Genomic DNA, 52461 nt, shown 5'->3' with positions numbered 1-52461 from the left:
AGGTCAGACATTTTACCGCTCGTTTTTCGAACGGTGAATCACGCCACCCGGCGGAAATCAATGGGTCCTGACCCTAGGAAGTGGACTGTCATATAAAAAGGCAAAGGATTCAAAGTTGAGTGAGAATCCATTCCGTGTTGTCGGTGAAATTCACGAACATCTGGGATAAAAAAATATTAGACGTAGAAATCCGTAGGGTTCGTGCTCGCACGCACCATTGATCCCGCCGCTCAATATGCTGCGTGACCTCACGCCCCCACAATCCACCCCCAAACTCCCCCATTCCAACCAAGCGCGAAGGGCAGACCCCGGCCGCGGGTGGGGGTGAAGCCCCCGCCCATTGGGGCGGTCGGGGGCTGCCCGGTGTGCCACCGGGCGGGGTGCTGTGATTTGGGTGGGGCAGTGCGTGTGGCGCAGTTGTCGGTAGGGGCCGAGGCGCCTCCTCCTCCCATCCCCGAACCGGGATTCCGACTGGTTAACAAACCCTTACGGGCATCCGTACCGTTTTCGGCTACAAAACGCGCAAATTCCCCTAAACTCTTGTCCCAGATCAATCTGCGCTTAGCTGAATCACTGTAGCTTGAAAAAAACACCAAAAGGAGGGTGCGCGATGCAAATCCAGGTCAACACCGACCACAACATCAACGGCGACGAACGGGTCGCAGAGGTCTGCGAACAGATCGTGACCGAGGCGCTGGCCCCGATCGCCCGTCGGCTGACCCGGGTCGAGGTTCATATCAAGGATACCCGTGGCCCCAAGGGCGGCGAAGACATCCGCGCCACCGTCGAAGCCCGCCCCGAAGGGCTGCGCCCCTATGCCGCCCATCATGACGCGGCCGAGATTCCGGTGGCGGTGCGGCAGGCCGCCAAGAAGGTGAAGCAGCGCCTCACGGACGAATTCGAAAAGCTGTCAGATCATTGATCTGAAACGATAAAGCGGGGTTGCCCAAGGGCGGCTCCGCATGCCGGAAACGGTGCTTTGCCGCGCGTTTCCGGCGCCTCTGTATTTCCCAAAATTGAGCTTTGAGCCGGGCAGGGCAGACGTTTCCCTGACCCGCATTAATCATTTGTTTCCATTGATCCGGGGGATTTCCATGACCACGTTTCGCAGGCTGTCCATCCTGACCGTCGCCGCGCTCGTGCCCGCCGCGGCTGTCAAGGGGAGCCGAAGATCTATCCCTTCGCCGCCACCGCGAACTACTGTCCCGACGGGCTGCAGCCGATCCAGATCGACGGTGTGATCTGCTGCGGCATCCCGAACCAGACCGGGACCTACTATTCCCGGATGCGCGAAAACGCTGTCAGCACAAGACCTTACCGCGCCAAGTCCGGCGCGATCTGCCCCGAGGGCGAAAAGGGCTGCTACATGGAATGAAATCCCGGCCGGGGATGCTTCGCCCCCCGGCCGCTGTCTTCAAAGCAGTTTGAGGTCGCCGGCCATCTGCCTGCCGTCGCGCCCGTCGATCAATTCGAACCCGACCTTCTGATCGTCGGCCAGACCGGTCAGCCCCGACCGTTCCACGGCCGAGATGTGCACGAATATGTCCTTACCCCCGTCATCGGGAGCAATAAATCCATAACCTTTGGTGGTGTTAAACCATTTCACGGTGCCCGTCGGCATTTTCCGTGTCTCCTTTTTGCCGTTCTTCCCCCTGTCAATGCGGGGCCCATGTCACGTCGGCATGACAGCAATTCCTGAAATATGATCCTTGTACGGGCCTGCCATTGCCTATGTCACGCTTTCGAGTGTTGCAGCGCGAACGTAAAAATCAAGCAAAAGAGTGGTGAAGGCCTGAGAAATGATCGTTATTGATGCATGAAACGACAAAGGAAGGCTGTGAAATGAGACTCTACGGGCTGAAAAACTGCGATACCTGCCGCAAGGCGGCCAAGGCGCTGGACGGCGCCGTTCTGGTCGATATCCGGGCCGATCCGATGGACCCGGGCCTGCGGGCGGCGGCTTACGCGCAATTCGGCGCGGCGCTTGTGAATACCCGTTCGACCACCTGGCGCGGGCTCGACGAAGTCGAACGCGCCCGCCCGGCGCTGGAGCTTCTTGCGGAACACCCGGCGCTGATGAAGCGGCCGCTGATCGTCGATGACCAGGGCGCGATGCACCTGGGCTGGGGCAAGGACGTGCAGGCGGCGCTGCTTGGCAAATAGGTCCGGCATGCTTATTTGCTGTGACGGACGAATGGAGGACCGGACATGCGCAACGCGGCCCTGATGCTGGGTATCATCGGCGGGATCATCGGCATGATCGTGGGCTTTTTCAGCTACGGCTATACCGAGATGATCGACCGCTACGGCGAGGTTGAGGGGCTGTTCGAACAGGTCACCAATCCCGAAATCATCCGCGCGGCCAGCTTCGTTTCGCCGCTGCTGGCGATCGCCGGCGGGGCGATGGCGCGGGCGCGGGCGCTGTGGGGCGGTGTCCTGATGCTGCTGTCGGCGGCGGGGATGATCTATGCCTTCGGCTTCAACGCCTTCACCATGTTCCCGATCGGCTTCGTCGGGATCGGCGGCCTCTTGGCTATTGCGGCTGGGAAACCGGACGAACCGAAGGCGCATTTCTGACCAGAAGCCGGTCCAGAGACAGCGGACCGGCGCCTTTCATCACCAGCAGGATCAGCGCCAGAACCCAGAACCCGCGCTGGTCCAGGATTACCCCGTCGGGCATCCGGTCGAACCAAGCGCCCAGCGTTTCGGCATGTTGAATGCCGCCGTGGCCATAGAGGTCGGTCAGGGATTGCAGGGTGACAAAGCCGATCATGCCAAGCGCCGACAGGCGGGTGAACAGTCCCAGCACGATCAGCGCGGGCAGGATGAATTCGGCCCAGGTCCCGGCCACGGTCACCGCCCAGTGGAACAGGTTCAGCTGGCTACTGTCATAGCCAACGGCCTCGAATGCCTTGGGGAAAATCTGCGCATAGGCGCCGGTCGAGGGGTTGAGGAAGCCTAGCACACCATCGCCCAGCTTGGTCAGGGCCGAGGCCCAGAAATACCCCAGAAGCGTGGCGGCGAACAGAAACCGGGTCAGCGTGGGCAGGACCCATTCGTTCCGGTCCAACCGGTCGGCAAGGGCGGCATAGGTTGTGATCAGGGCGTTCATTTGGGGTCCTCCACATCGATATCGGTCAGCGCGGATTGCGCCAGAAGCAGGGTCAAAACGGCACCCAGGTCGGCTTTGGGCACCTCTGTCATCGCCCGCGACAGCGGCATTCCGGACATCAGCGCGGCGATCAGCGCAGCTTGGTCTGGCGACAACGGTTGCAGGTCGGGGTCGTATTGCGGGCGGGTGATCAGCACCGGTTGGGCGCTGCCGGGCGGGTTGGGGGCGTTTGGCTCCAGCGCCTTTTGCCGGATCGCGTGGACCGGCCAGTCCGAGAGGACCAGCCGCACCGCAGGGGCAAAGCTCAGCCGCGCCCTGTTCAGGGCTTCGGGCGTCAGTCCGGCAAGTTTCGCCGGGTCCAAAGGCGCGGCATCGGCGGCGTGGTAGGATTGCCGCATCGCGTATTCCACCCGCGCCACATCGGGCAGGTAGCCAAGCGATTTCAGCGCCGGAATGGCGGCGATGTATTCGGCGAAACCATCCCCGAACAGCATCATCAGCGGCGATTGCGGCGGGTGGGCGCGCAGGTATCCCTTTGCCACCGCGTCGAAATTCGCCTCTCCCAAGAGCCGGGCGGTGGCCGGGAACCCGGTTTCCAGCGCCTCTTTCAGCGATACGGTCACATTGTTGCGATAAACCGAAAACCGCTTGCCCGCAGGACGGTCGGCCGCGTCGGTCAACCTGTCGGGGACCGGGCGGGCAGGGTCGAAAATCGCCTGGCTGAAATCCGTCTGGGTCATGCCGGCACCTTTTCCAGCGCGGTCTCGGCGCGGGTGGCCTCTCCGGCCAGCGTGGCCCAGTCGGGCACGTCGGTATCCCATTCGATCAGGGTGGGGCGCGGGCCGGAACGATCGAGCACGTAATCGAGCAGGGTCCAGACCAGATCGGCGACCTCGCTCCCGTGGCTGTCGATCAGCAGGGGCGCGCCGTGATCGTCTTCATCCTCGTCATGGCCCCCAAGATGGATTTCGCCGACCTGATCGAGCGCGAAGGCATCGACATAGGCGCGCGGGTCATAGTTGAGGTTGGTGGCCGACACGAAGATGTTGTTCACATCCAAAAGCAATCCGCAGCCGGTGCGTTTGGACACTTCGGCCAGAAACTCGGGTTCGTCATAGGTCGATTCTGCGAAGGCCAGGTAGGAGGACGGGTTTTCCAGTAGCATCCGGCGGCCCAGCAGTTCCTGCACCTGATCTATATGATCGCAGACACGGGCCAGCGTGGCAGCCGTATAAGGCAGCGGCAGAAGGTCGTTCAGAAAGGCGCTGTCATGGGTCGACCATGCCAGGTGTTCGGAAAAGCTGGCGGGGTCCAGCCAGTCGCAGAGATATTTCAAACGGGCCAGATGCGACGGATCAAGCGGCCCTTCACCGCCGATGGAAAGCCCGACGCCATGGACCGAGATCGGGAACCGATCGGCCAGGAACCGCAGTTGCGCGATCGGACGGCCGCCGTCGCCCATGTAGTTTTCCGCATGGATTTCCAGCCAGCGCACCGGTCCCGCATCGTTCAGGATATCGCTGTAGTGCTGCGGCTTGTACCCGACGCCCGGTGCGGCGGGCAGGGTGTTGGCTTGGTCGAACATGGCTCTTTCCCCCGGCATTGAAAATCGGGGCGGGATGACCCGCCCCGAAAATGGCCTTAGCCGTCCATCGGAAGGTCGCGGTCCAGCGCTTCCAGCGATCCGTGGCGCATGGTGCCGTCTGCCATCGCGGGCAGTTCGATATCCATGCATGTGCCGGCGTCGACCAGTTTCCAGGAATTGCCCTGGTAATCGACTTTCGCGGTGCCGGCGCAGGTGGTGCCCGGCCCGGCAGCGCAGTCGTTCTGACCGGCCAGCGCGACGCCGAAGCATTTTTCCTTGGCGCCATCGGCGCTAGCGGTGGTGGCGTGGGCGGACAGCGCGGTGGCAACGGCGCCGACGACGGCGAGGGTCTTCATCGTATTGGACATTTTCTCTTCCCTTTCGGTTCCAAATCCAGATCGCTCGGTGGCGATGCGAAAAACCTAGGGAATGAGCGGCGTAACAGGCCACTCACGAGCCTGTGCTTCACGCGTGCGTGTGCCCGTGTGAGCGCCGGGGGTGCGATATCGGCGGAAAATCCCAGAAATGTTACGGCCCGCGGCGGGATTTCCGTCGCGGGCCGTGAAAGTTTTTTTCGATTGTTACAGAAGGTCGGGCGGCGTTGCCTCGGTCCGCAACTGGCTCACGATCTCGTCCAGAGTTGTGACCGATGTTTGCTTCTCGCCCAAGCGGCGGACCGACACGCTGCGGTCCTCGACCTCTTTCATGCCGCAGGCCAGGATCACCGGCACCTTGCCGAGGCTGTGTTCGCGCACCTTGTAATTGATCTTCTCGTTGCGCAGGTCGGCCTCGGCACGGATGCCCGCGGCTTTCAGCGCCTCGACAACTTCAAGGCAGTAATCGTCGGCGTCCGACACGATGGCGGCCACCACCACCTGGCGCGGGGCGATCCAGAACGGTAGCTTGCCGGCGTTGCTTTCGATCAGGATGCCGATGAAGCGTTCGAACGATCCCAGTACCGCGCGGTGCAGCATCACGGGGCGGTGCTTTTCGCCGTCCGATCCGATGTAATGCGCGTCCAGTCGTTCGGGCAGCACGAAATCCACCTGCAGCGTGCCGCATTGCCAGTCGCGCCCGATCGCGTCGGTCAGCACGAATTCCAGCTTCGGGCCGTAGAACGCGCCTTCGCCCGGATTCAGTTCGAAATCGTACCCGGCCGACACGGTGGCATGTTTCAGCGCGGTTTCCGCCTTGTCCCACACTTCGTCCGAACCGGCGCGGGTGTCGGGGCGGTCGGAAAACTTCACCGCGAACTTCTCGAATCCGAGGTCCTTATAGATCGCAGACAGGAATTCGATGAACTTCTTGGTCTCGGCCTCGATCTGATCCTCGGCGCAGAAGATATGCGCATCGTCCTGGGTAAATCCGCGCACCCGCATGATCCCGTGCAGCGCGCCCGAGGGTTCGTAACGGTTGCAGGAACCGAATTCGGCCATGCGCAGGGGCAGATCGCGGTAGGACTTGAGGCCCTGATTGAAGATCTGCACGTGACAGGGACAGTTCATCGGCTTCAGCGCGTTGATCGCCTTTTCGCGGGCGTGTTCCTCGTCCACTTCGACGATGAACATGTTTTCCTGGTATTTCTCCCAGTGGCCCGACGCTTCCCACAGCTTGCGGTCGACCACCTGGGGGGTGTTGACCTCGACATAGCCGCCCTTCTGCTGCTGCCGGCGCATGTAATCCTGCAGCGTGGTATAGATGCGCCAGCCGTTCGGGTGCCAGAACACCTGACCGGGGGCTTCTTCCTGCATGTGGAACAGGTCCATTTCGCGGCCCAGCTTGCGGTGGTCGCGCTTGGCGGCCTCTTCCAGCATGGTCATGTGCGCCTTCAGCGCCTTGCGGTCCTTGAAGGCCACGCCATAAATCCGCTGCAGCATCGGGCGGGTGTTGTCGCCCAGCCAGTAGGCGCCGGCCACATGGGTCAGCTTGAAGGCGTCGGCGGGTAGCTGGCCGGTGCTTTGCAGGTGCGGGCCGCGGCACAGGTCCATCCATTCGCCGTGCCAGTACATACGGATGTCTTCGCCTTCGGGGATGCGGTCGATCAGCTCGATCTTGTAGGGCTCACCGGTGCCACGGTAATGCTCGATCGCGCGGGCACGATCCCAGACCTCGGTCTTCACGTCCTCGCGGGCGTTTATGATTTCCTTCATCCGCGCTTCGATCCGGCCCAGGTCTTCGGGGGTGAACGGTTCTTCGCGGTCGAAATCGTAGAACCAGCCGTAATCGCGGACCGGGCCGATGGTGACCTTCACGTCGGGCCAGATATCCTGCACCGCGCGGGCCATCACATGCGCCAGGTCGTGACGGATAAGTTCCAGCGCCGGTTCGTCGTCCTGCATGGTGTTGATGGCGATGCTTGCGTCCTCAACGATCGGCCATTGCAGGTCCCAATGCGCGCCGTTCACGGTCGCGCTGATCGCCTTTTTCGACAGGGATTTGGAAATACCGGCAGCGACTTCGGCGGGGGTGATCCCGGCTTCGAATGCGCGCGAATTGCCATCGGGGAAAGTAAGGGTGACTTCAGCCATTTCTTGGCCTCCTCGTCAGTTTGGCGCCCACGGAACGCCCGGTTGCGGGTTATATGCTCGCGCCCTTAATGGTCGGGCGGAGAGGGCAAGTCAAGACGACCTGACCAAAGGAAGGGACGGGGGCGAATTCTCAGCCGCCGGGCGCGATGATCGCCGCCTCGGTCAGCCGTTTCATTTCTGCGATATAGGCCTGTTGCGACCAGCCACAGTTCAGCCGCAGACGTTCCCAGTTGGGGACCGACAGCAGGGTCCAGATCAGATCCGTCGCCGTATCCCGGCTCAGATGCGGTGCGAGCAGCCCGTCGGCCTCGATCATCATGACGGCGGCGGCGCACCCTTCGCGGACCGCGCGCATCCGGTCGGCCCAGGCGTTGCGGGCTTCTTCGTCGCTGTCTTCCATCGCCATCAGGGCGCGTGCCACGCCATAGATTTCGGGGATGTAATTGCCCCATGCCTCGACGAACAGGGCCAGCCTTTCGCGGCCCGATGCGGCCGCCCGGCTGGCCGCAAGGCGTTCGTCTACGTTTTTCACAAGATCAAGGTGCCGGGTGGTGGCAACCAGAAGATCGGCCCGTGTGGGGAAGTGCAGGTAAAGCGCCTGCCGGCTGATCCCGGCTTTTTTGGCGATATCGGACATCCGGACGGTGCCGCCGGATTCGAGAAGCTGCCAGGCGGCGGTGAGGATGCGATCGCGGGTTTTCTGATTCTGTCTTGACATGATGTCAACTTACGCTTACTTGACGTGCTGTCAACTTGACGCCGTGTCAAGCTGTGTGGTTTTGAACGATCCGAAAGGACAGACAGATGAAAGTGATTATCTTCGGGGCGACCGGAAGCGTCGGCCGTTTGGCGGTCAAGCAGATGCTGGCCGATGGACATCAGGTCACGGCCTTTGCCCGCTGGCCGGAAAAACTTGCCATCCGGGCCGATGCCCTGACCTTGCAGGCGGGCGATGCGATGGACCCGCAGGCGGTATCCGAGGCGGTGAAAGGCCACGATGCGGTGGTGGTGACGCTGGGCGCGGGCACATCGCGCAAAAGCGTGATCCGGTCGCGCGGCACGATGAACGTGATCCAGGCGATGCACGAACACGGGGTTCGGCGGCTGATCTGCCAATCGACGCTGGGCGCGCATGAAAGCTGGGGCAACCTGAATTTCTTCTGGAAACGGATCATGTTCGGGATGCTGCTGAAGCCGGTGTTCAAGGATCACGAATTGCAGGAACAACTGGTCCGGGCCAGTGGTCTGGACTGGACCATCGTGCGGCCAAGCGCCTTTACTGACGGTCCCGCTTTGGGGACGTTCAAGGAAGATTTCCCGGCCACTGAACGCAGGTTGTCGCTGAAGATCGCGCGCGCGGACCTAGCAGGTTTCCTGAGCCGCCAGTTGCGCGAAAAGCGTTACCTGGGCCGTGCCGTGGGGATTTCCAATTGACCGGCGCGGACACGGTGATGCGCCGGGCCGTATCGGCGGACCTGCCCCGGATCGTCGCGATGCTGACCGACGATCCGCTGGGGCAGGGGCGGGAAAGCGGGCTGATGGACGCGACCTATCGCAGCGCGTTCGAGGCCATCGACCGCGACCCCTCGCATTTCCTCGCCGTCGCGGATCGCGGTGGCAAGGTGATCGGCACACTGCAGCTGAGTTTCCTGCCCGGGCTTGCCCGTCACGGCGCCTGGCGCGGCCAGATCGAAGCGGTCCGGGTTGCACGCGAAGTGCGCGGGCAGGGCATCGGCCGGTTCATGTTCGAATGGGCGATTGAAAAGGCGTGCGCGCAGGGATGCAGTCTGGTGCAGCTGACATCGGACGCAGCCCGAACGGGCGCGCATGATTTCTATGACGCCCTGGGATTTCAGCCAAGCCACGTGGGCTACAAACTGCTGTTCTGAGGGGCGGTCTGTCAGGCAGCACTGTGGCTTTGCGCCGGGCTGTGGGCGAAATCCCAGTACAGCTCGCGCGCTCGCATCGATACCGGCCCGATGCCCAGTTCGCGCTCGTCCAGGCGCGAGACAGGCATCACCTTGGCGATATTGCCGGTGGCGAAAATTTCGTCGGCTTGCCGGAAGTCTTCGACCGTCATCGAGGTTTCGATCACCTCGACCCCGTCTTCACGCAGCAGCTTGATCACCCGCTGCCGGGTCAATCCGTTGAGGAAACAGCCCGTGGGGACCGGAGTGAACACGACGCCGTCGCGCACCGCGAACACGTTGGTCGACGCGGTTTCGGCTACGTTGCCGTCGATATCCAGCGACAGCGCGTTGGAAAATCCGCGCTGGCGGGCATAGGCCATGATGCGGCCGTTGTTGGCGTAAAGCGATCCCGCCTTGGCCTCGGTCAGCGCCATGTCCTGACGCGGGCGGCAATAGGGCGCCACGGTCAGCGAAAATCCTTCGATCGAGGGCATCGCCATTTCCTCGATACAGATCGCGAAGGCGGTGCTGTCGGGATCGAGCTCGATCAGGCCGGGACCACCGTCGCGAGACCACATCATCGGGCGGATATACAGCTCCGCGTCCTTGGGAAACGTCTTCACCCTTTCGCGCACCAGCGCGGCGATTTCTTCGCCGGTGATGGTGGGGATCATGCCAAGCGCCTGCGCCGAACGGGGCAGGCGGGCGCAATGCAGGTCGAGATCGGGCAGGACGCCTTCGAACATGCGCGCGCCGTCGAACACCTGACTGCCCAGCCATGCGACGTGATCGGCGGCGCGGATGATCGGCGTGTTGCCGTCGTGCCAGTCGCCTTCAAACCAGGTTGTGATCTTGCCGTTGCCAATCGCCATGTGATCCTCCCGCGATTGCTGCGTTCCGTAAGCCGTCTGCACGAAGTTTATCAAATGCGGGGAAAATATCCTGTCAAATACGGGAAATAATCCGTGATAGTTGAAAGAAAATTTTGTAATGATATTTAAATGCCGATGAAAATTTTGAAGGTGCGGTGGTGAAGCTCTCCGACTCCGATCTGCGTATCCTGCGCAAACTGGCCCGTGATGGACGCCAGACCAATGCCGAGCTTGCCGAAAAGGTGGGCTTGTCGGCCAGTCAGTGCTGGCAACGGCTGCGCCGGCTGGAAAATTCCGGGGTTATCAAGGGGTATGGCGCCCGCATCGATCATGATGCCCTGGGAGTGCCGGAAACGGTGCTGTTGGAACTGGCGATGGAGCGCAATGAAGGGGTCGAGGTCGAAGCGGTCTGCGAAGCGCTGGCGCGGTTTCCCGAGGTTCTGGAAGTGCGGATGACGTCCGGCGATTTCGACATCTTTGCCAAGGTGGTGGTCAGTGGCACGCGGGGCTACGAGAAATTCCTGCGTGAACGGCTCTACAAGCTGAAGGGCATCCGTCAGTCCAGGTCGAGCTTTTCGCTGCGGTGCTACAAGAACGAAATCTCGGTTGTGCCCTGAATGTCCATGGCGTGAAAGGCGGGCATCGATCAGATCACCCGCCCGGTTGCACACCGGTCAGCCTAAGACCGCCCCGCCCTAGTCCGGGGCTGTCCTTCGCGTCGCAGCGCGGCCCGCGTTGCGGAACTCTGCCCCCTAGTCGGTGAGCCCCAGCCGGAACCGCATCGCGTCATCCGCCCCGGGGCCGGGGCAGGGCGCGGCCTTTTCCAGGGCAACGCGTTCCCCGGTAACGCTGTCGCACAGTTCCAGACGCAGCGGGTGGCCGCTCGTCTTGTCGCGCAGTTCCAGCGGAACGCCCTTGGCGCCGTGGGCTTCCCACCGGTCGCCCCATTCGCGCAAGGCGGTCAGCACCGGCCACAGATCGCGGCCCTTTTCGGTCAGCCGGTATTCGTCGCGCGGGGGCTTGTCCTGGTAGCGGCGCTTGATCACCAACCCCGACGCCTCTAGCTGCTTCAGCCGGTTCGACAAGGTTTGTGCCGGGATGCCGGTGGATTTCTGCAGCTGGTCATAGCGCCTGAGCCCCAGCATCAGGTCGCGCAGGATCAACACGCCCCAGCGGTCTACGATTGCCTCGATCGCGCCGGCGACCGAACAGGCCATGCCGGAAAAGGATTTTGCTTTCACCATCTCTCAGCCCGGAAAACAGCGCCCGAAAGCGCGGAACAGTTTCATGTCGCCCTTGACTCGGATTTTCCGCAGGACCAGCGCGTTGATCATACTGTATTGCCGATTGATCACCCGTGTCCACGTCTTGGCATCCGCGGTGATCCTGACATCGGGATCGCCATGATGGCCCGGGGTGACCTGCAGCTTGCGATCCGCGATCCTGATGGTGACCTCGATTTCTTCGGCGCCGGTGAAGGTCCAGTGATAGGTGGTGTTCAGCCCCTTGGCACGGCCGCGCTGGAAGGCCAGCGGCAGCTGCGCCAGAAAGGACGCGACCGAACGCGTCTGCACCGCCCGCTTGACCCGCTTGATGTCCTTGTGCGGATAGCGGTTCCTGGCATAGCCCTCGGCATCCGACCCGGGCAGCACGTAGAGCGTTTCTTCCTTGTCCTGGAACGGTTTCACCACCTTTTCCACATAGCCGGGCCGGTCTTCGAGGAACGGATTGATCACATCCTCGCCCGCCGGGCAGACAGCCAGGCAATAGGCCGCCTTGTAGCCCGGTTTGAACGACAGCGATTGCCACAGCGACGTGGTTTCCTGATCGGAAAACCGCTTGCGGTACGTGTTCATGTCCTTCGATTCCACCACCGCATCGACGAAGTCGTTAAAGTTGCCCAGGAAATCGCGGTAATTATGGGTGAAACAGGTAAGGAAATCGAAGCTTTCGTCGGGTTTCAGCGCCCCCACCGGGCAGGCCGCGACGCAGAGCTTGCAGCCGAGACAGGGATTGTAGTCAAGCGGCTGGTCATAGGCTTCCACCTCGGCCCCGATCAGTATGGTGTCGAGCAATATGAACGATCCGTGCTTGGGGTGGATCACGCTGCGATGCACCCCCATCTTGCCCAGCCCAGCCTCCACCGCGATGGGTTTGTGCGCCACCGTCCAGGTGCGGCCGGGGGCTTGCGCTTCCATCGGGAAGGCGGCGACCGCGTTGCAGGCGGGGATGCCCAGGTCCGACAGTTCGGTGACGATGGCGCGGGCGATGTGGTTCACATCGTCATAGACGGTGTGAAATTCCTGGTTCGCCACCGACCGGGTCGGCGAACGGACCGGTTCGCGGTTCATCCGCGCGCAGATTGCCAGCAGCGTCTTGGTTTGCGGAAAGACATCGCGGATGTAGTCCAGCTGATCGGCGATGGCGGGGCGCGACACCTCCACCAACCCGGCATCCGCCGCGCCATGGCGCAGCGCCAGTTCCTTCAGCCATTCCGCCGACAGCAGCGGCGCGGGTTGTGCCGCGACCGCTTTTTCGCGGGCGCGTCTGACGGTGGGGTGATCGTCCAGTCTCATCGTCGACTCCATAGTAACTCTGATTATTAGAGTTAATTGCGCGCATCCGTTCCGGGCAAGGATTCATCGTCGTGACGTTGCGGAAAAATCAGCCCGCCGGACGGGGTAAACTGGTGCTGCGGGGCTTTTCCCTGCCGCAGTCTTGCGGCACAGTCGCGGCAAGACAGGAGGAACACGGATGAGTGACGCACATTTTCTGACCACGCCGCAGGGGCGCCGGATCGCCTATCGGAAAACCCTGGGGCAAGGGCCGACGATTCTGTTCTGTTCCGGCCTGAAATCGGACATGGAAGGCACCAAGGCGGTCTATCTGGAAGCCTGGGCCAAGGCGAAGGGGCTGGGCTATGTCCGTTTCGACTATTCCGGCCACGGTGAAAGCTCGGGCAGCTTTGCCGAGGGCGCGATCGGCGACTGGCACGAAGACACGCTGGCGGTGGTCGATCAGCTGACCGAAGGCCCAATCGTGGTGGTGGGCAGTTCGATGGGCGGCTGGCAGGCGTTGTTGCTGGCCCGCGCGATCCCCGACCGGATTGCCGGTATGGTCACCATCGCCGCCGCCCCCGATTTCACCGAGGATGGTTATTGGGCCAGCTTCACCGACGCGCAAAAGGCTGAGCTGGAGGAAAAGGGCTTTGTCACCATGCCGTCGGATTATGACGAGGATTACATCATCTCCAAGCGGCTGATAGAGGAAGGGCGCGAACGGCTGGTGCTGCACACGCCGCTGCGGATGGAATTCCCGGTGCGCTTCCTGCAAGGAACGGCCGACACCGCGGTGTCGACGCAGACCGCGATCCGGTTGCTGAATCATGTCGATGGCGACGATATTCGGCTGACGCTGGTCAAAGGGGCCGATCACCGGTTTTCCGACCCCGAATGCCTGTCGCTGATCGAAAAATCGGTGGAAACAGTGCTGGCCCGGGGCCGGGGTTGATGGCTGGCATTTGAAATTGGGCCGTTGGCCCGCGTTTTGATGCAATTATCTTGTTCGGATTGGAGTATTCATGGAGCAGCGCGTTTCCCTTATCACCCTTGCCGTTGATGACCTGGACCGTTCCACGTCATTTTATGACGCATTGGGATGGCAGCGGGAAGAAACGCTCGAAGGCATCATCGTTTATGACCTGCTGGGGCAATCGCTGGGGCTCTATCCCAAGGCCGATCTTGCACGCGACATGGGGCTTGCGCCCGAAGACCTGGGCACCGGCGCGATGACGCTGGCCTGCAACCAGCGTGACAAGGCATCGGTCGATGCCGTGGCCGAGGCCGCGCGCGCGGCGGGCGCGCGCATTCTGAAAGAACCGCACGAAGTGTTCTGGGGCGGTTATATCGCCTATTTCGCGGATCCTGACGGCCACGTCTGGGAAATCGCCCACAACCCGTTTTCGCCATTGCGTGACGACGGTGCGTTCCGCTGGCAGGGGTATGGCGAGAAGTGATTGACAGCCGTGCCCACGCGCCGAATTCTGACCAAAAGGCATGCAGCGGAGCAGGCAGATGACAGACCCTTTGGTATTCCTTCCCGGCATGATGTGTGACGCTCGGCTGTTCGCGCCGCAGCTTGCCGACCTGAGCCGCGACCACGCGGTGACGGTGGCGCCGATCACACAAGGCGAAACGATCGAGGATATCGCCACGAGCCTGCTTGAGGTGCTGCCCCAAAAATTCGCGCTGGCGGGGCTGTCGATGGGTGGCATCGTGGCGATGGAAATCCTGCGCCGCGCCCCCGACCGGGTCGCCCGGTTGGCGCTGATGGATACCAACGCGCTGGCCGAAACGCCGCAATCCGCGACCATGTATGAACCCTTCATCAGCAAGGCGCGGTCGGGCCAACTGGACGAAGCGATGCGCGACTTCATGAAACCCGAATTCCTGGCCCCGGGGCCGGGGCGGATGGCGATTCTGAACACGGTCTTCGACATGGCCCGGGACATCGGGGCGGACGTTTTCGTGCGTCAGGTCCGTGCGCTGCAGCGCCGCCAGGATCAGCAACCGACCCTGCGCAAATGCAAATGCCCGGCGCTGGTCCTCTGCGGTGAAGAGGACGGGCTGACCCCGGTGAAGCGGCATCGTTTCATGGCCGATCTGATCCCCTATGCGGAACTGGAAATCATTCCCGGCGCCGGTCATTTGCCGGTGCTGGAACAGCCCGGCGCGGTCACCGCAGCGCTGCGCCGCTGGATGGCGCGGCCCGCCGTCCAAAGGGCATGAAGGGCAAGGGCAAATCAAAGGTGATACGGCAGGTCCGGCGGATGCAGATCTGGACCCGCCGCCACATTCCGCCGGGGCTGCGGCTGCTGATCGGGCTGTTGCTGATGGTGGCGGGGCTGTTCGGGTTCCTGCCGGTGATCGGTTTCTGGATGTTCCCGTTGGGCGTCGCCATCGCGGCGCTGGACGTCGTGCCGGTCTGCCGGGCGCTGCACCACTGGTGGAAGGGCAGGCGAGGGGACTGAATTTGCTCAGGCCCGGAACAAGGCCGCTGGCCCGGCTTCCAAAACCGCAAACGAAAACGGCGGGGCCCAGGCCCCGCCGATTGTTTCGTCCGACTGCCCCGCTCAGCGCGCGGCGGCGTTCTTGTTGGCCGGCTTCGACTTACCCGTGCCGCTGTTGGCGTCGATGAAATCCAGCACCAACGGCCGGATGTTGTTGCGCCAGCTCTTGCCGGCGAAGATGCCGTAATGGCCGGCGCCGGGTTCGACGTGGCTGGCCTTCTTGGCGTCGGGCAGGCCGGTGCACAGGTCCAGCGCCGCGATGCATTGGCCGGGGGCGGAAATGTCGTCATTCGCGCCTTCGACCGTCTTTACCGCCACCGTGGTGATCTTGCCGATATCGACATGCTTGCCGTTGATGGTGAATTCGTTCTTGGCGATCTCGCCGTTCTTGAAGATTCGTTCCACCGTCGACAGGTAGAATTCGGCGGTCATGTCCATCACCGCCAGATATTCGTCGTAGAACCGGTTATGGGCATCGTGATCGGCGGCTTCGTCCTTCATCACCCGGTGGATCTGATCGGTGAAGGCTTGGCTGTGGCGGTCGGCATTCATCGACATGAACGACGCCAGCTGCAGCAGCCCGGGATAGACCAGCCGCCCCACGCCCTTGTACTTGTAGCCGACCCGCTGGATCATCAGCTCTTCCAGCTGGCCCATGGTGACGCGGTTGCCGAAATCGGTCACGTCGGTGGGGGTGGCATCGGGATCGATCGGGCCGCCGATAAGGGTCAGCGATTTCGGCTGTGCCTCGGGTTCCTCACCGGCCAGATAGGCGGTGGCGGCCAGCGTCAAAGGCGCCGGCTGGCAGACCGCGATCACGTGAGTGTCGGGGCCCAGGTGTTTCATGTAGTCGACGAGGTAGAGCGTGTAATCCTCCACGTCGAACTTGCCGGCCGACACGGGGATGTCGCGCGCATTATGCCAATCTGTCACGTAGATTTCGCAATCGGGCAGCAGGCTGAGCACGGTGGATCGCAGCAAGGTGGCATAATGACCGGACATCGGCGCAACCAGAAGCACCTTGCGCGGCTTGGTCTTGCGCCCGGCGACATTGAAATGAATCAGGTCGCCGAAATCGCCCTCGACCACGATTTCCTTGCTGACCAGATGATCCTTGCCGTCTTCGCAGGTGATCGACCGGATGCCCCAGCTGGGTTTGACGACCATGCGTTGGAAAGTACGTTCGGTCACTTCGCCCCAGGCCGCCATCCACTGCAAGGCGGGGTTTGGCACCATCGAAAAAACCGGGTAGGATGCAAGCGACAGGGCGGAGGCACCCAACCATTGGTTCGTGTTACGGAAAGTTTCCATAAGATCGTAGGTGGCCATGTAGCGCATGAGCGTTTCCTTTATACTACGGTGCCTCACCAAACCCAGCCATCGCCATGCACCGCTGCGTCAGCGACAACGCTTCATCGAGTACCACATTACCAATGCTGCACGGCAGCAAAGATAGGGGGGTTTTATTAATATGACAACAAAAGAGGACGTCGCGCTCGAAAATCTTGATCGGCTCAACGAAAACCTTGCCCGGGTTGAAGAGCTTTCCAAGCGGTTTCTCAATGCGGTTTCCCAACGCAACCCCGCCAATCCGACGCTGAATGCCCCCGACCAGGATGTGTTCCTGAATGCGGCAACGGCCTATTGGGCCGAGATGGCGCAAAACCCCTCGAAGCTGTTTGAAAATCAGCTGGAATTCTGGGGCAAGTCGGTCAAGCATTACATCGAGGCACAGCAGGCGCTGGCCAAGGGAACCTTTGAGGCGCCGCAAGATGAAACCGGCGACGACCGGCGATTTTCCAATCCGCTTTGGAAAACTCACCCCTATTTCAACTTCGTCAAGCAGCAATACATGCGCAACGCCGATGCGATCCGCACGGCGGTGGGGGAATTACAGGACCTCGATGAGACCGAGCGCAAGCGACTGAATTATTTCGCGCAGCAGATCATCGACATGATGGCGCCGACCAACTTCCTCGGCACCAACCCCGACGCTTTGGAAAAGGCGGTGGAAACCGAGGGCGAAAGCCTGGTGCGGGGGCTGGAAAACCTGGTCGCGGACCTGGAGGCCAACCAGGGCGAAATGCTGGTCCGGCTGGCCGACGACAGCGCTTTTGAACTGGGCCGCAACGTCGCCACCACCCCGGGGCAGGTGGTGTATCGCAACCGGATGATGGAACTGATCCAATACGCGCCCGCCACGGATCAGGTCCACGCAACGCCGCTGGTGATCTTCCCGCCCTGGATCAACAAGTTCTACATCCTCGACCTGACCGCGCGGAACAGCCTGATCAAGTGGATCACGGAACAGGGCTACACGCTGTTCGTTGTCAGCTGGTTCAACCCCGATCCCAGCTACCGTGACATCGGGATGGAGCATTATATAGAGGAAGGATTTCTTGAGGCGATCCGCGTCGCCAAGGACATCACCGGCGAAAGGCAGGTCAACGCGGTGGGCTATTGCATCGCCGGTACCACCCTGCACCTGGTGCTGTCGCTGCTGAAGAAGCGCGGTGACAAGTCGATCAAGTCCGCCACCTTCTTCACTGCGCTGACCGATTTCAGCGATCAGGGCGAATTCACCCCCTTCCTGCAGAACGATTTCATCGACGGGATCGAGGTGGAGGTCGAAAAACAGGGCATCCTGCGCGGCTTCATCATGGGGCGCACGATGAGTTTCCTGCGCTCGAACGACCTGATCTACAGTCCCGCGATCCGCAGCTACATGCTGGGCGAGGCGCCGCCGGCCTTCGATCTGCTTTACTGGAACGGCGACGGGTCGAACCTGCCGGGGCGGATGGTGATGCAGTATCTGCGCGGATTGTGCCAGCGCAACGAATTCGTCGAAGGCGGCTTCGAACTGCTGGGCGAGAAGCTGCATGTCAGCGATGTCGACCTTCCGATCATGTCGATCACTTGCGAAAATGACCATATCGCGCGCTGGAAGGATTGCTATCGCGGCTTCCAGCAGACCGGTTCGAAGAACCGTAGCTTCATCGTGTCGGAATCCGGCCATGTCGCCGGGATCGTGAACCCGCCTTCGAAGAACAAATACGGTCATTACACCAATGACGACCTGAGCCTGGACGCCGATGGCTGGATGGCCGGCGCCACCCACCACGATGGCAGCTGGTGGCCACGTTGGGAAAGCTGGCTGCGCAAGCGGTCGGGCAAGATGGTGCCGGCCCGGACCCCCGGTGATTCGGGCTATCCTGCGCTTGCCCCGGCCCCGGGGACCTATGTGAAGGTCAAGGCAAGCATCTGAATTCCCTGCATAACCCCAGAAATATTCTGCAGCGCAGCAAATTATCTTGATTTGCTGCGCTGCAGCATGCATATTATTTGCAGATGCAGAGACACCGGGGGGCCCGGTTGCAAAAAAGGATTTGGAACAATGGCAAAAACTCAAGATTTCACCGCGATCATGAAAGACATGATGGGCGCGTTCCCGGTCGACACCAAGGCCGTTGAAGATGCGTTCAAGACCCAGGCGGCCCTGAACGAAAAGCTGACCACGGCGGCGCTGTCGGCCGCTGAGAAATCGTCGGAGATCTCCAGCAAGTGGACCAAGGACACCCTGACCAAGCTGAGCGACGTCTCCAAGGTCAAGGATGAACCGGCCGATTACGCCAAGGCGCTGAGCGATTTCGCCTCCGCTTCGGCCGAAACCGCCGCCGAAAACATGGCCGCCTTCGCCGAGATCGCCAAGAAGCTGCAGACCGAAACCGTCGAACTGCTGATGGCTGCCGGCAAAGACATGACCGAAGAAGCGTCGGCCGCGGTTCAGAAAGCCGCCAAGGACGCCACCGCAGCGGCCAAGAAAGCCGCCGCGAAGTAAGCAGTTAAGACCGCCGCATCATCTCCTCCCAATCAGATGCGTCGCGAGGGCGGGCTTTCAAAGCCCGCCCTTTCTTTTTTTTCTGCGCTAGCATAAGCTTTTTCCGCAATGCTGCATTTTGGGAGGACCACCCGTGGCTGACGAAAAAAAACCGCTGCTGATAAAGCGTTATGCCAGTCGCCGTTTGTACAACACCGAAACCAGCGACTATGTCACGCTGGAAGATATCGCGGGTTTCATCCGCGAGGGCCGCGAGGTGCAGATCGTCGATCTGAAATCCGGTGACGACCTGACCCGGCAATACCTGCTGCAGATCATTGCCGAACACGAAAGCCGCGGCGAAAACGTGCTGCCGGTCAATGTGCTGACCGATCTGGTGCGCACCTATTCCAGTCAGGCCGGCTCGATGGTGCCGCAATTCCTGCAGATGTCCTTCGAGATGCTGCAGGAAGGTCAATCCAAGATGATGGAAAACATGACCAAGGCCAGCCCGGTGCCTCCGATGCCCGGCTTCGAAGCGTTGCAGGCACAGCAGGAAGCGTTCCTGAAAGCGATGACCAGCGGCCTGTCCGGCGCCTGGAGTAGCCCTGAACCCGAAGAGGACCGGGCAAAGGCGAAAGAGGGCGAAGAAGAGGGCCTTGATGCGATCAAGCAACAGCTGGCCGAACTGCAGGACAAGCTGAGCAAGATGAGCAAGTAAGCGCATGGTGGACAGCCCCGGCCGGATCACGCTTTGGGGGGTCGAGGTTTTCGTCGCCACCGCCGAAGAAGGCAGCATTTCCGCCGCAGCGCGGCGACTTGGGGCCAGCGCCTCGGCCGTCAGCCAGCAATTGACCAACCTCGAAGCTGCGGTCGGCGCTACCCTTCTGATCCGCAACACACGGCCGGTCGCATTGACCCCGGCGGGCGAGATTTTCCGCCGCCGCGCCGGTGCCATCCTCAACGAAGCCGCGCTGGCGCGGGCCGAACTGGCGATGGCCGACATGTCGGCACTGACCCGGTTCCGCCTGGGCATGATCGAGGATTTCGAAACCGACGTGACGCCGCGGTTGCTGACCAAACTGGCGGGAGAAATGAAGGGCTGCCAGTTCCTGCTGGAAACCGGGGCCAGCCATCACCTCTACGATCAACTCGACGCGCGGGCCTTGGACGTGATCGTCGCGGCCGACATGGGCGGCGAGGCCGAGTGGATGGAGGTGCACCCGCTGCTGTCCGAAGGCTTCGTCGTGGCCGCCCCCAAGGGGGCGGTGGATCAGGCGCGGCCGGTGTTGCCGCAACTGCAGGCGCTGCCCCTGGTGCACTACACCACCCGTCACCACATGGGGCGGATCCTGTCTGCGCACCTGGCGCGGCAGAACCTGACGCTGGCGCACCGGTTCGAACTGGACAGCTATCATGCGATCCTGGCGCTGGTGGCGCAGGGTACGGGCTGGACCATCCTGACCCCGCTGGCCCTGATGCGGGCGCGGCGCTTCGCCGATCAGCTTGATGTCTTCGAACTGCCGTTCGAACCTCTGTCGCGGCGGATATCGCTGGTCGCGCGCAAGGGCACCCTGCAGAACATGCCCGCACGGGTGGCCGCCGAATTGAAACCGGTGCTTAAGCATCAGGTGGTTGAACCGGCGGTGAAGGCCTATCCGTTCATGGCGGGGGTTCTGGAAATCCTGTGACCGGTCTGCCCGTGACGGGGCAGGGCGTTGTTCGGGAAGGATGAAAAGGCGCGGCCCTCCACCGGTCCCCGAACAGTCAATTCAAACCGCTGTCTTCAGGTCCCGAAGGCGCGGGTGTTGCCCATCACGTCCTGCGCCGCCTTGATCAGCGCCTCGGCGATCACGTCCAGTTCCGGCAGGGTCAGCCGGGCGGGCAGGCGGGCATCGCAGGCCTTCATCAACATCGCCTTGGTCTGCGGCAGCGATGGCGCCTTGCCAAGGAATTCCCAGTTCCAGAAGGCGCGCGCATTGTCGGTGCTCAGCCCGAAAACCTGCACCTTCACACCGCGCGCCGCCGAGGCATCCTGGAACGCCCGCACTTCGTTTTCCGCCATGCCGACAAGGTTGAACTGGATCGAATCCGGCGCGCGTTCCTCCGGGCCCAGCTTGTCCGGCACGTTGATCCAGGGCGACAGGTTCAGTTTTTCGGCGACGTAATCGTGGTTGCGCCGCCCGTCAGTGATGCGGCGCGGCACCTCGGCCAGCTGCGACCGCACGATGGCCGCCGACAGGTTGCCAAGGCGCAGGTTGTACAGCGGCAGCTTGTTCTGCCAGCGGGCAAAGGCGGCCTGCAGCGCCTCGGCATCTTCCGCGTTCCGCGCCAGGTGCTTTTTCCAGTTATGTTCATAGGCGCCCGACATGATCGTCGCCTGGGCCAGGATGTCGGCATCGTCGGTGATCAGGATGCCACCCTCGCCGGAATTCAACAACTTGTAGCTCTGGAAGGAAAAACAGCCGATCTTGCCGATGGTGCCGATGTTTCGCCCGTGCCACTTGGTGCCCAGCGAATGCGCCGCGTCCTCGATCAGCGGCACGTTGCGTTCTTCGCACAGCTTCACGATCGCATCCATGTCCGAAGTATGCCCGCGCATGTGGCTGATCATCACCGCGCTGATCGTATCGTCCAGCTTGGCGTCGAAATCGGCCATGTCGATGCGGTAATTCTCGCTCACCTCGGCCAGGACCGGCACGCAATCGGCATGCACGATCGACGACGGCACGGCGGCGAAGGTGAAGGCGGGGATCAGCACCCGCGCCTCGCGCGGCAGGCCAAGCGCCTTCAGCGACAGGAACAGGGCCGCCGAACAGGACGACACCGCCAGCGCGTATTTGCTGCCCAGCATGTCGGCGAATTCGCGTTCCAGCAAGGACACCGGCGCGTTTTCCGGTGCGGTGTAACGGAACAGGTCACCCGTTTGCAGCAGGCGTTCGATTTCGGCGCGGGCCGATTCCGGGATCGGTTCGGCATCGTAAACATTGGGCGGCAAAGTCATATTTTCGGCTTTCCTGAATGTCTTCTTCGGTTTTTCTTAAAGCCATTTTGACCACAAGGAAAATGAAATTGCCATGACAAACCGCCCCGGCAGGGCGGTTTTGCGCTTGTTATGGCTGTTTTGCGAGGATGCCCTACAGCCCCAGGTGATCGCGCATCGCGTACCAGCTCATCGCCAGCACCAGCAGGGGCGAGCGCAGCGCTCGCCCGCCGGGGAAGCCCGGCGCGGGCAGCGCCGACATGGTACCGAACCCTTCCGCATCGCCTTGGATCGCACGCGCCATCAGCATGCCGCAATGGGTGGCGGTGCCGACGCCATGACCGGAATAGCCCGAGGCACTGAGGATATTCGGCGCCAGCCGCGCCACATAGGGCAGCCGCTTCATGGTGATGGCCAGGGTGCCGCCCCAGGCGTAATCGATCTTCACGTCGCGAAGATGCGGATAGATCTCGCACATCGGCTTGCGCACCGTCGCGGCGATGTCACGCGGGAAGCGGTAGCCATAGCTTTCGCCGCCCCCGAACAGCAGCCGCCCATCGGCCGACATGCGGAAGTAATTGACCACGAACTTGCTGTCGCAGACCGCGATGTCGCGGCTCAGAACCTTGGCCGCATCCTCGCCCAAAGGTTCGGTCGCCACCACGAAATTGTTGATCGGCATCACCCGCGCCGCCACCTTGTCGTTCAGCCCGCCCAGGTAGCCGTTGCAGGCCAGAACGACATGATCGCAACTGACCTGTCCCTGCGCGGTCCTGACCACCGGCTTGGCGCCTTCCTGCATCCCGGTCACCTCGCTGCGCTCGAAAATCCGCACCCCGGCCTTGGCCGCGGCCCGGGCCAGCCCGAGCGCGAAGTTCAGCGGATGCAGGTGACCGGCCCCCATGTCCAGAAGCGCCCCGTCATAGGCGGGCGAGGGACAGATGCCCGACCATTCCTCGGGCGTAAGCGCCGAAATCTGATCATAGCCATAGTCGCGCTGCATCAGTTCGGCATATTCATGCAGGTGCCGGGTCTCGCGCTGGCCGAACCCGGTCCAGGCGATGCCGGGTTTCAGATCGCAATCGATGCCGTGTTTCGCGACCAGGTCGCGCACCAGCTGCTTGGCCTCTTCGCCCAGGTCCCAAAGCCGGTGCGCATCCTCGCGCCCGAACATCGCCTCCAGCTCCTCCTGGTCGCGGCGCTGGCCGCTGCCCAGCTGGCCGCCATTGCGCCCCGAGGCGCCGAAACCCACCCGGTGCGCCTCCAGCAGCACTACGTCGAGCCCCGCCTCGGCCAGGTGCAGCGCCGCTGACAACCCGGTATAGCCGGCCCCCACCACGCAGACATCCGCCCGCGTCTCGCCGGTCAGCTCAGGAAAGGGTTCCAACGCATTTGCAGTCGCCGCGTACCAACTCGCGGGATATTCGCCCTTGCGGTCGTTCGAATACAGCAGGTTCATCCTCGGCCCTTCTTCTTTTCACAAATATCCCGGGGGCAGCGCCCCCTTGCCGCGCCGTGAGGCGCGCCACTCGTCATGCATCAGACGTTCAGCAGCAGATGCTCGCGCTCCCAGGGGCTGATCACCTGCAGGAATTCCTCGTATTCGGTCCGCTTGATGATCGAATAGACCCGGGCGAAATCCGGGTGCAGCACCTGGTGCAGCGCTTCGGCCTCCTCGAACAGGTCCAGGGCCTCGCCCATCACCCGGGGCAGTTCGGCCTCGTCCTCATAGGCGTCGCCCTTGAAGCTGGGACCGGCGCGCTTCTCCTCCATCAGTCCCAGGTACCCGCAGGCCAGCGAGGCCGCGATGCCCAGGTAGGGATTGCAATCCATCCCCGCCAGCCGGTTTTCCACACGCCGCGCCTCGGGGCCCGACAGGGGAATGCGGATGCCGGTGGTGCGGTTGTCGCGGCCCCAGGCCAGGTTGATCGGCGCCGCGTGGTCGCGCACGTAGCGGCGGTAGGAATTGACATAGGGCGCCAGGATCGCGGTGGCCGCGGGCAGGTAGTTCTGCAAGCCGCCGATGAAATGGAAAAACGCGTCCGTTTCGCCACCTTGGGGGCCGGAAAACAGGTTGGTCCCGGTTTCCATGTCGATCACCGAATGGTGGATATGCATGGCGCTGCCCGGTTCCTCGGCGATCGGCTTCGCCATGAACGTGGCGAAACAATCGTGGCGCAGGGCCGCCTCGCGGATCAGCCGCTTGAAGTAAAACACCTCGTCGGCCAGCTTCACCGGGTCGCCGTGGCGCAGGTTGATTTCCAGCTGGCCGGCGCCGCCTTCCTGGGTGATGCCGTCGATCTCGAAGCCCTGGGCCTCGGCGAAATCGTAGATGTCGTCGATCACCGGGCCGAATTCGTCGACGGCGGTCATCGAATAGGCCTGCCGCGCCGCGGCCGGACGGCCCGAACGGCCCATCATCGGCTGGATCGTCTGGGCCGGATCGGTGTTCTTAGCGACAAGGTAGAATTCCATTTCCGGCGCCACCACCGGGTCCCAGCCCTGTTTGTGATACAGGTCCACCACCCGTTTCAGCACGTTGCGCGGGGCGTAAGGGATCGGCGCTTCCTTGCGGTCGAAGGCGTCGTGGATCACCTGCAGCGTCCAGTCGCCGGTCCAGGGAGCGGCGGTGGCGGTGCTCATGTCGGGGCGCAGGATCATGTCGCGTTCGATGAAGCCTTCCTCGCCCGCGGCTTCGCCCCAGTCGCCGGTGATGGTCTGGAAGAAGATCGAATCCGGCAGGTGAAAGTAATCCTGCTTGGCGAATTTCGACGCCGGCACCGCCTTGCCGCGGGCGATCCCGGGCAGGTCGGAAACGATGCATTCGACTTCGTCCAGACGGCGGCCATCGAGATAGGCCTGCGCCGCTTCGGGCAGGCTTTGCATTAAATCATTCATCGGATTTTCCTTTGAAAAAAGCTGCCATTCTGTCGCCGAAATCCCGGTCGTTCAGGCGCTGGTCGACCCGTGTCTTGAGGTCGTTGATCATCGTCTCGGGCAGCACGCCGGGCGCGCGGTGCTGCAACAGGCCTTCGATCATCCGGGCGGTGAATTCGGGATGCGGCTGCACGGTCAGGATCGTGTCGCCGTAGACCAGCCCGGCGTAGGCGCAGAAATCGTTGCTGGCGATGACCTCGGCGCCCTCGGGCGCCTCGACCACCTGGTCCTGGTGCCAGGCGTTCAGCACCATCTGTTCGCCGTCGAAATCGTATTCCTGCGCCCCCGCGGCCCAGCCGCCTTCGAATTTCTCGACCTTGCCGCCAAGCGCCTGGGCGATGATCTGGTGGCCGAAACAGACGCCGACCATCGGCTGGCCGGCATCGCGGACCTTGCGGATGAAGTCTTCCAGCGGCGGAATCCAGTCGTGGGGTTCATAGACCCCGTGTTTCGATCCGGTGATCAGCCAGCCGTCGGCGGCGTCCACCGAGGCGGGGAATTCGTTGTCCACCACGTTGAAGGTTTCGAATTCAAATCCATGCCCTTCGAGAAGAGTGGCGAACATGCGGGCGTAATCGCCCAACTCGTCTTTCACCTCGTCGGGGGCATGGCCGGTTTGCAGGATACCGATTTTCATTGGTCACCAAATTGTCGATGGCTGAAAAGTAAACGTAAGTGGGGCGGGGGAGTGCGGCAAGGGGGCGCGACGGCCCCTTCAGACCGTGTCGAGGTAGATCTCCACCCGTTCCGCCGGGGTCAGGTCGCCCATGTAATGAAGTTCCTGCCGCTTGGTCAGGACGAAATTCTGGATCAGTTCGGGTGCGAAAATGCGCTTGATCGCCTCGCTCTGCTCGAAGGCGTCGATCGCCACCCCCCAGGTGTCGGGGACCTGCGGCAGGTCCAGCGCATAGGCGTTGCCGGTGATCGGTTCGGGCGGCTCCAGCCCGTCCTCGATGCCGTTCAGCGCCGCGCCGAGGATCACCGCCAGCATCAGGTAGGGATTCACGTCGCCGCCCGCCAGCCTGTGTTCGATCCGCCGCGCCTTGTGGCTGCCCGACGGGATGCGGATCGCCGAGGTGCGGTTTTCATAGGCCCAGCAGATGCCGGTCGGCGCGTGTGCGCCCGGCACCATGCGGTCATAGCTGTTCCAGTGCGGCGCGAAGATCAGCGTGCTGTCGGCCATCGCGTTCAGGCACCCGGCCACCGCGTGGCGCAGCGTGTCGGTGCCTTTCGGGCCGCCATCGTCGAAGACGTTGTTGCCGTCCTCGTCCAGCACCGAGAAATGCGTATGCAAACCCGACCCGGCGTAATCTTCGTAGGGCTTGGCCATGAAGCTGGCGGCAAAGCCGTGGCTGCGTGCCAGTCCCTTGACCAGCATCTTGAACAGCCACGCGTCGTCGGCCGCGCGCAGCGCGTCGTCGCAATGCATCAGGTTGATTTCGAACTGGCCCAGCCCGGCCTCGGAAATCGCGGTGTCGGCGGGGATGTCCATTTCCTCGCAGGCGTCGTAGAGGTCGGTGAAGAAACTGTCGAAAGTGTCCAGCGCGCGGATCGACAGGGTTTCGGCGGCCTTGCGGCGCTTGCCGGATCGGGGGCTGATCGGCACCTGCAAGTTGCGTCCGGAATCGTCGATCAGGAAGAATTCCAGCTCCACCGCGACCACCGGTGTCAGGCCGCGTTTCTTGTAGCGCTTCAGCACCGTGTTCAGCGCCTGGCGCGGGTCGGCATCATAGGGCTGGCCGTCTTCCTTGAACATCCAGATCGGCAACAGCGCGGTCGGCGCCGACAACCACGGCATCGGAACGAAGCCGCGCGCCGTCGGTTTCAGCACGCCGTCGCGGTCGCCGCTTTCGAACACCAGCGGGCTGTCGTCGATGTCTTCGCCCCAGATATCGAGGTTGAGCACGGAATAGGGAAAGCGGGTCCCATCCTCGACCACCTTGTCGGCGAACCGCGTCGGGACGCGCTTGCCGCGCGGCTGCCCGTTCAGGTCGGCGGCGGCCACACGGATGGTGCGTACCTCGGGATGCTTTCTAAGCCAGTTCTTCATATTCATCGTCATACGCCTGATGAGGCCGTGCCCGTACGGGAAACGCAAGCCCCGGGATTGGGGGGCGTTTGCGCGTCAGGTCCATGCCCTTGGTCCTAATTATTTGATCAAAATATACGTGAGGGGTTGTAGCCAGTTCGCTTGGAATGAATTCCAGTCAAACCATCACCCGAATATTTTGATCAAATGTTGTTTACTACCGGATCAAGTTCGGGCGCAAGCGAATTTTTCTCCGCACTCCCTGCGGCAGGTGCCGGTTCAGTCGCCGGTTCACCAGGCCGTATAGCGACACGATGACGAGTGTCAGCAGGACGAAGTAGCCCGCCAGGATCGGGTAGGGGATGAATGGATTGAAGGTCTTGTCGGCGAAATAGTTGGCATAGTAGAGCGCATCGCCCTTCTGGCGCCAGGCTGGGAAGCCGGAAAAGAACACCAGGGTGGTGGCGTGGAAAAGGAAGATCGCCTCGTTCGTGTAGGCCGGCCAGGCCAGCCGCAGCATGGTCGGCCATGTGATCTTGCGAAACTTCTTCCAGCCCGAAAACCCGTAGGCGTCGGCGGCTTCCAGATCGCCCTTGGGCACCGAGCGCAGCGCACCGTAGAAAATCTCGCCCGAATAGGCGGCGGTGTTGAAGAAGAGCGTCACCAAGGCCCCCAGCCATGCGGCGGTGAACGGAGCGAAGACGGGCGAGACCTGCTTCAGGCTGAGAAACAAGAAATAGGCGAAGAAGAACTGGATGAAGAGAGGCGAGCCGCGGAAGATGAAAATGAACCATTCCGCCGGTTTGCGCAGCAACCGGTTATCGGCGTTCTTGCCAAGGGCCAAGGCGGTGGCGAGGAAAAAACCGGCCAGCAGCGCAACGGCGCCGAAATAGACGTTCCAGATCATCCCCGACCCGATCAAGGTGAATTGCTGGCAGAGGGTGAAGTCTTCCTTCGGCAGCAACCGTTCGCCGATGCCGACCGACCGCAGGGCATAATCCTGAATGGTGATCCAGCAGCTCATGCCTCGGCCTTTCTCTGCTTCTCGCCGGCCTGCGTCGCCTGACCGTGGCTGAGACGGACCATCAGCCGTTCCAGCACCACTTCGGAGACCTTGGTGAACAGCAGGTAGAACACCAGCAACGCCAGGAAATACCACATCCGCCAGTCGCCATGCGGGTAATCGGTGAACTTGGCGGTCTTGGACCCGCCCAGTTCGCGGGCCCAGTAAACGATGTCTTCGACCCCCAGCAGGAACAGCAGCGGCGTCGCCTTGATCAGAACCATCCACAGGTTCGACAGGCCGGGCAGGGCATAGACCCACATCTGCGGCACCAGGATGCGCCAGAAGGCCTGCCGGTGGGTCATGCCATAGGCTTCGGCGGTTTCCATCTGGGCGCGGGGAACGGCGCGCATCGCGCCATAAAGGACATTGGCGGCGAAGGCGCCGAATACGATCGCGAACGTGAAGACCGCCAGCGAAAAGCCATAGACCTCATGCACCCATTGCGCGGCGGTCGACAGCGGCGCCTTGGCCGCGTCGCAGACCACGAAATCGTTGCCCTGCCGGATCGGGTCGGTCCAGTCGGGGCACAGCGTTTTGTGCCGGACCCATTCGATCGCCTGGTCGAAGGCGATCACGAAGAACAGGAAGAAGGCGATGTCGGGCACGCCGCGGACGATGGCAATATAGGTCTTGCCGATCCAGCTGACGGGCAGAAAATGCGACCGCGCCGCCATCGCGCCGCCGAAGCCGAATGCCAGCGCCACCGGTGCGGTGATCGCCAGAAGCATCAGCACCGTCCCGAAAGACAGGTAGAAGGACATGTGCTTGCCGGTGGTGAGATAGCACGAAAGCCAGCTCAGGCCGGACAACGTGTCGGGATCTGCGCAGTAGCTGAAAATGGCGGGCCTCGCTTGGGCGTGCGGATTCGTGGAAGTGATCAGAGAGCGGTGAAAGGGGGAAGATCGCCTTCCCCCTCACCCTAGGGCGTTTAGAACTTGCCTTCGATTTCCCATTTGTCGAGCAGCGCGTTGAGCGAGCCGTCCGCCTTCATCGAGGCGATGGCGGCGTCGAACTTGCCGCGCAGTTCGTCGTCGGACTGGCGGAAGGCCATGCCGATGCCGTCGCCGAGGAAGACGTCGTCACCGACGAATTCCAGTTCGGTTTCCTGAACGATCGGCAGCAGGAAGTCCTTGTCGGCCATCACCGCGTCGACTTCACCGGATTGCACGGCGGCGACGGTTTCATCCGGCGAGGGGAATTCCACCAGGGTCGCGCCGGAGGAGGCCACGTGAGAGGATTGGATGGTCGAGGCCTGGGCCGATACCACGCCGCCTTTCAGGTCCACGTCGGCAGACAGGGCTGCATAGGCCGAGGGCGACGGGCGGGTGTAGCCCTGCGAGAAGTTCACCACTTCCTTGCGCTCGGCGGTGATCGACATGCCGGCGATGATGGCGTCGTAGTTGCCCGACAGCAGGTTCGGGATGATCGAATCCCATTCGTTGGTGACCCATTCACAGGGCAGTTCGGCGCGCTTGCACAGCTCGTCGCCCAGTTCGCGTTCGAACCCGTCCACTTCGCCGCTGTCATTGATGAAATTGTACGGAGGGTAGGCGCCCTCGGTGCCCAGACGGACAGTGTCGGCCATCGCCATACCGGCGGTCAGGGCCAGCGCTGCGGTGCTGATAATCAGGTTTTTCATTAAACTCTCCCGTTTGATTTTCATTCTGAATGGCCGTCGTCCCCGCCTCAGGCGTGGACGGTGGCCGAAAGGAACTGTTTCAGCCGCTCGCTTTCCGGGGCGCCGAAAAGCCGGGCGGGCGGGCCTTGTTCCTCGATCAGGCCCTGATGCAGGAAAACGACATGGCTGGAAATGTCCGAAGCCATCTTCATGTCATGGGTCACGATCAGCATGGTGCGCCCTTCGGCGGCCAGGTCCTTGATCACCTTGATCACTTCCTGTTCCAGTTCCGGGTCCAGCGCCGAGGTCGGTTCATCGAACAAAAGCGCCTCGGGTTCCATGCACAGCGCCCGGGCGATTGCCGCGCGCTGCTGCTGCCCGCCGGACAACTGCGCCGGGTAGGCATCGCATTTGTCGCCGATGCCGACCTTGTCGAGATAACGGCGCGCGGCCTGTTCCACCTCGGCCCGGTCGCGGCCCAGAACGGTGATCGGCGCTTCCATCACGTTTTGCAGGATGGTCATATGGGCCCACAGGTTGAACTGCTGGAACACCATGCTGAGGTTCGTGCGGATGCGCAGCACCTGTTTCGGATCGGCCGGCTGCCGCGCCAGCCCCGCACCTTTCCATTTCACCGGTTCGCCCTTGAACAGGATGTCGCCTTGCTGGCTGTCTTCCAGCAGGTTGGCGCAGCGCAGGATGGTGGATTTGCCGGATCCCGAAGATCCGATCAGCGATACCACGTCGCCCTTGTGCGCGACGATATCGACGCCCTTGATCACCTCGAGCGAGCCGTAGGCCTTGTGCAGGCCGCGAATTTCAATGACTGGAGCCTGGTCCGACAAGTGCGTCCCTTATTCGTTTTGTCCCTGTTCAGAGCAAAGAATAGGACCGAAAAAAACATTCTGTGCAACTTGCAATTCGGCAATTTTGGCCGGGAATCGGTCAAATTGACCTTGGGTCATCCGCAAAATGTCACTCGCGTCACCAATCGACGGGCGGAATTCAGCCCGCTTTTTCTACCCTTTGGCGCGCAAGGGCGCTGTCGCGGTCATTGATGCCCAGCAGGTTTGATACCATCCGCAACAGCGAGTCTTCGTGCGCGTCGCGTGTCCCGTCGGCCAGCACCACCGACCACAGCGCCTCGATCACGCCGATCCGGTCTTCATAGGTGACGGCATCTTTTATCGCGCGGGTGAAGCGGACGGTATCGGGCGCCTCGGCTTCCAGCGCCTCGGCGTCCCGGCGGAGCCCCTGCGCGCTGGCCAGGTCAAGGCCGAAGCGGGTGCCGGCGATCCGGTCGATCCGGGCGATTTCTTCGGGGGCGTAATGGCCATCGGAACGGGCGACGCGGACCAACAGCGCGGTCAGTGCCAACCGGGCGTCTCCGTCACTCAGCGGGGCGGGGGCCGGTTGCACCAGCCGTTTCAGGAAATCTGCAAACATGAGAGGCATATAGGACGTATTGAACGCCGCGCCAATTCACAATTCAGCGCGCTTCCTGCGCGCGCGTCCGGGCGGTCAGGTTGTCGGCTTCGCTCAGCCCAAGAGCATGCTGCGCCCGGGCCACGATATCGGTTTGCTCGGGGCTTTGCTTGCCATCGGCTAGAACCACCTGCCACATCGCTTCCAGCGCCTGCAAGCGGTCGTCGAAATCGACACCTTCGCGGATCATTTCGGCAAAGATTTCCGTCGGCGGCGCCCGTCGTTCCAGCTTTTCGCAGGTGGCCCGCATCTTCGCCGCCTCGACCGGTGAAAGATTGTGAATCCGTGCCAGCAGCCGGTCGATGCGCCGGATTTCCTCGACCTGGTAGCTGAGATTGGACTTCGCCACCCGGACAAGAAGCGCGCCAAGCGCCGTCGCCGCGTCCGGGTCGGGCAGCTTTTCTTCGGTCCGGTGCCCAGTGAGGGCGCTGAGAAGGTTGGCGAACATATCCACAGTTTATCCCAAGCCGGGCAAAACCGTGAAACGAAAATCACATCCGCCAGGAAGCGGAGATCGTCGCAGGCCGGAAATCGCGCGCGCCGTCAGTCGTCGTAGCCGGCGACGATCACCAGGTCACCCTTCGACACCGGATCGCGCAGTGCCTTGGCGGCCTGGTAGCCTTCCGATTCGTAGCAGGCGACCGCCGCTTCATAGCTGGGGAATTCAATCACCACGGTGCGGCGCCGGACCGAGCCTTCGCGCACTTCCTGATCGCCGCCCCGGACGATGAACCGCGCGCCGTATTCGGCGAAGGGCGCGGCATTGGCGCGCCGGTAGTTTTCATAAATCTCCGGGTCGTTCACATCGACATGCGCCACCCAATAGCCTTTGGTCATTTCTTACTCTCCTCCATGCGGATTGCTTGCGGGTCGGGGTGGTCGAACGTTGGCGCGATTTTGGGGAAAAGGAAAGCGCGAAACGAAATTTACTCTAAGTCGAACGGGTGTTCACGAATTCGCCATAATTACTCCCAAGTTTTTCCCGGATAGATTGTATCAATGGCGGCAGGCAATAGATGGCAGTGAAAAATCGGCAGGAGAAAGCCATGGCGCGCGGAGCGATCGTGAACATAAAACGTCCGGCGATAATCAAGCGCCCTGCGGTGAAGAAACGTGCGGCGATGTCACTGCGGTCGGTCACGAATTCGGCGGTGAAGAAACGGCCGGAGATGAAGGTGAAAAGGATCGCCGGGGATATCGATGCGATCCGGGACGAAGCGCTGTCTTTCGACTGGGATGACGGCGATCTGCGCGACCTGGGTTGGCTGATGTCCACCCTGGGGCTCGATCTTGCCACGGCGGTGCGGGTGTTCCTGAATGCCGGGCCCGAAAGGTTCAATTACCTTCACCGCGAGGAGGTGCCGCTGCAACATACCGCCCGTGTCGCCGCCCTGGATTGCCTGCACATGAAGATCAGCTACGGATTTTACCTGCCGCATCCCGACTTCGGGCTGGCGTCGGTGCGGGCCGATGCGCAGCAATGGATCGACCGGCAACGATCCGATGCCGCGCGCGGCGTTCGGGGGCGTTGGCATTTCGACGAGGATCGTTTCGAAGCGATTTCCGACGACAGCCCGCGCCCCATCATAATGACGCCGAAAATCGGCCAGAAACCGGCCCTGTGGCGCTCCCTGTTCGAACCGATCTGGAAACGCGGCTGAGCTTTGGTCAACGGGCTGGCCGAAAGCGGTTCTGCCATCGCAAAATGCCGCCTGTCGCGCGGCCCATAGGTGCGCGCCCGACCGTCCAGCGGCAAGCGCGTCACTGTATGATGAGGTGCAGGCGGCGGGGCCCCGCAACCCGGTTTCCCGGAAACCCCGCATAGCACTCCGATCCGAAGACCGTGTTACGGCCGCGAGAATATTACCGTGTCACGCCTGCGCTTTCAGAGATAGAGCAGGCGCAGGCGCGGGTAAAGCGCGGCGTAGAGAATTGGCTCAGACCAGGCGCGAGGTTTCCACCGCGGCGCGGACGAAATCGGCGAACAGCGGGTGCGGATCGAAGGGTTTCGATTTCAGTTCCGGGTGGAACTGAACCCCGATGAACCACGGGTGATCCTTCCATTCGACGATCTCCGGCAGTCGCCCGTCCGGCGACATGCCCGAGAAGTTCAGCCCGCAGGCTTCAAGCTTGTCGCGGTACTTGATGTCGACCTCGTAACGGTGACGGTGGCGTTCGTCGATCTCGGTGGCGTGATAGACCTGGGCGACTTTCGACCCTTCGGCCAGCGCCGCGTGATAGGCGCCCAGACGCATCGTGCCGCCCTTGTCGTCATCCGCCTTGCGCTGCACCTTGGCGTTGCCCTGAACCCATTCCTTCAGGTGGTAAACCACGGGTTCAAAACGCTTTTTCCCGGCTTCGTGGTCGAATTCCTCGGACCCGGCGGTGGTGATGCCGGCCACGTTGCGGGCCGCTTCGATCACCGCCATCTGCATGCCGAGACAGATGCCCAGGTAAGGCACCTTGCGTTCGCGGGCGAATTGCGCCGCCTTGATCTTGCCCTCGGTGCCGCGTTCGCCGAAGCCGCCGGGCACCAGGATCGCATGGAACCCTTCGAGATAGGGCGCCGGGTCTTCGTTGTCGAAGATCTCGGCATCGACCCATTCGACGTTGACCTTCACCCGGTTGGCCATGCCGCCGTGGGTCAGCGCTTCCTTGATCGACTTGTAGGCGTCTTCCAGTTGCACGTACTTGCCGACGATGGCGATCTTCACCTCGCCGTCGGTGTTGTGGATGCGGTCGACGACGTCGTCCCATTTGGTCAGGTCGGGGCGCGGGGCGGGGGAGATGCCGAAGGCATCCAGAACCGCCTGGTCCAGCCCTTCGCGGTGATAGGCCAGCGGCGCCTCGTAGATGGATTTCAGGTCATAGGCGGCGACCACGGCTTCCTTGCGAACGTTGCAGAACAGCGCGATCTTTTCGCGTTCCTTTTCCGGGATCGGATGTTCCGACCGGCAGACCAGGATATCGGGCGCGATGCCGATCGATTGCAGTTCCTTGACGCTGTGCTGGGTCGGCTTGGTCTTCAGTTCGCCCGACGCGGCCAGATAGGGCAGAAGGGTCAGGTGCATGAAGATGCACTGGCCACGCGGCTTGTCATGGCTGAACTGGCGGATCGCTTCGAAGAAGGGCAGGCCCTCGATATCGCCGACAGTACCGCCGATTTCGCAGAGCATGAAATCGACCTCGTCCTCGCCGATCGAAATGAAATCCTTGATCTCGTTGGTGACATGCGGAACCACCTGGATCGTCTTGCCCAGGTAATCGCCGCGCCGTTCGCGTTCCAGAACATTGGAATATATCCGCCCCGAACTGACCGAGTCGGTCATCCGCGCCGGCACCCCGGTGAAGCGTTCGTAGTGCCCGAGGTCCAGGTCGGTTTCGGCACCGTCATCGGTGACGAAGACCTCGCCATGCTCAAACGGGCTCATCGTGCCCGGATCGACGTTCAGGTAGGGATCGAGCTTGCGCAGCCGCACGGAATAACCACGGGCCTGCAGCAAGGACCCCAACGCGGCCGAGGCAAGCCCCTTGCCGAGCGAGGAAACAACACCACCGGTGATGAAGATGAAACGCGCCATATTTTCGGCAACCCCCGTGATTTCGAACTGGCGTCCATACGCCAATAACCAAGCCCCTACGGTCGTGAAAAACCGTAGCACCACGGGACTCAAGCAATACTAGATTCGCAGATTTATAGCAAGACGACCGCTAGATGCAGTTGCGGCCTTCCTGCGTTTCTCAATCGGTTGTGGTCAGTCGGCGCGCGGAACCAGCGGCGCATCGCCACCCGTCGAAGGCGGCAACAGGTTGTTGCCCAAAGACGGTTCCGGCGCATCGCCGGTTTCTTCGGTTGCGGTGCTGCCGGCGCCGACGCGGTCCAGGACCGAGCTGCCTGCCGATTTCTCGGCGGCGATGATCGTCAGCGCGATCGAGGTGCAGATAAAACCAATGGCCAGCACCCAGGTCACTTTGCCCAATGCCGTTGCCGCCGCGCGGCCGGTCGCCGCGCCGCCACCGCCGCCCATGCCCAGACCGCCGCCTTCCGACCGTTGCATCAGCACGACGCCGATCAGCGACAGCGCCAGAAGAAGGTGGATGATGAGAACGACGTTTTCCATGGAGCAGCCTTCGGATTGGTTCGATGCGGCTACTTAAGGGCTAAGCCAGCATGGTGCAACCCCGAAGGGCAGGGGGCAGGGGGATTTTGATAGGGTGGATCTATTCTTCCACATCGTCGATATCGTACTGGCCCGACAGCATCCGCCTTATGTGGCTCCAGCTCAGCCCGATGCCCAGCACCACCGACAGGGCAAACAGCCCGATCCAGGTGTTCATCGTCGGATTCTGCAGGTCCAGCAGTCCGTAATCGTAAAGCACCCAGATCAGCGCGGCGATCACCGCCATGATCAGGAACATGCCGAAGCCGCCGATCGACCGCAGCGTGGCGCGCAGGTAGATGATGTAGCCGATCAGCAGCAAAAGCCCCAGCAGCACCGCCAGCGGTGTCTGGTCGCCATAATGCTGCACCGCCCAGGATGTATAATTCCATTCCGTCGGATTGAACGTGGCCGTCAGTAATACGAAAGCCACAAGCCAACGCAGCAGTAATCCCATTTCGTCCCCCATGAGAATCCTCGCGTGTTAACCACGAATTACGCAATCTGCCGCCGCCGGTCCAGTGCCGGGGCGAATTTCCGGTTTCCCTGCCCCGGCGGGGGATATATACGGGCGCGGGTTTGATCCAATTTCAAAAGGAACCAGCAATGGCAAACGTCGTCGTGGTCGGCGCCCAATGGGGCGATGAAGGCAAAGGCAAGATCGTGGACTGGCTGTCGGAACGCGCCGACGTGATCGCGCGGTTCCAGGGCGGCCACAATGCCGGCCATACGCTGGTCATCGACAGCAAGGTCTACAAGCTGCACGCGCTGCCCTCGGGCGTGGTGCGCGGCGGCAAGCTCAGCGTGATCGGCAACGGCGTGGTGCTGGACCCGTGGCATCTGATGAATGAGATCGAAACGGTGCGCGCCCAGGGCGTGGAGATCACGCCGGAGACCCTGATGATCGCGGAGAACACGCCGCTGATCCTGCCGCTCCACGGCGAACTGGATCGTGCCCGCGAGGAAGCCGCGAGCAAGGGCACCAAGATCGGCACCACTGGCCGCGGCATCGGTCCGGCCTATGAGGACAAGGTTGGCCGCCGTGCCATTCGCGTTGCCGATCTGGCCGACGAAGCGACCCTTGAGGCCCGTGTCGACCGCGCACTCCAGCACCATGATCCGTTGCGCAAGGGGCTGGGCGTCGAGCCCATCGACCGTGATGCACTGATCGCCAAGCTGAAGGAAATCGCGCCCCAGATCCTGCCCTTTGCGGCGCCGGTGTGGAAGGTGATGAACGAGAAGCGCAAGGCGGGAAAACGCATCCTGTTCGAAGGGGCGCAGGGCGCGCTTCTGGACATCGATTTCGGCACCTATCCCTTCGTGACCTCGTCGAACGTGATTGCCGGTCAGGCCGCGACCGGGGTTGGCATCGGCCCGAACTCGATCGACTACGTGCTGGGCATCGTGAAGGCATATACCACCCGGGTCGGCGAAGGCCCGTTCCCGACCGAGCTTCTGAACGCCGAGGGCAAGCCGGATGAGGATGGCGAGCGCCTGGGCACGCGCGGGCACGAGTTCGGCACGACCACCGGTCGTCAGCGTCGCTGCGGCTGGTTCGATGCCTGCCTGGTGCGCCAGACCTGTGCGACCTCGGGCATCAACGGCATTTCGCTGACCAAGCTCGATGTGCTGGACGGGTTCGAGACGCTGAAGATCTGTGTCGGGTATGAACTGGACGGTGAAACGCTCGACTACCTGCCCACCGCCGCCGATCAGCAGGCGCGCTGCAAACCCGTTTACGAGGAAATGCCGGGCTGGAGCGAATCGACCGAAGGCGCGCGCAGCTGGAACGACCTGCCCGCCAACGCGATCAAGTACGTCAAGCGGGTGGAAGAGCTTATCGAATGCCCGGTGGCGCTGCTGTCGACCTCGCCGGAGCGCGACGACACCATCCTTGTCACCGACCCCTTCGCGGACTAAGTGCCCGTTATGGCCCTGAGTTACAAAGCCCGCCGTCGCTTGTCCCTGGTGATCCTGCTGATCGGACTGCCCGCCTATATCGTGGCGGCGATTAGCGTCGTGAACCTGTTCGACCGACCGGCGCTCTGGCTTGAACTGCTGATCTACGTGGGGCTCGGCATCGTCTGGGCGCTGCCGTTCAAGTTCGTCTTCAAGGGAGTGGGGCAGGCCGACCCCGATGCGCCGCAGGACGATCGGGAGGGCTGAGGTACCGTCCCGAGCCGCTGCGCGATCGCGCCTTCGTCATGACATTCGCCCGGCCGCGCAGGCCGGGCTTTTTTATTGCCATGACAAGGGCGTGCGTTTGCTGCGCATCAACTGGCGCATCCTGCGACAGGATGCGCGGGTCGTTCTCCCGTTTTCATGCAGGGCAGGCATCGCGGTGTCAAAGGTCGTTGCGACCGGACACACCGGTGCCGTTGCTTCACATCAGTCTTAAAATGCCAATGGAAGGTGGCATCCCGTAGGGGAATCGAACCCCTCTTTCCAGGTTGAAAACCTGGCGTCCTAACCGATAGACGAACGGGACACTCTCTCGTGTGGGGCGCTTTTATGCAAAGCGCATTTACAGATCAAGGGCCAAAATGCGCCTGTGATGGAAATTATTTTCCGAAGGCGCCCCGCGAAACCCCAGGGCTCCGCGAGGCGTTTGCAGGTCGGTGCGATTACAGCGCCTTACCGGCGAAATCCTGTGCCGAATGGCGCTCGGGAACCTGTTCGTTTTCTTCTCCCCAGGTCCTGTTGACCAGAATCCCGCGCTTGACTGCCGGGCGTTCCGCGATCTTTTCGGCCCAGGCCAGGACATGGCGATAGCTGCCCGCATCGAGGAACTCGGCCGCGCCGGGATAGACCTTGCCGCGGACCACCTGGCCATACCACGGCCAGATCGCCATGTCGGCGATGGTGTAGTCCTCGCCGGCGATATAGGGCCGTTCGGCCAGCTGCCGGTCCAGCACGTCAAGCTGGCGCTTGACCTCCATCGTGTAGCGGTTGATCGGATATTCGAACTTCTCCGGTGCATAGGCGAAGAAATGACCGAAGCCGCCGCCCAGGAACGGCGCGCTGCCCATCTGCCAGAACAACCAGTTCAGCGTCTCGGTCCGCCCCGGTCCTTCGGCGGGCAGGAAGGCGCCGAACTTGTCGGCCAGATGCAGCAGCATCGAGCCGCTTTCGAACAGCCGCAGCGGTTCGTCGCCGGTCAGGTCCAGCAGCGCAGGGATCTTGGAATTGGGGTTCACCTCAACGAAGCCAGATCCGAATTGCGCGCCTTCCGCGATGCGGATCGGCCAGGCGTCGTATTCCGCGCCCGCATGGCCTGCCTCCAGCAATTCTTCGAACATCACCGTAACCTTCACCCCGTTCGGCGTGGCCAGCGAATAGAGCTGAAAATCGTGGTCGCCACGGGGCAATTCGGCGTCATGGGTAGCGCCGGCGGTGGGACGGTTGATATTGGCGAATTGGCCGCCATTTTCCGAATCCCATGTCCAGGTCTTGGGAGGGACGTATTGCATATTCATGTGGTCACCTTGAAAGCGGAGTCAGAAGCAGGGCGCATTGCCCGGCCGAACGATATAGGTGACACGGTGGTGGTGTCACCACCTCAGACAAGCAAACCCCATGTGCGTATACACACATTGACGCCCGACCTGCCGGACGTCGCTGCTTGCGATAAATTCAAAACTTCTGGGAAAGTGGCATCCCGTAGGGGAATCGAACCCCTCTTTCCAGGTTGAAAACCTGGCGTCCTAACCGATAGACGAACGGGACACTCTGTAGTGTGGGGCGTACTTAGGCAAAGCCCGCCGTTACCGCAAGAGGAAAATGCAGATTTTGTGACGGAAATTTCACACCGGGTTCGAACCGGCTTCAGCGGCGTCTTCCAGACGCAATTGCACCGATTGCCGGCCGCCCCAGCTGTTGATTTCCAGCCGCCCCGCCAGATGGAACCGCGCCCCGCCATGATCGGACAGCCGCGGCCCCAAGGGCCCGTCGAAAGCACCGAAACAGATCGCGTCGATCCGGGCGCCCATGCCGTCGCCGAAGCTCAGCTTCAGATGCGATTCCCCGACACGTTTGGCGAAACGAATCTCCACATCGGGAAAGACATAGCGCGGGGCGGGGGCGCTGGCGCCGAAGGGGCCGGCCTTTTCGATCTGTTCGACCAGTTCGACCTGCGCTGCCCCCGGCATCAGCACGCCGTCGAGCTTCAGATCGGACGGGCCCGCATCGCCCGCGCCCTGTTTCGCCAACAGTTCGGACAGTCGCTCCATCGCCGCCTCGACCTTGTCGCGCGCCACGGTCAGACCGGCGGCCATCTTGTGCCCGCCGCCCTTGATCAGCAGCCCCTCGGCGGCCAGCCGCTGAATGCTGGCGCCCAGGTCGACGCCGCTGACCGACCGGCCCGATCCCTTGCCCTCGTCGCCGTCCAGCCCGATCACGATGGCGGGGCGGTTGGTGGTTTCCTTCAATCGGCTGGCCACGATGCCGACCACGCCGGGATGCCAGCCTTCGCCCGACGCCCAGACCAGCGGCGCCTCCAGCCCGCGTTCCTCGGCCTGTTCCATCGCTGCCGCGCGCACCGAATTTTCGATGTCGCGCCGTTCGGTGTTCAGCGCATCCAGCCGCTCGGCCATCGCCCGCGCCTCGACCGCATTGTCAGTCGACAACAGCCGCGCGCCCAGGTCGGCCGCGCCGATCCGGCCGCCCGCGTTGACCCGCGGTCCCAGCACGAAGCCCAGATGATAGGAGGTCGGGGCCTGATCGATCCGGCCCACGTCGGACAAGGCCACCAGTCCGGGTCGGGCGCGCCGGGCCATTATCTTCAGCCCCTGCCGCACCAGCGCCCGGTTGACGCCAATGAGCGGCGCCACATCGGCCACCGTGGCCAGCGCCACCAGGTCCAGCATCGCCATCAGGTCGGGGCCCTGCGCGCCATCGCTGCGCATCTGCCGGTTGGCCTCGACCAGCATCAGGAACACCACGGCGGCGGCGCACAGATGCGCCAGGTCGCCGGATTCGTCCTGCCGGTTGGGATTCACCACGGCAAGGCAGTTGGGCAGTGTTTCGCCGCCAAGGTGGTGATCCAGAACCACCACGTCGGCCCCCTTGGCGGCGGCGATGGGACCATGAGAAAGCGTGCCGCAATCGACGCAGACGATCAGGTCGTGATCTCGCGCCAGCGCCGCCATCGCGGGTTCGTTGGGGCCATAGCCTTCGTCGATCCGGTCGGGCACGTAGAGCGTCGCCTGCCGTCCCATCTTGCGCAGCCAGTCGATCAGCAGCGCGGCCGAGGACCCGCCATCGACATCGTAATCGGCGAAAATGGCGATTCTTTCGCGCTGCTTCACCGCCTGCAGGAACCGCGCGGCGGCGGTTTCCATGTCCTTCAGCGACCGCGGGTCGGGAAGCAATTCGCGCAACTGCGGTTCCAGGAAAGACTGCACGGCCTCGGGGGCGACACCGCGCCGGGCCAGCGTCTGGCACAGGGCGGCGGGCAGGTCGGTTTGCTGGCGCATCGCCTCGGCCATGCGTTCAACCTCCGCCCCCGGCCCGATCCAGCGCCGCCCGGTCAGCGACGCCTCGACGCCCAGATATGCCCGTTCATCCCCGATCACGTATGCTCCAAAGCCCTTTCACCATTTCCCAAATACGCCCGCCAAGGGCATCCGGCGATTCCAGACGGTACCCCGGCGGGCTTCAGCTTCAAACGCTTTCGATCCGCAACGCAACCGGCGCTTCGGTCACGACATCGGTGGTTTCGATCGCGGCCATCGCGGTGTCGATATCGGCGCGCGTGGTTTTGTGGGTCACGATCAGCACCGGTGCGCTGTCATCGGCATGGCCGTACTGCCGCATCCGGTTGATCGATACGCCTGCCTCGCCCAGGATCGAGGCGACCTTGGCCAGCGCCCCCGGTTTGTCCTTGAGCGCCATGCGCAGGTAATAGGGCGCGGGCAGGGTGGACTGGGCGCGCGGCGCCGGTTGCAGGCTGGCGGCCTGCTGACCGAAGACCGGGTAACGGATGCCGCGTGCGATATCGCAGACATCGCCCATCACGGCGCTGGCGGTGGGGCCTTCGCCCGCACCGGCGCCACGCAGCACGATCTGGCCGACTCTGTCGCCTTCGACCACCACCATGTTGGTGCCGCCTTCCAGCTGGCCCAGCGGGCTGTCGGCGGGGACAAGGCAGGGGGACATGCGCTGTTCCAGCCCGCGGCCGGTCATCTGCGCCACGCCCAGCAGCTTGATGCGGTACCCCATGTCGGCGGCCTGGCGGATGTCTTCGAGGCTGATGCGCTGGATGCCTTCCAGTTCCACCCCTTCGAAATCGATCTTCGTGCCGAAGGCGACGGTGGACAGGATCGACAGCTTGTGACCGGCATCGATGCCGCCCACGTCGAGATTGGGGTCAGCTTCCAGGTAGCCCAGCTTGTTGGCTTCCTCGAACAGCACGTTGTAGCCCTGACCGGTTTCTTCCATCCGGGTCAGGATGTAGTTGCAGGTGCCGTTCATCACCCCCATGACGCGGCTGAACTGGTTGGCGGCCAACCCTTCGGTCAGCGCCTTGATGACCGGGATGCCGCCCGCGACCGCAGCCTCGTAGCGGATAACCCGGCCCGATGCCTCGGCCCGTTCGGCCAGTTCCTGGCCGTGATGGGCCAGCAGCGCCTTGTTCGCGGTCACCACGTCCTTACCGGCGGCAAGCGCCGCCTCGATCGACGCCTTGGCGGGTCCGTCCGAGCCGCCCATCAGTTCGACATAGACATCGACGTCGTCGCGCTGTGCCAGCACGACGGGATCGTCTTCCCAGTCATACTGCGACAGGTTCACGCCGCGATCCTTGTGCCGCGAGCGGGCCGAAATGGCGCTGATCACTACCTCGCGGCCGGTGCGCACTGTCAGAAGGGCGGCCTGTTGACGGACGATTTTGATAACGCCGACACCGACGGTGCCCAGCCCGGCAATTCCGAGGCGCAAGGGGTGGCTCATCTGGCCCTCCTGAAAATGACTGATCTTGGATAGGCGATGTATCGGGTCTTTCGGCCCGGTGCAACGCGGCAATTGGCGGGCCGCCGACCCCGTCTCAGCTTCCGGCCAGTTCGCGCAGCTTGGCTGCCTTGACGCGCAGGGCGCGGGCGCGGGCCTGCAGTTCCGCGGCGGTGCTGTCGGTGATCCGTGGTTCCGTGCCGTCGCCGGTCACATCGTCGAGCGGGATCAGCGCGGGATAGGGCGCGGTACGTGCGGCCGGTTCGATCCGTTCGTTCAGTTCGGGCGTCGCCGCACAGCCGGCAAGGCCGGTCAGCGACAGCATTAGGATCGGGACAAGAGGCGCGTGCATGATGACGTCTCGCGGACTAGGGATGGTTTTTCTTGCACCAGAACAGGTCGCCCCGCAAGGGAATGCCGCCGCAGGGCGCGGGGGGAATGCGCCGAAAGCCCGTTTCGCCTGTACGATGAGACCTGGAGCGGCGCGGCAGGGAGCATGCGCGGGGTCTGACGCCACAGGCCCCGGATCCGGCGCTGTTGACACACCGCAAAGACGCCGCGCCACCTGCCGATTAGGATCAACCGGGAACTGCTTGGGGGTGGTATGGGCGACGATATCGTATTCTGGATCATTCAGGGGCCGGGATGGTTGCTGTTTGCCTATCTCGTGGTGGCGCAGTGTACTTCGGCGCTGAGCTACGAATTGGGCGTGCGTTGGGGCACGCAGGAACCAAGGGAACAAATCACCGATGTCGGTGTGGCCTTCTGGTGGGGCCTGGCGTTGGCCGATCTTGTTTTCTACACGCCGCTTCTCGCGGTCGGGTTGATCGCGCACTGGGTGGGGGCCGACTGGGTTGGTCCCGTCTTGGGGGCGGCACTGGGCGCCACCGTGTATTGGCCGGTCGCATCCCTGGCGACGGTGTGGAAAGCACGGGGCGCGGCGGGCTGGAAGCTGCCCAAGGAACGCCAATACTGGGTGGTCTTGCCGTTGATTGCGGGCTGGGGGGCTGTCGCGCTGGTCCTGCTCGTGGTTTCTGCCTGAAAAAGCCGGGGATGGCCCTGCCGGTGCGGTCGATCGGTCGGTCGGGTACGATAGCTCTTTGATTTGAACGAATGTTCAGTTAAATTGCCGGCATGGCAAGGACAGCAGGTTCCCATTCCGATATCACCGGCCCGCGCGTGCTCGACGCGGCGCTCAGGCTTTTCGCGCGCCACGGTTACGCGGCGGTGTCGATGCGCCAGATCGCCAAGGAGGTGGGCGTGCAGGCCGGGGCGCTGTACAATTACACCCCCGACAAGCAATCGCTGCTGTTCGACCTGATGCGCCGCCACATGGATGACCTGCTGGCCAGCCGCGCCAAGCGTCGTCGCACGGGCAGCGCGCTGGAAAAGCTGGAAGATTTCACCCGGTTTCACATCCGCTATCACCTCGACCGGTCGGACGAGGTGTTCATCGCCTATATGGAACTGCGCAACCTGACGCCGGAAAATTTCGCCGAGATCGAGGCGCTGCGCCGCGAGTATGAAAACGAGCTGGAGGCGATCCTGCGCCAGGGCGAGGAGGAAGGCGTTTTCGCCCCTGCCGATACCCGGATCGAAACCATGGCGGTGATCGCGATGCTGACCGGGGTCACCACTTGGTACCGGGTCGAAGGCCGGCTGTCGGCGGACGAGGTGGAACGCATCTACTGGGACATGGTGCGCAAGGCGGTTTCGGTCTGAGCGCCGCTTGGCTCTCGCCTTGCGACGCAAGACCCGTTATGTGCGGCGCAAAGGATGAGGGGACCCACAATGAACGGATCGAGCACACAGGAAATTCTGACCACCGCACAGGCTTCGGCCGCGCGGCGCTGGCTGGGGGTCGGCATGACGGCGCTGCTGGGCGCGCTACTGGTCTATATCGGGTTTCTCAAGCCGCCGGCATCGCTGGGGTGGCAGTTTTTCCTGGTCGCCCTGGGCGGGGTCGCGATCGCCCTGTCGGTGAAAATGCACGCCGCGACCCGGTTACAGCTGCGGCTGACCGCCGATGCCCTGATCGACAGCGAAGGCCGGGTGATCGCGCGGATCGACGATATCGTCGCGGTCGAACGCGGCACCTTCGCCTTCAAGCCGTCGAACGGATTCATGATTCGCACGAACGCTCCGCAATCACGCGCCTGGCATCCGGGGATCTGGTGGCGGCTGGGGCGCCGGGTCGGGATCGGCGGTGTGATGCCGGGGGCGCAGACCAAGATCATGGCCGAAATGATCCAGGGCCTGATCGCCGAGCGCGACACCTGACACGCGTCAGATCGGGTAGCGATCCCAGACCAGTTGCGGTGCGAAGCGGGGGCTGGTGACGGACTTTTCGTAGATGTCCGATTCATTCAGCCCGACTTCGAACAGCGGTTTGTAGTGGGACCAGGTTTCCACCAGGATGATGCGTTCATTGTCGATAAGCGTGGGCATTTCGCTTGCCATCGCGTTGATGTCGCCGTCGGTCATCGCCACCACGCCGCCGCGCGCCTCGGACCAGTCCAGTTTGAAGGCGGCGTCTTCTTCGTCCCACATCGCGACCGAAATGCGGATCCTTGCGCTTGAATTGGTCTTGGCCAGGAAGGTGAACAGCGATTGCATGCTGTCGATATAGCTGTCGTTCACCGCCTCGGTTTCGCGCGACAGCAGATCGCCGATCGTGTAGTTGGCCTTGATGTTCACGCTGGTCTGCCGGTAGGCGTCGAAATAGACGTAGCTGGCCAGGAACACCCAGAACAGGAACGGCGCGACGATCACCGATTCCAGCGCGACACTGCCTTCGGTGTCGGTCCCGAAACGGCGCAGGAAACGTTTGGTTCGGTCCAGAATACGCATCACAACGGCTCCTGTACGAAGGCGGCCGAGGCCACCAGGGCGTATTTCCCGGCCGCATCGGTGACAAGTTTGTGTCCAAGCCCCACCGCCGGAAACACCGGTTCGACCTTGAAGCAGACCCGAAGCAGCATCAGGTCGTTTTCCTGGCCGTTTTCGAAGCTGCGCACGGGCGCAACCGTCTGGGCGGTGTCGGTGCAATCGGCATCCGCCGGCGGATCGACCCAGGCGCGGGGGTCCAGCTGGATCATTTCGACCCGCAGGTTGGTGTCGCAATCATTCAGGATCGGCGCCCGGTCGCAGATCCGCTGCTTGATTTCGTCATGCTGCGGGGCGGTGCCGGTGCCGAGCCGGATATCGCGCACGACCAGATCGGTCGCCCGTTCGATCGTGGTGGTGCGCATGGTGATCACGCCCAGTTCCCAGGCCGATCCCATCAGGACCATGAAGATCGGGAACACGATGACGAATTCCATCGTGGCCGAACCGCGTTCGGATTTGCGGAACCGATTCAGGAAGCGCTTGAACATCGTCATTGGATCAGCCTCAGCTTGGTGATCGACGCGGCGATCGAGTCAAATGCATCGGCTATGTCCAATCCGTTGACGTCGAAATGGTGACTCGGCGAACTAGCGCAGCGCGACAACAGGCGCTGACCCGACCGGGGCGCTTCGAACCCGATTGTGAAGACCACGACACCCTGATCCTTGGCGGCGTCGCAGATATGGTTGGTGCGCTGGTCTTTAGCCGAGGCCTCTTTTTTCGTGTAGGCGTTGGAATACCAGACCGACCACCGATTGCCCTGGTAGGAATGGATGAAATCGGCGTTATTAGCCAGCGAGGTCATGTTGAATAGTTCGGGGAAGGTCAGTTGCACAGCGCTGCCGGGTTCTTCGCGCAGGACGCAATTGCCCAAAATGTTGCATTCCTGATGCGTTCCGTTGCCATAAGGATGGTCGTACCAGTCATTGAATTCGTTATCAGGCCACCAGTATTCAGTTGTCGTGCCATTGCTGAGCATGGCTGAATAGTGGGCGGCGTCAAATTCCGCTTCGCCGCTATCCTTGATCCCGTTGAGATTGGTGTCACCAGTGATCGGTTTGTACCAGACATCCGACAGGCCGTCGCGCATCGACGGGTTCAGCATATATTGGTCGCTGTTCTCTCCATCGGTCATCAGAACGATGATTTTTAAAGTCTCGCTCGAACCATAATCCACCGGCCGGTTGGCGAATTTTGCCTCGACTTCGCCTTTGTTTATCAAGGCGTTGACAACCGGGCGCGTGCTGGGGTCCAAAAGCACTGTGCCCCATTTCATCCCGATATCGATCGATGTCCCACCCCAAGCCTGCAGCGCGTTGATGTAGGTGTGCAGCTCGGTTTTGTCATTGGTGAAGGGTAGTATTTGCGAATAGCCGTAAGTAGGGCAAACCGTGCGGTAGACGCCGCCATCGTCCCAGGTAAAGGGATCGAAATGGGCGGTCAGTTCCAGAATCTCGGTCTGGCTCAACCCCGATTTGCTGAACTGGTCGTCGTTGAAATTGACGCAATGGGAATAATCGTGTTCCGCCGTGGTGGTGTATTCGTCGAGGATGGGCTTCCCGGCATTGACCTGCATCGCGTATGGGATCACCGAAATCGAGGCGGCATTGGCTGATGCGGAATCCAGGATGGCATCGACGAATTCGATGGCGGCCGGTTTCATCCGTGCCATCCGCGAGTTCCAGTCCATCGATCCCGAAACGTCCAGCACCAGGGAAATTTCCACGTTGCCGATCCGTTCCTCGGCGGTGCCGACGGCCGGGGCGGTCAATTCGTTGATGCCCAGCAACGACAGGAAATAGGTGCCCAGCGTGGATTGCGCCGAGGCGCTGACGGTCTTGTATCCAAGCCCTTCATCGACCGACACGTTGGTCAGGTACTGGGCGATCCCCGCCTTGCTGAAGTAATCGGTCACCACGGCGTTCGCGTCCCGGGTCTGGTCCAGGTCGGCAGCGGCCAGCACCGCGCGGTCGAGCGTGTTCTGAAGTGTTGCGCGATTGCGTTCGTAGCGCATCAGGTCGATACCGATCCCGGCGACCATCAGCATGCAAATGAACATGAACACCGCGAACATCGACATCGAGCCGCCTTCATCGCGGCCGAACCGGTGCAGCCATGCGCAGGTGAGCCCGCGGCCCTTCCCGAGGTGTTCAATGCGGCAGTCGGCATTCTGCTTTAGCATCTCATTAACCTTTTAAAAAACGGTCTGCCGGAGGATGTCCCGTCCCCTGCAGACGCATTACGCGCTATGAATGTTGTGTGTGCCATTCGTGGCCAAATTGAGGCATGCCGATGGTCTTGATGGGGTGACAGTGCTCGTTTCGGGAACAATCCCTTCTTCACCGACGCAGTGTTTCCAAATATCCCGCAAACCCCATAAAACATTAGGCAACCGACCGGTTGACAGCTTGACCGGCCGGCCTGCCGGAGCCGGCTCTTGCGTCCGCGGCGGCGGGCTGTCATCAAGGGGCAGACCGATGTTTCCCGAGGTGATCCATGATCCGTCCCCTGATGCTTGCCGCCCTGCTGATGGCGCCGCCGGCGCTGGCCGAAAACGCAGCGGAAAAACAGCAGCGTTGCGAAATCCAGGCCGGGATCGTCCGGCAGGCTGTGGACCTGCGCGCCAAGCGCAAATCCCAGAAGCGGACCACCAGGAAAATCATTCGGTCCGACGCGATCGCGGGCACGAAGTACGAAAGCAATGTCGATGTGCTGGCGCAATGGGTCTTTGGGCTGCCCGACGATCAGCTGAGCGATGACGCGGTCACGGCTTTCGAGACCGCCTGCAACCAGTATCAGCAATAATCTGCCCCGCCGGATCAAAGTAACGGGTCGCCGTCACGCGGCCCATTTTATTGTCCGGCGGCAGCGACTATAGTTCCCCGCATGAGCCTCCCACCCGGATTCCTTGACGAACTGCGCAACCGCCTCAGCCTGTCTCAGGTGGTGGGGCGCAAGGTCATGTGGGACACGCGCAAATCCAACCAGGGCAAGGGCGACATGTGGGCGCCTTGCCCGTTCCACCAGGAAAAGAGCGCGTCCTTCCACGTCGATGACCGCAAGGGATTCTATTACTGTTTCGGCTGCCACGCGAAGGGCGACGCGATCAGCTTCGTGCGCGAAACCGAAAACGTCGATTTCATGGAAGCGGTGGAAATCCTCGCGCGCGAAGCCGGGATGCCGATGCCGAAACGCGATCCACGGGCACAGCAGAAGGCCGACCGCCGCGGCCAGTTGGCCGAGGTCACCGAAATGGCGCTGCAGTTCTTCCGGCTGCAATTGAAGCGTGGCGGCGCCGAGGCGGCGCGCGGCTATCTTGATCGGCGCGGCTTGAAGCCCGAAACGCTGGACCGGTTCGAAATCGGTTTCGCGCCCGAGGGCTGGCAACATCTTTGGGACCATCTGCGCGGCAAGGGCGTGGCCGAGGACCTGATCCTCGGCGCCGGGCTGGCAAAGGCCTCGACCAAAGGCAAGAACCCTTATGACGTTTTCCGCAACCGGATCATGTTCCCGATCCGCGATCCGCGCGGGCGTTGCATCGCCTTTGGCGGCCGGGCGATGGACCCGAACGACAACGCGAAATACCTCAATTCGCCGGAAACCGAACTCTTCGACAAGGGCCACAGCCTCTACAATCAGGGACCGGCCCGCGAAGCGGCGGGCAAGGGCAAGCCGCTGATCGTGGCCGAGGGCTATATGGATGTGATCGCGCTCAGCGAGGCCGGCTTCGGCGCCACCGTGGCGCCGCTGGGCACCGCGGTCACCGAAAGCCAGTTGCAGCTGCTGTGGCGGATTTCTGCAGAACCCATCATTGCGCTCGACGGCGACACCGCCGGTCTGCGCGCCGCGATGCGGGTGATCGATCTTGCGCTGCCGCTGCTGGAGGCGGGCAAGTCGCTGCGTTTCGCGCTGATGCCGGAAGGCAAGGATCCCGACGACCTGATCCGGGGGCAGGGCGCATCGGCGATGCAGGGGGTGCTGGACGAAGCGATCCCGATGGTCGACCTGCTGTGGCGGCGCGAAACCGAGGGTCAGGTCTTCGACAGCCCCGAACGCAAGGCGGCGCTGGACAAGGCGCTGCGCGAAAAGATCAAGCTGATCCGCGATCCGTCGATCCGCGCCCATTACGGCCAGGCGATCAAGGATCTGCGTTGGGAACTGTTCCGGCCCAACCGCCGCGCCGCCTTCGTGCCGGGGCAGGGCGGCAAGCGCACGCCATGGCGCGGCAAGGACGGCCCCAGCTTCAATCCCAGCACCAAGTCTTCGATCCTCGTGGTTGCCGATGACGCGGTGCAGACCCGTCTGCGCGAAGCGGTGATCCTGGCGACGCTGGTGCGCCAGCCCGATCTGATCGTGGAATTCGATTATCAAATCGACCGGCTGGACTGCGCCGACCCGGATTTCGCGCTGCTGCGCGACAAGCTGCTGGACCTGGCGCATCACGGCGATACCGCCGATCTGGAAAACCGTCTGGCCGACATTCTGGGGCCGGGGGTTCTTGAAAACCTCTTCGCGCTGCCCCATGTGGCGATTGCGCCCTCTGTGCGCCGTTTGGGCGATATCGAAACCGCCCGGATGACCGTTTCGGAAGAATTCGCCAAGCTGCAGGCCGAAAAGGGGCTGACCGCAGAGATTGCCGAGGCCGAGGAGGAACTGGGCGGGGTTGCGGACGAAGCGGTGACATGGCGGTTGCAACAGGCTGCCGAAACCCGCAACCGGGCGCTGCGCAGCGAACAGGAAGACAATTCGCGCTATGACATCGGAAAGAATGGTGCCCGAATCAACCGCGACGAACGCGAAGCCCTGGACCGCGTTTTGGGGAATATCAGTTTCACGAAACGGCCGCGTTAGCCGTTTTGGTGAAGAATTGGGAAAGAAATACGGGTAAACGGGTTCCCGAATCACAGATTCGCGCTATTGATTCGGATTAACGAATCACCCGACATGTCCGGCAGACTGCCCGTGCAGGAGAACTACATGGCCGCTAAAGACACCGAAGACCGCAAACCCGACGATCAGGATGCCGAAGTTTCGCTCGACATGAGCCAAGCCGCGGTCAAACGGATGATCGCCGAGGCGCGCGAAAAGGGGTACATCACCTACGACCAGCTCAACCAGGTGCTGCCGCCCGATCAGGTGTCCTCGGAACAGATCGAGGACGTGATGTCGATGCTCAGCGAAATGGGCATCAACATCATCGAGGACGAAGAGGCCGAGGAAGAGGAACAGAAAACCACCGCCGTGGTCGACGTGTCGTCGAACAAGGGCGAAGTGGCGGTTTCTTCGGGCGCGTCCGAGAAGCTGGACCGCACCGACGACCCGGTGCGCATGTACCTGCGCGAAATGGGTTCGGTCGAACTGCTGAGTCGCGAAGGCGAAATCGCCATTGCCAAGCGGATCGAAGCGGGCCGCAACACGATGATCCTGGGGCTGTGTGAAAGCCCGCTGACCTTCCAGGCGATCACCATCTGGCGCGACGAACTTCTGTCCGAAGACATTCTGCTGCGCGACGTGATCGATCTGGAAACCACCTTCGGCAACCAGATGGAAGAAGAGGGCGAAGGCGAGGAAGCCGTGGTCGAAGCGGCCAACGCGACTTCTGCCCCCGCCAAGGAAAAGAAGGACGAACCCGAACTCGACGCCGACGGCAATCCAATCCGCAACGACGACGACGACGACGATGACGACGAACAGGCCAACATGTCGCTGGCCGCGATGGAAGCGGCGCTGAAGCAGCGCGTGCTGGACACGCTGAACCGCATCGCCGAGGATTTCGAACACCTGTCGGAAATGCAGGACCTGCGGATCGCCGCGACCCTGAACGAAGACGACAGTTTCTCGGAACAGGAAGAAGCGACCTACCAGAAGCTGCGTTCGGAAATCGTCGAACTGGTGAACGGGCTGCACCTGCACAACAACCGGATCGAGGCGCTGATCGACCAGCTTTACGGCATCAACCGCCGGATCATGCAGATCGACAGCGCGATGGTGAAGCTGGCCGACCAGGCCCGCATCAACCGCCGCGAATTCATCGAGGAATATCGCGGCCGCGAGTTGGATCCGACCTGGCTCGACGACATGTCGCAGAAATCCGGCCGCGGCTGGCAGGCGCTGATCGAACGCTCGTCCGACAAGGTCGAGGAACTGCGCAACGACATGGCGCAGGTCGGTCAGTATGTCGGTCTCGACATCTCGGAATTCCGCCGCATCGTCAGCCAGGTCCAGAAGGGCGAAAAGGAAGCCCGCCAGGCCAAGAAGGAAATGGTCGAGGCGAACCTGCGCCTGGTGATCTCGATCGCCAAGAAATACACCAACCGCGGGTTGCAATTCCTCGACCTCATTCAGGAAGGCAACATCGGCCTGATGAAGGCGGTCGATAAGTTCGAATACCGCCGCGGCTACAAGTTCTCGACCTACGCGACCTGGTGGATCCGTCAGGCGATCACCCGCTCGATCGCCGACCAGGCGCGCACCATCCGTATCCCGGTCCACATGATCGAAACGATCAACAAGCTGGTCCGGACGGGGCGCCAGATGCTGCACGAAATCGGCCGAGAACCGACGCCGGAAGAACTGGCCGAAAAGCTGCAGATGCCGCTGGAAAAGGTCCGCAAGGTGATGAAGATCGCCAAGGAACCGATCAGCCTCGAAACCCCGATCGGGGACGAGGAAGACAGCCAGCTGGGCGATTTCATCGAGGACAAGAACGCCGTCCTGCCGCTGGATTCCGCCATTCAGGAAAACCTGAAGGAAACCACGACCCGGGTTCTGGCCTCGCTCACCCCGCGTGAGGAACGGGTGCTGCGGATGCGCTTCGGCATCGGCATGAACACCGACCACACGCTGGAAGAAGTCGGCCAGCAGTTCAGCGTGACCCGCGAACGGATCCGTCAGATCGAGGCCAAGGCGCTGCGGAAGTTGAAGCACCCGAGCCGGAGCCGGAAGCTGCGGAGCTTCCTGGATCAGTGATCAAAGGGCGCCCTGCGGGGCGCCTTTTTTCTTTTGTGCCCTCGAGCGATGTCGCGATGTAGGGTGAGCTTCAAGCTCACCACGCTCCATTCGCCCAAACCAACCCGCCCGCCAGATGGCGTTGACGCCAGCAACAGCCGGATCAATACTTGCCGCATGTCGCGGCCTTCACATCTATCGATAGATTCGAAATATCACAATTCTCTCAAAGGTGCAGAATGACGCCTGTCGCCGCGCTCCCCGACGATCTGCAACAGGCGCTTGGCGATTGCGATGTGATCGTGTTCGATGGCGAATGCGTGCTCTGCTCGGGGTTCTTCCGGTTCATGCTGCACCAAGACAAATCCGGGCGGTTCCGCTTCGCCACGGCGCAGTCGCCGCTGGGAACGGCGCTGTACCGGGCGCTCGGCCTGCCCACGACGGATTATGAAACCAACCTGGTTATCGTCGGCGGGTGCATCTAGACGCGGCTCAATGCCTTTGCCGCC

At 62.3% G+C, this 52461-nt stretch carries 57 protein-coding genes, 2 tRNA genes and 1 pseudogene (1 of these 60 running past the window's edge); 25 read left to right on the top strand and 35 right to left on the bottom strand.

The window, feature by feature from the left end:
* Nucleotides 1–610 precede the first annotated feature (610 nt).
* Nucleotides 611–922 carry an HPF/RaiA family ribosome-associated protein gene (locus tag IT775_RS11155; RefSeq protein WP_212701184.1) on the top strand — a complete coding sequence of 104 codons (312 nt, stop codon included), beginning with the start codon at nucleotides 611–613 and terminating at the stop codon, nucleotides 920–922.
* 315 nt (nucleotides 923–1237) lie between these two features.
* Nucleotides 1238–1375, top strand: coding sequence for a hypothetical protein (locus tag IT775_RS11150; protein ID WP_212701183.1), 138 nt, complete (start codon nucleotides 1238–1240; stop codon nucleotides 1373–1375).
* Between the two features lie 39 nt (nucleotides 1376–1414).
* Here the strand turns inward: IT775_RS11150 and IT775_RS11145 are convergent, their stop codons facing one another.
* On the bottom strand, nucleotides 1415–1621 hold the full coding sequence (locus tag IT775_RS11145) for a cold-shock protein (RefSeq protein ID WP_212701182.1): 207 nt from the start codon (nucleotides 1619–1621) through the stop codon (nucleotides 1415–1417).
* 221 nt (nucleotides 1622–1842) lie between these two features.
* On the opposite strand from IT775_RS11145, the gene IT775_RS11140 reads away from it, so the two are divergent.
* Together IT775_RS11140 and IT775_RS11135 are read left to right on the top strand one after the other, a co-directional pair.
* Nucleotides 1843–2163, top strand: coding sequence for an arsenate reductase family protein (locus tag IT775_RS11140; protein ID WP_212701181.1), 321 nt, complete (start codon nucleotides 1843–1845; stop codon nucleotides 2161–2163).
* 45 nt (nucleotides 2164–2208) lie between these two features.
* Nucleotides 2209–2577 (top strand): hypothetical protein, encoded by a 369-nt coding sequence (locus IT775_RS11135; protein ID WP_212701180.1) that lies wholly within the window; start codon nucleotides 2209–2211, stop codon nucleotides 2575–2577.
* On the opposite strand, the gene IT775_RS11130 is transcribed toward IT775_RS11135, so the two are convergent.
* The 6 genes from IT775_RS11130 to IT775_RS11105 form a co-directional block, all read right to left on the bottom strand.
* Nucleotides 2534–3112, bottom strand: coding sequence for a DoxX family protein (locus IT775_RS11130; RefSeq protein WP_212701179.1), 579 nt, complete (start codon nucleotides 3110–3112; stop codon nucleotides 2534–2536). The genes IT775_RS11135 and IT775_RS11130 overlap by 44 nt on opposite strands.
* Nucleotides 3109–3852: an HvfC/BufC N-terminal domain-containing protein gene (locus tag IT775_RS11125; protein ID WP_212701178.1), complete on the bottom strand. Its 744-nt coding sequence runs from the start codon at nucleotides 3850–3852 to the stop codon at nucleotides 3109–3111. Before IT775_RS11125 ends, IT775_RS11130 begins: the two co-directional genes overlap by 4 nt.
* Complete coding sequence (gene bufB / locus IT775_RS11120) at nucleotides 3849–4697, bottom strand: MNIO family bufferin maturase (protein ID WP_212701177.1); 849 nt, start codon at nucleotides 4695–4697, stop codon at nucleotides 3849–3851. Before bufB ends, IT775_RS11125 begins: the two co-directional genes overlap by 4 nt.
* A 56-nt stretch (nucleotides 4698–4753) precedes the next feature.
* Nucleotides 4754–5065 (bottom strand): BufA1 family periplasmic bufferin-type metallophore, encoded by a 312-nt coding sequence (locus IT775_RS11115; protein ID WP_212701176.1) that lies wholly within the window; start codon nucleotides 5063–5065, stop codon nucleotides 4754–4756.
* Between the two features lie 213 nt (nucleotides 5066–5278).
* Nucleotides 5279–7225 carry a threonine--tRNA ligase gene (gene thrS, locus IT775_RS11110; RefSeq protein WP_212701175.1) on the bottom strand — a complete coding sequence of 649 codons (1947 nt, stop codon included), beginning with the start codon at nucleotides 7223–7225 and terminating at the stop codon, nucleotides 5279–5281.
* A gap of 130 nt (nucleotides 7226–7355) precedes the next feature.
* Complete coding sequence (locus IT775_RS11105; RefSeq protein WP_212701174.1) at nucleotides 7356–7943, bottom strand: TetR/AcrR family transcriptional regulator; 588 nt, start codon at nucleotides 7941–7943, stop codon at nucleotides 7356–7358.
* A gap of 86 nt (nucleotides 7944–8029) precedes the next feature.
* Between IT775_RS11105 and IT775_RS11100 the strand changes: the two genes are divergently transcribed.
* On the top strand, nucleotides 8030–8659 hold the full coding sequence (locus IT775_RS11100; RefSeq protein ID WP_212701173.1) for an NAD(P)-dependent oxidoreductase: 630 nt from the start codon (nucleotides 8030–8032) through the stop codon (nucleotides 8657–8659).
* A complete protein-coding gene (locus IT775_RS11095; RefSeq protein ID WP_246525499.1) occupies nucleotides 8656–9114 on the top strand; it encodes a GNAT family N-acetyltransferase in 459 nt (152 codons plus the stop codon). Before IT775_RS11100 ends, IT775_RS11095 begins: the two co-directional genes overlap by 4 nt.
* Nucleotides 9115–9125: 11 nt before the next feature.
* Here IT775_RS11095 and IT775_RS11090 read toward each other — a convergent pair whose 3' ends face one another.
* Nucleotides 9126–10007 (bottom strand): branched-chain amino acid aminotransferase, encoded by an 882-nt coding sequence (locus IT775_RS11090; protein WP_212701172.1) that lies wholly within the window; start codon nucleotides 10005–10007, stop codon nucleotides 9126–9128.
* Nucleotides 10008–10165: 158 nt separating this feature from the next.
* Between IT775_RS11090 and IT775_RS21590 the strand changes: the two genes are divergently transcribed.
* Nucleotides 10166–10624 carry an Lrp/AsnC family transcriptional regulator gene (locus IT775_RS21590; RefSeq protein WP_343231136.1) on the top strand — a complete coding sequence of 153 codons (459 nt, stop codon included), beginning with the start codon at nucleotides 10166–10168 and terminating at the stop codon, nucleotides 10622–10624.
* Nucleotides 10625–10759: 135 nt separating this feature from the next.
* On the opposite strand, the gene IT775_RS11080 is transcribed toward IT775_RS21590, so the two are convergent.
* Both IT775_RS11080 and IT775_RS11075 read right to left on the bottom strand, forming a co-directional pair.
* Nucleotides 10760–11251 carry a winged helix-turn-helix transcriptional regulator gene (locus tag IT775_RS11080; RefSeq protein WP_212701170.1) on the bottom strand — a complete coding sequence of 164 codons (492 nt, stop codon included), beginning with the start codon at nucleotides 11249–11251 and terminating at the stop codon, nucleotides 10760–10762.
* 3 nt (nucleotides 11252–11254) lie between these two features.
* Nucleotides 11255–12583 (bottom strand): SCP2 sterol-binding domain-containing protein, encoded by a 1329-nt coding sequence (locus tag IT775_RS11075; RefSeq protein ID WP_212701169.1) that lies wholly within the window; start codon nucleotides 12581–12583, stop codon nucleotides 11255–11257.
* Between the two features lie 178 nt (nucleotides 12584–12761).
* Between IT775_RS11075 and IT775_RS11070 the strand changes: the two genes are divergently transcribed.
* From IT775_RS11070 to IT775_RS11055, 4 genes are all read left to right on the top strand, one after another.
* The gene (locus tag IT775_RS11070; RefSeq protein ID WP_212701168.1) at nucleotides 12762–13517 is read left to right on the top strand and encodes an alpha/beta fold hydrolase; all 756 of its coding nucleotides are present in this window, start codon (nucleotides 12762–12764) and stop codon (nucleotides 13515–13517) included.
* Nucleotides 13518–13587: 70 nt separating this feature from the next.
* On the top strand, nucleotides 13588–14022 hold the full coding sequence (locus tag IT775_RS11065) for a VOC family protein (protein ID WP_212701167.1): 435 nt from the start codon (nucleotides 13588–13590) through the stop codon (nucleotides 14020–14022).
* A gap of 58 nt (nucleotides 14023–14080) precedes the next feature.
* Nucleotides 14081–14794, top strand: a complete 714-nt coding sequence (locus IT775_RS11060; RefSeq protein WP_212701166.1) for an alpha/beta fold hydrolase — start codon at nucleotides 14081–14083, stop codon at nucleotides 14792–14794.
* A gap of 41 nt (nucleotides 14795–14835) precedes the next feature.
* Nucleotides 14836–15036 carry a hypothetical protein gene (locus IT775_RS11055; protein ID WP_246525496.1) on the top strand — a complete coding sequence of 67 codons (201 nt, stop codon included), beginning with the start codon at nucleotides 14836–14838 and terminating at the stop codon, nucleotides 15034–15036.
* A gap of 102 nt (nucleotides 15037–15138) precedes the next feature.
* Here IT775_RS11055 and phaZ read toward each other — a convergent pair whose 3' ends face one another.
* Nucleotides 15139–16413: a polyhydroxyalkanoate depolymerase gene (gene phaZ, locus IT775_RS11050; protein ID WP_212701164.1), complete on the bottom strand. Its 1275-nt coding sequence runs from the start codon at nucleotides 16411–16413 to the stop codon at nucleotides 15139–15141.
* Between the two features lie 133 nt (nucleotides 16414–16546).
* Here phaZ and IT775_RS11045 point away from each other — a divergent pair, with 133 nt between their 5' ends.
* The 4 genes from IT775_RS11045 to IT775_RS11030 all read left to right on the top strand — a co-directional run bounded on the left by IT775_RS11045 (nucleotide 16547) and on the right by IT775_RS11030 (nucleotide 20583).
* Entirely contained in the window at nucleotides 16547–18340 is a 1794-nt protein-coding gene (locus IT775_RS11045; RefSeq protein ID WP_212701163.1) for a PHA/PHB synthase family protein, read from the top strand.
* 129 nt (nucleotides 18341–18469) lie between these two features.
* The gene (locus IT775_RS11040) at nucleotides 18470–18913 is read left to right on the top strand and encodes a phasin family protein (protein ID WP_212701162.1); all 444 of its coding nucleotides are present in this window, start codon (nucleotides 18470–18472) and stop codon (nucleotides 18911–18913) included.
* Between the two features lie 133 nt (nucleotides 18914–19046).
* Entirely contained in the window at nucleotides 19047–19613 is a 567-nt protein-coding gene (gene phaR, locus IT775_RS11035; RefSeq protein ID WP_212701161.1) for a polyhydroxyalkanoate synthesis repressor PhaR, read from the top strand.
* Nucleotides 19614–19617: 4 nt separating this feature from the next.
* Nucleotides 19618–20583 carry a LysR family transcriptional regulator gene (locus tag IT775_RS11030; protein WP_212701160.1) on the top strand — a complete coding sequence of 322 codons (966 nt, stop codon included), beginning with the start codon at nucleotides 19618–19620 and terminating at the stop codon, nucleotides 20581–20583.
* A gap of 95 nt (nucleotides 20584–20678) precedes the next feature.
* On the opposite strand, the gene IT775_RS11025 is transcribed toward IT775_RS11030, so the two are convergent.
* The 12 genes from IT775_RS11025 to IT775_RS10970 form a co-directional block, all read right to left on the bottom strand.
* Nucleotides 20679–21896: a DegT/DnrJ/EryC1/StrS family aminotransferase gene (locus IT775_RS11025; protein WP_212701159.1), complete on the bottom strand. Its 1218-nt coding sequence runs from the start codon at nucleotides 21894–21896 to the stop codon at nucleotides 20679–20681.
* 133 nt (nucleotides 21897–22029) lie between these two features.
* Entirely contained in the window at nucleotides 22030–23334 is a 1305-nt protein-coding gene (locus IT775_RS11020) for an NAD(P)/FAD-dependent oxidoreductase (protein WP_212701158.1), read from the bottom strand.
* 80 nt (nucleotides 23335–23414) lie between these two features.
* Complete coding sequence (locus tag IT775_RS11015; protein ID WP_212701157.1) at nucleotides 23415–24773, bottom strand: glutamine synthetase family protein; 1359 nt, start codon at nucleotides 24771–24773, stop codon at nucleotides 23415–23417.
* Nucleotides 24766–25449 carry a type 1 glutamine amidotransferase gene (locus IT775_RS11010; protein ID WP_212701156.1) on the bottom strand — a complete coding sequence of 228 codons (684 nt, stop codon included), beginning with the start codon at nucleotides 25447–25449 and terminating at the stop codon, nucleotides 24766–24768. Before IT775_RS11010 ends, IT775_RS11015 begins: the two co-directional genes overlap by 8 nt.
* Before the next feature lie 78 nt (nucleotides 25450–25527).
* Nucleotides 25528–26862, bottom strand: coding sequence for a glutamine synthetase family protein (locus IT775_RS11005; protein WP_212701194.1), 1335 nt, complete (start codon nucleotides 26860–26862; stop codon nucleotides 25528–25530).
* A gap of 196 nt (nucleotides 26863–27058) precedes the next feature.
* On the bottom strand, nucleotides 27059–27865 hold the full coding sequence (locus IT775_RS11000; protein ID WP_212701155.1) for an ABC transporter permease: 807 nt from the start codon (nucleotides 27863–27865) through the stop codon (nucleotides 27059–27061).
* Entirely contained in the window at nucleotides 27862–28746 is an 885-nt protein-coding gene (locus tag IT775_RS10995; RefSeq protein WP_212701193.1) for an ABC transporter permease, read from the bottom strand. Before IT775_RS10995 ends, IT775_RS11000 begins: the two co-directional genes overlap by 4 nt.
* Before the next feature lie 89 nt (nucleotides 28747–28835).
* Nucleotides 28836–29546, bottom strand: coding sequence for a transporter substrate-binding domain-containing protein (locus tag IT775_RS10990; RefSeq protein ID WP_212701154.1), 711 nt, complete (start codon nucleotides 29544–29546; stop codon nucleotides 28836–28838).
* A 47-nt stretch (nucleotides 29547–29593) separates the two neighbouring features.
* Nucleotides 29594–30370: an ABC transporter ATP-binding protein gene (locus IT775_RS10985; RefSeq protein ID WP_212701153.1), complete on the bottom strand. Its 777-nt coding sequence runs from the start codon at nucleotides 30368–30370 to the stop codon at nucleotides 29594–29596.
* 160 nt (nucleotides 30371–30530) lie between these two features.
* Entirely contained in the window at nucleotides 30531–30971 is a 441-nt protein-coding gene (locus IT775_RS10980) for a tellurite resistance TerB family protein (RefSeq protein ID WP_212701152.1), read from the bottom strand.
* Nucleotides 30972–31014: 43 nt separating this feature from the next.
* A complete protein-coding gene (locus tag IT775_RS10975) occupies nucleotides 31015–31458 on the bottom strand; it encodes a tellurite resistance TerB family protein (protein ID WP_212701192.1) in 444 nt (147 codons plus the stop codon).
* Between the two features lie 95 nt (nucleotides 31459–31553).
* Complete coding sequence (locus IT775_RS10970; RefSeq protein ID WP_212701151.1) at nucleotides 31554–31847, bottom strand: DUF1330 domain-containing protein; 294 nt, start codon at nucleotides 31845–31847, stop codon at nucleotides 31554–31556.
* Between the two features lie 209 nt (nucleotides 31848–32056).
* Here IT775_RS10970 and IT775_RS10965 point away from each other — a divergent pair, with 209 nt between their 5' ends.
* On the top strand, nucleotides 32057–32671 hold the full coding sequence (locus IT775_RS10965; protein WP_212701150.1) for a hypothetical protein: 615 nt from the start codon (nucleotides 32057–32059) through the stop codon (nucleotides 32669–32671).
* Between the two features lie 276 nt (nucleotides 32672–32947).
* Here the strand turns inward: IT775_RS10965 and pyrG are convergent, their stop codons facing one another.
* From pyrG to IT775_RS10950, 3 genes are all read right to left on the bottom strand, one after another.
* Nucleotides 32948–34591 carry a CTP synthase gene (gene pyrG / locus IT775_RS10960; protein WP_212701149.1) on the bottom strand — a complete coding sequence of 548 codons (1644 nt, stop codon included), beginning with the start codon at nucleotides 34589–34591 and terminating at the stop codon, nucleotides 32948–32950.
* 174 nt (nucleotides 34592–34765) lie between these two features.
* Nucleotides 34766–35131 (bottom strand): preprotein translocase subunit SecG, encoded by a 366-nt coding sequence (secG, locus tag IT775_RS10955; protein ID WP_212701148.1) that lies wholly within the window; start codon nucleotides 35129–35131, stop codon nucleotides 34766–34768.
* 100 nt (nucleotides 35132–35231) lie between these two features.
* Nucleotides 35232–35627, bottom strand: coding sequence for a DUF6524 family protein (locus IT775_RS10950; protein ID WP_212701147.1), 396 nt, complete (start codon nucleotides 35625–35627; stop codon nucleotides 35232–35234).
* Between the two features lie 149 nt (nucleotides 35628–35776).
* Between IT775_RS10950 and IT775_RS10945 the strand changes: the two genes are divergently transcribed.
* Both IT775_RS10945 and IT775_RS10940 read left to right on the top strand, forming a co-directional pair.
* The gene (locus tag IT775_RS10945) at nucleotides 35777–37090 is read left to right on the top strand and encodes an adenylosuccinate synthase (protein ID WP_212701146.1); all 1314 of its coding nucleotides are present in this window, start codon (nucleotides 35777–35779) and stop codon (nucleotides 37088–37090) included.
* 9 nt (nucleotides 37091–37099) lie between these two features.
* Nucleotides 37100–37336, top strand: a complete 237-nt coding sequence (locus tag IT775_RS10940; protein ID WP_212701145.1) for a DUF2842 domain-containing protein — start codon at nucleotides 37100–37102, stop codon at nucleotides 37334–37336.
* A gap of 247 nt (nucleotides 37337–37583) precedes the next feature.
* Here IT775_RS10940 and IT775_RS10935 read toward each other — a convergent pair.
* The 6 genes from IT775_RS10935 to IT775_RS10910 all read right to left on the bottom strand — a co-directional run bounded on the left by IT775_RS10935 (nucleotide 37584) and on the right by IT775_RS10910 (nucleotide 42467).
* Nucleotides 37584–37658 (bottom strand) — tRNA-Glu (locus IT775_RS10935).
* Between the two features lie 136 nt (nucleotides 37659–37794).
* Nucleotides 37795–38646, bottom strand: a complete 852-nt coding sequence (gene yghU / locus IT775_RS10930) for a glutathione-dependent disulfide-bond oxidoreductase (RefSeq protein ID WP_212701144.1) — start codon at nucleotides 38644–38646, stop codon at nucleotides 37795–37797.
* Between the two features lie 175 nt (nucleotides 38647–38821).
* Nucleotides 38822–38896: transfer RNA gene (locus IT775_RS10925), tRNA-Glu, on the bottom strand.
* Nucleotides 38897–38973: 77 nt separating this feature from the next.
* Entirely contained in the window at nucleotides 38974–40743 is a 1770-nt protein-coding gene (gene recJ, locus IT775_RS10920; protein WP_343231135.1) for a single-stranded-DNA-specific exonuclease RecJ, read from the bottom strand.
* Between the two features lie 88 nt (nucleotides 40744–40831).
* On the bottom strand, nucleotides 40832–42118 hold the full coding sequence (locus IT775_RS10915) for a homoserine dehydrogenase (RefSeq protein WP_212701143.1): 1287 nt from the start codon (nucleotides 42116–42118) through the stop codon (nucleotides 40832–40834).
* 94 nt (nucleotides 42119–42212) lie between these two features.
* Nucleotides 42213–42467: a hypothetical protein gene (locus IT775_RS10910; protein WP_212701142.1), complete on the bottom strand. Its 255-nt coding sequence runs from the start codon at nucleotides 42465–42467 to the stop codon at nucleotides 42213–42215.
* A 252-nt stretch (nucleotides 42468–42719) separates the two neighbouring features.
* Between IT775_RS10910 and IT775_RS10905 the strand changes: the two genes are divergently transcribed.
* The 3 genes from IT775_RS10905 to IT775_RS10895 all read left to right on the top strand — a co-directional run bounded on the left by IT775_RS10905 (nucleotide 42720) and on the right by IT775_RS10895 (nucleotide 44395).
* Nucleotides 42720–43157, top strand: a complete 438-nt coding sequence (locus tag IT775_RS10905) for a hypothetical protein (protein WP_212701141.1) — start codon at nucleotides 42720–42722, stop codon at nucleotides 43155–43157.
* Nucleotides 43158–43249: 92 nt separating this feature from the next.
* Entirely contained in the window at nucleotides 43250–43837 is a 588-nt protein-coding gene (locus IT775_RS10900; RefSeq protein WP_212701140.1) for a TetR/AcrR family transcriptional regulator, read from the top strand.
* A 69-nt stretch (nucleotides 43838–43906) separates the two neighbouring features.
* Entirely contained in the window at nucleotides 43907–44395 is a 489-nt protein-coding gene (locus IT775_RS10895) for a hypothetical protein (RefSeq protein ID WP_212701139.1), read from the top strand.
* A gap of 6 nt (nucleotides 44396–44401) precedes the next feature.
* Here the strand turns inward: IT775_RS10895 and IT775_RS10890 are convergent, their stop codons facing one another.
* From IT775_RS10890 to IT775_RS10880, 3 genes are read right to left on the bottom strand one after another with little or no spacing between them, the layout of a single operon-like run.
* Entirely contained in the window at nucleotides 44402–44965 is a 564-nt protein-coding gene (locus IT775_RS10890) for a TadE/TadG family type IV pilus assembly protein (RefSeq protein ID WP_212701138.1), read from the bottom strand.
* The gene (locus IT775_RS10885) at nucleotides 44965–45498 is read right to left on the bottom strand and encodes a TadE/TadG family type IV pilus assembly protein (protein ID WP_212701137.1); all 534 of its coding nucleotides are present in this window, start codon (nucleotides 45496–45498) and stop codon (nucleotides 44965–44967) included. The genes IT775_RS10890 and IT775_RS10885 overlap by 1 nt, the downstream gene beginning before the upstream one ends.
* Complete coding sequence (locus IT775_RS10880) at nucleotides 45495–47186, bottom strand: TadE/TadG family type IV pilus assembly protein (RefSeq protein ID WP_212701136.1); 1692 nt, start codon at nucleotides 47184–47186, stop codon at nucleotides 45495–45497. The genes IT775_RS10885 and IT775_RS10880 overlap by 4 nt, the downstream gene beginning before the upstream one ends.
* Before the next feature lie 314 nt (nucleotides 47187–47500).
* Between IT775_RS10880 and IT775_RS10875 the strand changes: the two genes are divergently transcribed.
* The 4 genes and pseudogenes from IT775_RS10875 to IT775_RS10860 form a co-directional block, all read left to right on the top strand.
* The gene (locus IT775_RS10875; protein ID WP_212701135.1) at nucleotides 47501–47809 is read left to right on the top strand and encodes a hypothetical protein; all 309 of its coding nucleotides are present in this window, start codon (nucleotides 47501–47503) and stop codon (nucleotides 47807–47809) included.
* A gap of 81 nt (nucleotides 47810–47890) precedes the next feature.
* Nucleotides 47891–49855 carry a DNA primase gene (gene dnaG, locus IT775_RS10870; RefSeq protein ID WP_212701134.1) on the top strand — a complete coding sequence of 655 codons (1965 nt, stop codon included), beginning with the start codon at nucleotides 47891–47893 and terminating at the stop codon, nucleotides 49853–49855.
* A gap of 126 nt (nucleotides 49856–49981) precedes the next feature.
* Complete coding sequence (rpoD, locus tag IT775_RS10865; RefSeq protein WP_212701133.1) at nucleotides 49982–51973, top strand: RNA polymerase sigma factor RpoD; 1992 nt, start codon at nucleotides 49982–49984, stop codon at nucleotides 51971–51973.
* 218 nt (nucleotides 51974–52191) lie between these two features.
* A pseudogene (locus tag IT775_RS10860) lies at nucleotides 52192–52461 on the top strand (thiol-disulfide oxidoreductase DCC family protein) (it continues 186 nt past the right edge of the window).

This window comes from Thalassovita aquimarina, assembly GCF_018219815.1.
Taxonomy (GTDB): domain Bacteria; phylum Pseudomonadota; class Alphaproteobacteria; order Rhodobacterales; family Rhodobacteraceae; genus Thalassobius; species Thalassobius aquimarinus.
Note: the sequence above shows the minus strand (reverse complement) of the source record. Positions and strands in the feature narration are given on the sequence as shown.

Bases quoted from the DNA above. Each gene is read 5' to 3' on its own strand.
- IT775_RS11100 (WP_212701173.1), top strand. From the start codon at position 8,030: ATGAAAGTGATTATCTTCGGGGCGACCGGAAGCGTCGGCCGTTTGGCG.
- IT775_RS11125 (WP_212701178.1), bottom strand. From the start codon at position 3,852: ATGACCCAGACGGATTTCAGCCAGGCGATTTTCGACCCTGCCCGCCCG.
- IT775_RS11115 (WP_212701176.1), bottom strand. From the start codon at position 5,065: ATGTCCAATACGATGAAGACCCTCGCCGTCGTCGGCGCCGTTGCCACC.
- IT775_RS10915 (WP_212701143.1), bottom strand. From the start codon at position 42,118: ATGAGCCACCCCTTGCGCCTCGGAATTGCCGGGCTGGGCACCGTCGGT.
- IT775_RS11075 (WP_212701169.1), bottom strand. From the start codon at position 12,583: ATGAGACTGGACGATCACCCCACCGTCAGACGCGCCCGCGAAAAAGCG.
- IT775_RS11015 (WP_212701157.1), bottom strand. From the start codon at position 24,773: ATGAATGATTTAATGCAAAGCCTGCCCGAAGCGGCGCAGGCCTATCTC.
- IT775_RS11025 (WP_212701159.1), bottom strand. From the start codon at position 21,896: ATGACTTTGCCGCCCAATGTTTACGATGCCGAACCGATCCCGGAATCG.
- dnaG (WP_212701134.1), top strand. From the start codon at position 47,891: ATGAGCCTCCCACCCGGATTCCTTGACGAACTGCGCAACCGCCTCAGC.
- IT775_RS11145 (WP_212701182.1), bottom strand. From the start codon at position 1,621: ATGCCGACGGGCACCGTGAAATGGTTTAACACCACCAAAGGTTATGGA.
- IT775_RS10945 (WP_212701146.1), top strand. From the start codon at position 35,777: ATGGCAAACGTCGTCGTGGTCGGCGCCCAATGGGGCGATGAAGGCAAA.
- phaZ (WP_212701164.1), bottom strand. From the start codon at position 16,413: ATGCGCTACATGGCCACCTACGATCTTATGGAAACTTTCCGTAACACG.
- secG (WP_212701148.1), bottom strand. From the start codon at position 35,131: ATGGAAAACGTCGTTCTCATCATCCACCTTCTTCTGGCGCTGTCGCTG.
- IT775_RS11005 (WP_212701194.1), bottom strand. From the start codon at position 26,862: ATGAAGAACTGGCTTAGAAAGCATCCCGAGGTACGCACCATCCGTGTG.
- IT775_RS10990 (WP_212701154.1), bottom strand. From the start codon at position 29,546: ATGAAAAACCTGATTATCAGCACCGCAGCGCTGGCCCTGACCGCCGGT.
- IT775_RS11040 (WP_212701162.1), top strand. From the start codon at position 18,470: ATGGCAAAAACTCAAGATTTCACCGCGATCATGAAAGACATGATGGGC.
- IT775_RS11155 (WP_212701184.1), top strand. From the start codon at position 611: ATGCAAATCCAGGTCAACACCGACCACAACATCAACGGCGACGAACGG.
- IT775_RS11000 (WP_212701155.1), bottom strand. From the start codon at position 27,865: ATGAGCTGCTGGATCACCATTCAGGATTATGCCCTGCGGTCGGTCGGC.
- IT775_RS11090 (WP_212701172.1), bottom strand. From the start codon at position 10,007: ATGGCGATTGGCAACGGCAAGATCACAACCTGGTTTGAAGGCGACTGG.
- IT775_RS11065 (WP_212701167.1), top strand. From the start codon at position 13,588: ATGGAGCAGCGCGTTTCCCTTATCACCCTTGCCGTTGATGACCTGGAC.
- IT775_RS11070 (WP_212701168.1), top strand. From the start codon at position 12,762: ATGAGTGACGCACATTTTCTGACCACGCCGCAGGGGCGCCGGATCGCC.
- IT775_RS11080 (WP_212701170.1), bottom strand. From the start codon at position 11,251: ATGGTGAAAGCAAAATCCTTTTCCGGCATGGCCTGTTCGGTCGCCGGC.
- pyrG (WP_212701149.1), bottom strand. From the start codon at position 34,591: ATGGCGCGTTTCATCTTCATCACCGGTGGTGTTGTTTCCTCGCTCGGC.
- rpoD (WP_212701133.1), top strand. From the start codon at position 49,982: ATGGCCGCTAAAGACACCGAAGACCGCAAACCCGACGATCAGGATGCC.
- IT775_RS10950 (WP_212701147.1), bottom strand. From the start codon at position 35,627: ATGGGATTACTGCTGCGTTGGCTTGTGGCTTTCGTATTACTGACGGCC.
- IT775_RS10895 (WP_212701139.1), top strand. From the start codon at position 43,907: ATGAACGGATCGAGCACACAGGAAATTCTGACCACCGCACAGGCTTCG.
- IT775_RS11105 (WP_212701174.1), bottom strand. From the start codon at position 7,943: ATGTCAAGACAGAATCAGAAAACCCGCGATCGCATCCTCACCGCCGCC.
- IT775_RS10975 (WP_212701192.1), bottom strand. From the start codon at position 31,458: ATGTTCGCCAACCTTCTCAGCGCCCTCACTGGGCACCGGACCGAAGAA.
- IT775_RS11140 (WP_212701181.1), top strand. From the start codon at position 1,843: ATGAGACTCTACGGGCTGAAAAACTGCGATACCTGCCGCAAGGCGGCC.
- IT775_RS11045 (WP_212701163.1), top strand. From the start codon at position 16,547: ATGACAACAAAAGAGGACGTCGCGCTCGAAAATCTTGATCGGCTCAAC.
- IT775_RS11135 (WP_212701180.1), top strand. From the start codon at position 2,209: ATGCGCAACGCGGCCCTGATGCTGGGTATCATCGGCGGGATCATCGGC.
- thrS (WP_212701175.1), bottom strand. From the start codon at position 7,225: ATGGCTGAAGTCACCCTTACTTTCCCCGATGGCAATTCGCGCGCATTC.
- IT775_RS10970 (WP_212701151.1), bottom strand. From the start codon at position 31,847: ATGACCAAAGGCTATTGGGTGGCGCATGTCGATGTGAACGACCCGGAG.
- IT775_RS11030 (WP_212701160.1), top strand. From the start codon at position 19,618: ATGGTGGACAGCCCCGGCCGGATCACGCTTTGGGGGGTCGAGGTTTTC.
- IT775_RS10900 (WP_212701140.1), top strand. From the start codon at position 43,250: ATGGCAAGGACAGCAGGTTCCCATTCCGATATCACCGGCCCGCGCGTG.
- IT775_RS10890 (WP_212701138.1), bottom strand. From the start codon at position 44,965: ATGCGTATTCTGGACCGAACCAAACGTTTCCTGCGCCGTTTCGGGACC.
- bufB (WP_212701177.1), bottom strand. From the start codon at position 4,697: ATGTTCGACCAAGCCAACACCCTGCCCGCCGCACCGGGCGTCGGGTAC.
- IT775_RS11010 (WP_212701156.1), bottom strand. From the start codon at position 25,449: ATGAAAATCGGTATCCTGCAAACCGGCCATGCCCCCGACGAGGTGAAA.
- IT775_RS10980 (WP_212701152.1), bottom strand. From the start codon at position 30,971: ATGTTTGCAGATTTCCTGAAACGGCTGGTGCAACCGGCCCCCGCCCCG.
- IT775_RS10910 (WP_212701142.1), bottom strand. From the start codon at position 42,467: ATGCACGCGCCTCTTGTCCCGATCCTAATGCTGTCGCTGACCGGCCTT.
- IT775_RS10965 (WP_212701150.1), top strand. From the start codon at position 32,057: ATGGCGCGCGGAGCGATCGTGAACATAAAACGTCCGGCGATAATCAAG.
- IT775_RS11055 (WP_246525496.1), top strand. From the start codon at position 14,836: ATGCAGATCTGGACCCGCCGCCACATTCCGCCGGGGCTGCGGCTGCTG.
- IT775_RS11060 (WP_212701166.1), top strand. From the start codon at position 14,081: ATGACAGACCCTTTGGTATTCCTTCCCGGCATGATGTGTGACGCTCGG.
- IT775_RS10940 (WP_212701145.1), top strand. From the start codon at position 37,100: ATGGCCCTGAGTTACAAAGCCCGCCGTCGCTTGTCCCTGGTGATCCTG.
- IT775_RS10880 (WP_212701136.1), bottom strand. From the start codon at position 47,186: ATGCTAAAGCAGAATGCCGACTGCCGCATTGAACACCTCGGGAAGGGC.
- yghU (WP_212701144.1), bottom strand. From the start codon at position 38,646: ATGAATATGCAATACGTCCCTCCCAAGACCTGGACATGGGATTCGGAA.
- IT775_RS10885 (WP_212701137.1), bottom strand. From the start codon at position 45,498: ATGACGATGTTCAAGCGCTTCCTGAATCGGTTCCGCAAATCCGAACGC.
- IT775_RS11020 (WP_212701158.1), bottom strand. From the start codon at position 23,334: ATGAACCTGCTGTATTCGAACGACCGCAAGGGCGAATATCCCGCGAGT.
- IT775_RS10905 (WP_212701141.1), top strand. From the start codon at position 42,720: ATGGGCGACGATATCGTATTCTGGATCATTCAGGGGCCGGGATGGTTG.
- IT775_RS11130 (WP_212701179.1), bottom strand. From the start codon at position 3,112: ATGAACGCCCTGATCACAACCTATGCCGCCCTTGCCGACCGGTTGGAC.
- IT775_RS10875 (WP_212701135.1), top strand. From the start codon at position 47,501: ATGATCCGTCCCCTGATGCTTGCCGCCCTGCTGATGGCGCCGCCGGCG.